Genomic DNA, 56,694 nt, shown 5'->3' on the forward strand with positions numbered 1-56,694 from the left:
GCCGTCAGTGGCCATCAAGTGACCATAGAAGGGGGCGCACGCCTACTCGTCACTCGGTCAGGTGAATTTGCCGACGAGTGCGGAACCTCCTGGGGTGTCCGCACGTACTGTCGGGCATGGGACCGACCATGGATGTGCAGGGGCCGGAATCGAGTCGGCCGTGCTCGTGGCTCCGGAGACCGGCCATCCACGGCGCCGAGGACACCACACCGGGAGCAGCTCCGTCTCCGGCCGGGCGCGCAGAGCACTCATGTCCCGGGGCGTCCGCTTCGCCCTCCCCGCCCCCGTCCCCGGGCAAGTGCTTCACCGTTCACGCGGACAGCACGGAAAAGCTCCCGCCCACAGCCCCGGAAAGAGCCGTACGGGTCGGCCGGCCCTGATCCCGGCCCCGCGCCGGAACTCCCCGGGCGACGCACCGGCGTGGGCCGAGAGCCCGAAGCGCGTGCCGATGCCGACCGGTGGGTGAGCAACAGGGCGCGTCGGCCTGAAAGTTCCGTTCCCCGGGGACCGAGAGGCGGTATCCCCGATGATGGGGAGCACCCGGGGCAACAGATCAAAAAGCATGAGAGGTGCGCATATGACGGTGGAAGCCGGCACACGCCAGGAAGAGCGCGTCGTGGGGCGGGTATGGACGGTGCGCCTGGACCCTGACGGCCGCCCCTCCGCCGGCATCGTCCGGCTCTCCTGCTCCCGCCCGGCCTGCGCCGATCAGCGTTTTCCCAGCACCTCCGCGGGACGCAAGGCCGCGGTCGAGCACGTCAACCTGCACCTGGCCCGCATCCGCGAGGACGGCGGACCGCGCGGCGAGGCGTGGTGCGCCTGCCGCGCCGCCGACTGCGCCTGGCACCTCCCCGATCCCGTCGCCGGACGGCGCGGCGGCACGCGCCCGGCGGAGGGCGCGCGGTGCGGCGGCCCGGTGGTCCTGACGGTGTACGCGGACCGTGCCGGAAGACTGTGGCGGATCGCGGAAATGTGCGCCCGGTGCGCGGCCGCCACTCCCGGCTGCCGTGTCCTGGACACCGCCCCGTCCCCGGCTCGCCCCGCCCCGCCCCGGCCGAACCAGGCGACGCAAAAGCCGGACGCGGAGCGGGAAACCGCGAGCAGCACGGCGGGCCGGGGCATGGCGGCGGTGTTCTCCGACTCCGGCTCTTCCCCCGCGGCCGGTTCATCCCGCGTGGTCAACGCTTCGCCGGCCTCGATCGCCGCACTGGTGTCGGCCCCCCGTGCCCGCGCCGCCTCACCGAGTGCGATGCCCCGGCGGGCGAAACGGTGGGGGAAGATCGCACAGCGGATCGTGCCGCACAACCTCGAGCCCGAAGTCCTGCGCCTGGAGCTCATCGAACTCGGAGACGCCTTCCGCGCCTACCAGAAGCGCACCGAACCCGATCTCCTCCTCCTCGCCGAACTCCACGAACGCAAGGCCCGCGCCTTCCGTCTGTGGGCCGATGTGACCGGTGACGAATCCCTGCGACAGGAGGCGCAGCGGGCCGAGAAAGCCGCGCAGACCACCCGCGAGATGCACCACAACCGGGTCGGCACGCTGGACGGCGGAGTGGTGGTGGAACGCCTCCTGACCCGGAACCAGGCCGAGCACGCCCGCACCGTGCTGAACCACGTCGCCGCCCACTCCCCGCACCCGGAGGCCGAGGTACGCCTGGCGGTGCTCATGCTCACCCTGCGGGCCGCGCGCGCCGGCAGCGGGAACGTCACCGGCCAAGACCTCACCGGCTGGCTCCAGGGCGACGCCGAGCGCGTGCTTCAGCAGCTGGCCGAGGCCGACTGGCTGCGCCTGCCCGACACCGTCGCCGAGGTGATGGCCTCCCGGCCCGAGAACCCCACCACGTTCACCGTCCCCACGCTGCTGCCCGAGCAGCCCCGCCTGTTCACCTTCGGCAAGACCACCCGCTCGAGGATCTCCGGCTGGGCACAGAGAGTCGTGGGCGACCGGAAGATCCGCAAGAAGAAACTGGGCGCCGCCACCCGGCTCCTGGCCCTGTACACCGCCGCCCACATCCGCCCCGACGGCAGCCTCGGGCACCCGGAGGACGGCGGGCTGCACCTGGACCGGATCGCCGCGTTCTCCAGCCTGACGCCCGAGCAGATCGGCGAACATGCCGACCTGCTGGTCACCGCCGACTGGCTTGCCGAAGCCGACATCACCGAGAACAGACTGCGCGGACAACTCTCCCAACGCGCCCTGCCGCTGGGTGGCCTGCTGTAACCGGGTGGGGCCTGTGGGGTTCTGCGGGGCCCGGCAGGACCTGCAGGGCCCGCCGGGCGGTGACAACTCCCGGTGACCGGGACGGGTCATCCCCGTGTGCGCGGGGAGCAGAACGCCCCGGCGGGACAGAGCACTTGGGCCGTCCTCGTGCGCTGGAACCGCAGCGCTCTGTCCTGTCCCGGGCCCTGTCACGGGCAGGAGGCCGGAAGGGATCGCACACGGCGGACCTTCCGCAAGTCCCCGCACCTGCGGTCACTGCTGCGTGCAGTCGGACAGCCGCCGTCGAGCCGTCGATTCCCTGGACTGCGGCGGTCTGACGTCGCGTCCCCTGCGGACGGAACGCGTGGCGGATATGCGGATGTTCGGTCACATTCGCTCGACGAATGTCCCGAACTCGTACTAGAGGGCCCGAATGCCGTTTCGTCACCGGGCAGTTGTGTCACGCTCACACCCCTCGGAGGAGACGAGCGGGAAGAGGATGCGGATGAGGGGCAAGAGCTCAAGACGCTGGACCTGGCTGGTCTGGCTGCTCGTACCCGTGCTCCTGGCAGGCTGCAGCCGGAGAGGGGGAAGCGACCGCGGCGGCCCTTCCGTCGACCGTCCGGGGGTGTCCCGTCAGGCCGACGGTGCGGACGGACCCGGCATCGGGGACCTGCCCGTGCCCGGCATCGAACTCGGAGGCGGCGGCGCCGACGGCGGTGACGGCGGTGACGGGGGGAGCGGTTCGGGCGGTGCCGGGAGGGCGGAGCCGGAACCCCGGCCGGAACCGACCGACCCGAGAGAGGAGGCGTTCCGGGCGGTCGTCCGGGGGACGTGTCTGCCGGTGTACAGGAACGGCAGCACCTGGAATGTCCCCGTCCCGCCGGATGCGGTGTCCTGCAGGAGCGAGCGGGCCGGACTCTTCCAGGTGACGCATACCGCCACGAGCAGCATCACGTGCCCGACGGGCGTGGGGCGGGACAGGTGGAGCTATTACTCGACCATCACCGGCAACACCACGACCCTCTGCCTCAACCGGGTCTGGGTGAAGGACTACTGCGTGCTCGCCAAACAGTCCGGGAACACCATCACCTCCATCGGCTCCACCACGGCGGCGGACTGCTACGCCACCCGGGTGCCCGTTCCCTACAACCAGGTCCTCGTCGTCGCCGCCGTGTACCGGGCACCCGCCGGCGCCAATGCCTCCCACTGCCGCACAAGTGCCCAGGACCCCCTTCGGTACTGGTCCCTGCTCGCCGACGGCGGCAACACCCTGGTGTGCTTCAGGGCCCGTTCCTAACCCTGCTTCTCCGGCCCGCCGTCCGCCGGGGACGCGGCCTCGGCGAGACGGGCCCGGAGGTCGTCGAGGATGGCGGCGGTGGCGGTCGCGCCGAAGCGGGTGGCGCCCAGACGGTGCAGCTCCAGCAGGGCGTCGAGGGTGCGCACGCCGCCCGCGGCCTTGATCTGGACGTGCGGTGAGACGGTGCGCCGCATCAGGGCGATGTCGGCGGCCGTCGCCCCGCCCGGGGCGAACCCGGTGCTGGTCTTCACGAAGGCCGCCCCCGCCGCCTCGGCCGCGCGGTATCCGGCGACCTTCTGCTCGTCGTCCAGATACGCGTTCTCGAAGATGACCTTGACCGTGCGGCCTTTCGCCGCCTGCACGACCGCGGCGATCTCGTCCTGGACGTACGCGACGTCGCCGCCGCGCAGACGGCCGATGTCGATGACCATGTCGATCTCCTGCGCGCCCAGGCCGATCAGTTCAGTGGTCTCGAACACCTTGGCCGCCGTGGTCGCCCCGCCGTGCGGGAAGCCGACGACCGTACCGACCGCGACCCCGCTGCCCGCGAGCGCCGCCACCGCGGTCGTGACATCGGCCGGGCGCACGCACACCGAGGCCGTGCGGTACTTCACCGCGGTCTCCAGACCGGCGGCGACCTCGGCCGGGGTCAGCTCCGGCCGCAGCAGCGAGTGGTCGATCATCTTCGCCGCTTCCTCGAGCGTGGGCAGCGGACCGTCCCAGCGCGGGGCGGCGATCGGGGCGACAGACATGGCTTTCCCTTCCGGCCCTCCATAAGCTGTCTAGACAGCCTATACAGGTGAGGATGACGGTGTCGACGGGCGTCCCGCCGGAAGCCGCGACCCGCACCGACCCAGGAGGAACAGCACCCGCCATGGCCGCACCGCAGCCGCTGTACGAACGCATCGAGAAGCAGTTGCGCCGACGCATCGCCGCGGCCGCCGACGGCGACCCGTTCCCCTCGGAGCCGCGTCTGGCCGCGGAGTTCGGCGTCTCCCGGATGACGGTGCGGGCGGCCCTGGCCGGGCTGGAACGCGACGGCCTGCTGGAACGCGTGCCCGGCCGGGGCAGCTTCGTACGCAGGGCCGCCGCAGCCCGCCCGGTCGGGACCCTGATGAGCTTCCACGACCAGGCCCTCGCGGCCGGGAGGACTCCCCGCTCACGCGTCCTCCAGGCCGGCGTGCGCCCCGCCTCGCCCCAGGAGGCCGCCGCGCTCTACCCCGACGACCCCGCCCAGGACGCCACTGTGGTCGGGATCAGCCGCGTCCGGCTCTTCGACGACCTGCCCATCGCCGTCGAACACGCCGCCTTCCCCGCCTCCCTCGGCGCCCTGCTCAGTACGGACCTGGAGACCGGCTCCCTGCACAACGCGCTGCGCCGCCTCGGCCTGCACCCGACCCTCGGCTCCTCCGTCCTCAGCGCACGCACAGCCGGCGACGACGCACCCGAACTCGGCGTCGACGCCACCACCCCGATGCTCGTCGAGACGCGTTCCATCGCCGACCAGCACGGCGCTCCCCTGGAATACACGGTCAGCTCCTACGTGGCCCACCGCTACGCGCTCCAGGTCGACTTCTCCGTCGCCCGCAGGGAAGGCTCCTGACCGCAGAGACGGCCCACGGCGCCGGCACGCCACAGGGCGAAACCGGCGTCGTTCAAGGCTGTTCGCGGAGGTCCCGTGCGGCGGGACGCCGTCCGGCCTCGTCCGTGACGCCGTGTCGGTCGGCTCCCCGTTCGCGGCTGACGACCGGCGGCTGTTTTCTGTGAGTTTCTGTGAGTCCCCGGCCGATGGGTGCCGTGACCTGCCGGTTTTCTGCCCGGGAGGGTGCCCGGTTCACAGGAAGCACTCAGCTTTGTGCAGATCCGCCTCAGACGAGCGGATCACTGTGGAGTGGCGCGCGTGAGGACGGTGCGCACCACCCACACCATCGGTTCTGGAGTCATTGATGATCGAAGTCCGCGGGCTGACCAAACGCTACGGCGAGGTGTCGGCCGTCGACGACCTGACGTTCACCGTCCGCCCGGGAGAAGTGACCGGGTTTCTCGGGCCCAACGGTGCGGGAAAGTCGACGACCCTGCGGATGATCCTGGGCCTGGACGCCCCCACGTCGGGAACCGCCACCGTCGGCGGGCTCCCGTACGCCGCGCACCCGGCGCCGTTGAGAGCCGTCGGCGCGCTGCTGGACGCGGGTGCGTTCCTGCCCAGCCGCACCGCACGGGACCATCTGCTGGCGCTCGCGGCGAGCAACGGGATTCCGCGCCGCCGGGTGGCGGAGGTGCTGGCGGAGGTGGGGCTCGAGAGCGTGGCCCGCCGCAGGACGGGGACGTTCTCGCTCGGTATGCGGCAGCGGCTCGGCATCGCCGCCGCCCTGCTGGGCGATCCGCCGGTGCTCATCCTCGACGAGCCGCTCAATGGACTCGATCCGGAGGGCATCGTCTGGATGCGGGGGCTGATGCGGCGGATGGCCGCCCAGGGGCGTACCGTGCTGATGTCCAGCCATCTGATGAGCGAACTGGAGCTCACCGCCGATCACCTCGTCGTCATCGGACGCGGACGGCTGATCGCGGACACCTCCATGACGGCGTTCATCGACGCGCACTCCAGCCGCGAGGTGCTGGTGCGCAGCCCACAGGCACAGACGCTGTGCCGGATGCTGGAGCCGGCGGCCGAGGTGCGCGAGGACGGTACGGACGGCCTGGTGGTGACCGGGCTGGACGCCGCCAGGATCGGTGCGCTGGCTGCCGCCGGGGGAGTGGAACTGCACGAACTGACGCCCCGGCAGGCGTCGTTGGAGCAGGCCTTCATGAATCTGACCCGCGACTCCGTCCAGTACCGCACGGAGAGCACGGAGCATGGGCGGAGCACGGAGCACACCGGGCGTACCGAGCACATCGAGCACATCGAGCGCGCCGACCGCACTGACCGTGCGCAGAAGGAGATGAGCCGATGAGCCGGAGCGTCATACGACCGCGCACCGCGGCGCGGAGCAAGGCACCGCACCGTCAACGGCAGGACCAGCCGCAGAACCGGCAGCAGGAGCAGCCGGAGAATCGGCAGCAGGCACGGAAGGACGGAGCGCGCCCGGGAGCGGCGGCGGGGCGGACGACCCTCCCGCACTGCTTCCACGCCGAGTGGATCAAGATTCGCACCATGCGGTCCACCCTCCACCTCGTCCTCGGCACCCTGGTGTTCTGCACCGGTCTCGCCCTGCTGAGCGGCACGTCCGCCGGGAGCGAGTACGCGACCCTGCCCGCGGCCGACCGGGCCGCCTTCGACCCGCTGGCCACCGGTCTGCGCGGCTATCTGCTCGCGCAGGTCGCGCTCGGCCTGCTGGGCGGTCTGACGATCACCTCCGAGTACGGTGCCCGCACGATCGTCGGCACGCTGACCGCCGTGCCGCACCGGGTCCGGGTGCTGGCGGCGAAGGCCGTCGCCCTCGTCCTGGTCGCGCTGCCCACCGGGCTGCTGGTGTCCCTCACCGGATTCGTTGCCGGACAGGCGATGCTGGCCCGTGAGGGCGCCCCGTACCTGGCCCTTTCCGACCCTCAGGCGCTGCGTGGCATCGTGGGCTGCGGACTCTATCTGACGCTCGCCGCACTGTTCGGGCTGGCGCTCGGCACCATGATCCGCAGTACGACGGCGACGGTGACGACGCTGTTCGGCGTCCTGCTGATCGTGCAGGCGTTCGCGCCGGCGCTGCCCGGCGGGGTCGGCGACTGGATGGTGAAGTACTGGCCGCCCCTGGCCGGCGGGCAGATCATCACCGGTTACCGTGATCCCGCGCTGCTGGGCCCGTGGGCCGGACTCGCCGTCATGGCGGGCTGTGTCGCGGTTCTGCTGACCGCGGCGTTCGTCGTCTTCCACAAGCGTGACGCATAGCGGGCGGGAGGCAGGAAGTGGATGCTCGGGCGGGGGCGGAAGCGAGGACCGCATGACGGCACCGGAACGGCTGCTGGTGGTGGAGGACGACCCGACGCTGCGCGAACTGCTGTCCGCCAGCCTGCGTCTCGCGGGCTTCGCCGTGGTCCCGGTCGCGACCGGCGCGCAGGCGCTGGAAGCGGTGCGGGAACAGCGCCCCGACCTGATCGTCCTCGACGTGATGCTGCCCGACGTCGACGGCTTCGAGGTCGTCCGCCGGCTGCGCGGCGGGCATCCGGTCGCGGCGGGGCATCCACCGGTGCTGTTCCTCACCGCCCGTGACGCGCCCGAGGACCGCGTCGGCGGGCTCAGGGCGGGCGGCGACGACTACGTCACCAAGCCGTTCAACCTGGAGGAGCTGATCCTGCGCATCCGGGCCATTCTGCGCCGCACCAGCGGTCGGCAGGCGGACGGCCGGCTGGTCGTCGGTGACCTGGAACTGGACCCCGACAGCCATCAGGTCACCAGGGGCGGACGCCCGGTGCATCTCTCCCCGACCGAGTTCAGCCTGCTGCGGGTGCTGATGGAGAACGCCGGCCAGGTGCTGTCGAAGGCCCGGCTTCTGGACATGGTCTGGCAGTACGACTTCGGCGGCGACGACAGCATCGTCACCTCGTACATCAGCTATCTGCGGCGCAAGGTGGAGGACGAGGACGGGCCGAAGCTGATCCACACGGTGCGCGGCACCGGCTATGTGCTGCGCAGGCCCCGGCCATGAGCGACAGCACCCCGCGTGGACTGCGCGGCCGGCCGGCGGCGCGCGGCCGGCGCGCACCGGACGGCCGGTCCGCGCCGCGTGAGCGGTTCGCACGGTGGGGGCGGCTCTCGCTGCGCGTCCGGCTGCTGGTGATCTCCCTGCTGCTACTCGTGGCCGCCCTGCTCGGCAGCAACATCCTGCTCATCACCCTGCTCGAGCGGGACCTGGTGCGGCAGCTGGACAACCGGCTGCACGCCGCCGTCACGGTGGCGGCGCGTTTCGACGACCTGTCCGTCGCCCTGCGCGACCAGGTGCCGCTGGAAAGGCACGAGACCCCCGCACAGCAGGTGATCGCCGACGTCCACCTGGCCTGTCTCGGCCCGGACGGCCAGGTGCGGCGGGTCGTCCGGCGGGCCGAGCGCAGCGCCCCCGAGCTGCCTGTGCTCGACGCCGCGGCGGTCGGGGAGCGCCGCGGCCGTCCCTTCGAGGTCCCGGCGGCCGACGGCGGCGCGGCCTGGCGGGTGATCGCCCGGCCTCTCGACGGACCGGACGGAGCACGGACGGGGCAGGAGGACCGGGGCGCGGACGGCGGCAGTGTCGTCGTCGCCGGGTCGCTCGCCGAGGTGCGGGAGACGGTCGGGCAGCTCGGCGCCCGGATGCTGGTGGTCGACTTCCTGGTGCTCGCCCTGCTCGGTGCGGTCGGCTGGGGCGCGGTGCGGGCCGGGCTGCGTCCGCTGCGCCGTATCGAGGCCACCGCGGCGGCCATCGCGGACGGCGACCTCTCCCGCCGCATCTCGGAACTGGCCGCCTCCCGCACCGAGCTGGGCCGGCTGGCCACGGTGCTCAACGGCATGCTGGACCGGATCGAGGCGGGGGACGCCGCCCGGGCCGCCACCGCCGAGCGCATGCGCCGCTTCGTCGCGGACGCCAGTCATGAGCTGCGCACCCCTCTCTTCGGCATCAAGGGGTTCAGTGAGCTGTACCGGATGGGCGGCATGCCCGAGCGTGCGGATGTCGACGCCGCGATGAGCCGTATCGAGCGGGAGGCGGCACGGCTGGTCCGGCTGGTCGAGGATCTGCTGCTGCTCGCCCGCCTCGACGAGCACGACGGCGCCGCGGACTTCCCGCTCCGCCTCACCCCCATGGACCTGCGCACTCTGGCCGTCGACGCCCTGCACGACCTGCGCGCACTCGATCCGGGGCGCCCCGTGACCCTCACCGGCCCCGGCGGCGGCCCGCCCGGGGGCGCGCCGGTGCTCGGCGACGAGGAGAGACTGCGGCAGGTCACCTCCAACCTCGTCGGCAACGCGGTGGCCCACACTCCGCCCGGCACCCCGGTCCGGATCGGCGTCGGCACCCAGGACGGTCTGGCGGTCCTGGAGCTCCACGACGAGGGGCCGGGGATGTCCCAGGAACAGGCCGCCCGGGTGTTCGACCGCTTCTACCGTGCGGACGACTCCCGCGGCCGCACCCGGAGCGGAGGCGCCGGTCTCGGTCTCGCGATCGTCCACTCCCTGGTGACGGCTCACCGTGGCCGGGTGGAGGTCCGCACGGCCCCGGGCGAGGGCGCCACCTTCCGCATTCTGCTCCCCCTGCACGGCTGAACGGCCGGGCGGCCGGGCGGCCGAGCACGCGCCGACGCCCGGTTCTCCCCGCCGGTCCTGGTGAGAGCGGACGGAACCGGGGAAGACGGGGAGGCATGGAACCGATCGGCAAGCACGACGGCACCCCGGGGCGGACCAGGCGGACCGGCCCCTGGCTGCGGTACGGCGCGGCCGCGGCGGCCGTGGCCGCCACGGCCGTGGCAGGTGCCAGGGCCGTCGACTCGGACAGCCGCTGGTACAGGTCCTTGCGCAAGCCTCCCTGGCAGCCGCCGCCCCGGACATTCGGCGTCGTATGGCCACCGCTCTACGCCGCCCTCGCCTACGCCACCGGTCACGCGCTCGGGAAAACCCCGCACCGCGGCCGGCTCCTCACCGAGCTGGCGGCGAACCTGGTGCTCAACGCGGGGTGGACCCGGCTGTTCTTCGCCCGCCGCAGCCCCGGGGCAGCGCTGGCCGACGTCCTCCTGCTCGATCTCAGCAACGCCCGGCTCATCCGCCGGATCGGCCACATCGACAAAACCGCGGCAGGGACCCTCGTCCCCTACGCCGCCTGGTGCGCCTTCGCGACGGCCCTGAACGCCTCCATCGTCGACCGCAACCGCTCCCGGCGGTCGTAGGCATCCCCGGCATCCCCGCCGCGCACCCCGCGTGCGGGCTCTTCCGCGGAGTCAGCCGGACGGGACTCCCGGCTCCGGGCCCCAGTAGTCCGGGCCGCCCCCGCGCCAGTCGATGAGCGGGGAGACCACGACCTGTGCCGGCTCGATCTCCAGGCCCGCGCGGCGCAGGAACTCGGCGACATCCGTGACGCTGTGGGCCAGCCCCAGGATCTCGCCGTTCACCCGCACGCGCCGGCCGCCCGTCGGGGAGGGCGGGGACACGACCACGGGCAGTGATCCGGGCATGTACCCAGCATCGGGCGCGGGCTCCCGGCTCGCATCCGGACGGGGGACGCCCCCGAACCCCCCGGGAACCCCCGGAAAGCTCCCGGGAAAGGCCGCACTACGCTGGCGCCGTGACGGACAGCAGCAAACGGCCGCTCGCCGTGTTCGACCTGGACAACACCCTCGCCGACACCGCGCACCGGCAGCGGTTCCTCGAACGCCGGCCGCGCGACTGGGACGCCTTCTTCGCCGCGGCGCCCGCGGACCCGCCGATCGAGCAGGGCGTCGAACTGGCCCAAAGGAGTGCGGCCGAGTGCGAGATCGTCTATCTCACCGGGCGGCCCGAGCGGTGCCGCCGGGACACGCTGGACTGGCTCGCCGCGCACGGGCTGCCCGAGGGGCGGCTGTACATGCGGGGCAACGCCGACCGCAGGCCGGCCCGCCGCACCAAGCTGGAGATCCTGCGCCGGCTCGCCCGCCACCGGGAGATCCGTGTCCTCGTGGACGACGACGAGCTGGTGTGCGAGGACGCGGAGCGGGCGGGGTTCCGCGTCCTGCGCGCCCGCTGGGCGGCTCCGTCGGCCGCGCTGAGGGCCGCGCAGGAACGCGAGGGGCGGACCTGAGCGGCCCCGGTGTCAGCTCGGGTCCTCGATCCGGAAGCCGACCTTCAGGCCCACCTGGTAGTGCTCGATCCGCCCGTTCTCGATCTGGCCCCTGATCTGGGTCACCTCGAACCAGTCCAGGTTGCGCAGGGTCTGCGAGGCGCGTGCGACGGCGTTGCGGATGGCGTGGTCGACGCCCTCGTGCGAGCTGCCGACGATCTCCGTGACCCGGTAGGTGTGCTCGGTCATCGGGGTGCTCCTCCCGGCGGACTGCGGACTGGGACTGCGACTGAGGCTGTGGACCGCGGGGTTGCGGACAGCGCACGCGCGTGTGGCGTACGTCACTCCACCGTGCCGTATGCGGAGGCGGAGCGCGAGGCGTGCGGCCCGCATGACGTACGCGCCCCGGCCCGGCACGGGGCCGCCACCGAGCCCCGGCCACCCGCACGAGCCCCGCTCGCCCCGGAGCGTCTGGAACACCCGGAGCGTTCAGCGCACCCGGAGCGCGCGGAGCAGCCGAAGCGCCCGGAGAACCCGGGGACCCCGGAGACGCACGCGCACGCTCCGGGCGGCGGTCTCACCGCACCGTCACCGCACCACGCTCAACGACAGCGCGAAGCGCCCCTCGCCGTCCGTCCACCACCGCGCCGACTCCAGCCCGGCAGCGGCCAGCTCCTCGTGCACCCGCTCCCTGCGGAACTTCGCCGACACCTCGGTGCGCAGCTCCTCGCCCGCCGCGAAGTCCACGGCGAGCGCGAGCGCGGGCACCTTCACGGTCTGCGCGGTGCGCGAGCGCAGCCGCATCTCGATCCACTCGTTGCCGGCGTCCCAGAGCGCCACATGGTCGAAGGCGTCCGGCGTGAAGTCGGCGCCCAGCTCGCGGTTGAGCACGCTCAGGACGTTCCGGTTGAACGCGGCCGTCACCCCCGCCGCGTCGTCGTACGCCCTGACCAGCACCTCCTCGTCCTTGACCAGGTCCGTGCCGAGCAGCAGCGCGTCGCCGGGGGAGAGCAGGGCGCGCACCCCGGCCAGGAACGTCGCCCGTTCGGCGGGCAGCAGGTTGCCGATCGTGCCGCCGAGGAACGCCAGCAGCCGCGGCCCCGGGGTGTCGGGCAGGGTCAGGCCGGCGGTGAAGTCGGCGATCAGCGCGTGCACCCGCAGCCCCGGCCGCTCGGCGGCCAGCGCCCGCCCGGCCTGTTCCAGCGCGGTGCCGCTGACGTCGACGGGGACGTAGGTGCGCAGGCCGGTCAGCGCGTCGAGCAGGTGGCGCGTCTTCTCCGAGGAGCCCGAGCCCAGCTCGATCAGGGTGCGGGCGGGCAGCACGGCGGCGATCTCGGCGGCGCGGTCGGCGAGGATCTCGCGTTCGGCGCGCGTCGGGTAGTACTCGGGCAGCTCGGTGATCCGCTCGAACAGCTCGCTGCCGTGCGCGTCGTAGAACCACTTCGGCGGCAGCCACTTGGGACGGGAGGTCAGGCCGTGCAGGACGTCGGCGCGCAGCGCCGCGGCCACGGCCTCCTCGGGCAGGATGCGGGTGACGTGGAACGCATTCACGTACGGGGCTCCTCGCAGGGGGCGGATGCCAGGTCCTCGGTGAGGTCCTTGAGCGGGGTGAGCAGGACGTCCGTGCGGTCGGCCGTCAGCAGGGTGCGGTCGGGGACCCGGAGCCAGCGCGGATCGTCGTCGTAGGGCTCGGAGGCCACCACCGTGCGGCGGCCGGGTCCGGTGAGGTACCACAGGGTGTCGCCCCAGACGGTCGCGGTGATCGTCCCGCCGTCGGTGAGCAGCAGGTTGAGCCGCGAGCCGGGGGCCGCCGCGGCGACCTCCAGCACGGTGTCGGCGAGCGCCTGCCCCGCCCCGTCGCCGGTGCGCAGCCGGGCCAGCACCAGCGCCCAGACGAGTGCCGAGTCGGTGCGGGCCTCCAGCGCCAGCAGGTCCCGCGGCGGCAGGGTGCGGGACAGCGCGGCGAGCGAGTCCGGCCAGCCGGTGACGGCGCCGTTGTGGCTGAACAGCCAGCGGTCCGCGGCGAACGGCGCCGCCGCGGCCTCCGCGTCCGCACCCGGGAGGGTCGCGTCCCGCACCGCGGCCAGCAGCGCCGTGGTGCGCACCACCCGGGCCAGATCGGCGAAGGACGGGTCGGCCCAGATGGGACCGGCACGGCGGTAGCGGGCCGGCACCGGGTCGCCCTCGGCGTACCAGCCCACCCCGAAGCCGTCGGCGTTGACCGTCCCGTACCGCTGGTGTCGGGGGGCCCACGCCTGCCGGTACAGGCCGTGCGGCGGTTCCACGAGGTACCGGCCGAGCGGCTCCCGCGGCCCCACGTACGCCAGGTGACGGCACATCAGGAGTCCTCCGAGCGGGCCGTGCGGAACCCGGAGAAGATCTGCCGCCGGATCGGGTAGTCCCAGTTGCGGAACGTGCCCCGGCAGGCCACCGGGTCCACGGCGAACGAACCGCCGCGCAGCACCTTGTACTCCGGCCCGAAGAACACCTCCGAGTACTCCTTGTACGGGAACGCGGTGAAGCCCGGGTAGGGAAGGAAGTCGCTCGCCGTCCACTCCCACACGTCCCCGATCAACTGCCGTACGCCCAGCGGGGACGCCCCGGCCGGATAGCTGCCGGCCGGAGCCGGACGCAGATGCCGCTGACCGAGGTTGGCGTGGTGGGGCGCGGGGTCGTCGTCGCCCCACGGGTAGCGCATCGAGCGGCCGGTGGCCGGGTCGTGACGGGCCGCCTTCTCCCACTCGGCCTCGGTGGGCAGCCGGCGCCCGGCCCAGCGGGCGTAGGCGTCGGCCTCGTACCAGCACACGTGCAGCACCGGCTCCTCGGGCGGGACGGCCTCGACGACGCCGAAGCGGCGCCTGAGCCACTGTCCGCCGTCACGCCGCCAGTACAGCGGCGCGGTGATCCCATGCCGGCGGATGTGGGCCCAGCCGTCCGGTGTCCACCAGCGCGGGTCGCTGTAGCCGCCGTCCTCGATGAACGCGAGGTACGCGCCGTTCGTCACCGGGGTGGTGTCGATCCAGAACGGCGGCACCTCGCGCACATGCGCGGGCCGTTCGTTGTCCAGCGCCCACGGTTCGGTGGAGGTGCCCATGGTGAACGGGCCTCCGGGAACGAGGACTTCGGACGGGCCGGTGAACGGCGGTGCCGGCTCCGGGTCGGGAGCGGTCAGGGCCTGCGGTCCCTTGCGGAGCTGATGGGTGATCAGCATGGTCTCGTCGTGCTGCTGCTCGTGCTGCGCGATCATGCCGAAGACGAATCCGGCCTCGGTCAGCCGGGTGCCGTGGAACACGGTGGACTCCAGCACGTCCAGCACCCGGGCGCGCACCTCGGCCGTGTAGCGGCGGGCCTCGTCGGGGGGCAGCAGCGGCAGCGAGGGGCGTTCGGCGCGCGGATGCTCGAAGGCGTCGTAGAGGCTGTCGATCTCCGGGCGCAGGGCCTCCTGGCCGCCGACCCTGCGCAGCAGCCACTGCTCCTCCTGGTTGCCGATGTGGGCGAGGTCCCACACCAGCGGGGACATCAGCGGCGAGTGCTGGGCGGTGAGATCGGGATCCTCCACACAGGTGGTCAGCAGCGTGGTGCGGTCACGGGCCGCGGTGAGCGAGCGCAGCGCCCGGTCACGCGGTGTCTCGGGGGCGAGGGCGGGGTCGGTCATGTCGCTGTGTCCTTCCGGTACGCGCGACCGTCCGCGGTGCGCAGCGGTTCGAGCAGGTCGTCGGCGGGACAGCGGCCCTTGCGGACATAGCGGTCCTGGAACGCGGCGACGGCGTCCGTGACCTCGGTGCCGGCGCCGAGCCGGGGCAGGGCCTCCAGGGCGGCCGTGAAGCAGGTGACGGCGACCTCGTGCAGTTCGGGGTCGGCGAGCCCGGTGCGGGCCGCCTCGGCCCACAGCGGGTTGTGCGGCGCGGGCAGGGGACCGGCGCGTTCGGCGAGCGGCTTGACCGCCCGATAGGCGGTCTCGGCCGCCTGCGGATCGTCGAACAGCGCCGCCGTGACCGCGAGCGGCACGATCCACCCGTGGTCGCCGGGCTGCGCGTCGATCATGCGCAGTTCCAGATGGCCCCTCGGTCTGACCGGGGGGAACAGCGTGGTGAGGTGGTAGTCGAGGTCGTCCCTGGTCGGCGGCCTCGGGCGGCGCAGACGGGTCCACTGCCGGAAGGTCAGCCCCTCGGGCACCTCCCAGGGGCCGTCGTCGCGCCGTACGCACATCACCGGCGCGTCCAGGGCGTGCCGGGCCCAGGCGGTGCGCGGATCGCCGTCCAGCGGGGGAGCACCGGCGCGGGCGGGGCCGATCCGCGCCCACGTCCGCTGCCGGGTGGAGAGCCAGCCGGTGGGCCTGCGGGCCAGCAGCGGGGAGTTGGCGAACGCGGCCACCAGCACCGCGCCCAGATGGTGCGCCAGCCACCAGCGGCGCCCGTGGCCGAGCGGTCCGGGTTCCTCGTGCCCGGCGTCCACGCACACCTGGACGGACGCCGAGGCGCACATCATGTGCCGGCCGGCCGGGCCGTCACGGTCCAGGCAGGTCTCCAGGGCGTCGTAGCGCCGCTCGCGCAGAAACCTGCGGGGGGTGTGCCAGGGATCGTGGCCGAGGCCGACGAGACGGAGGCCGTCCCTTGCCAGAACGGCGCGGACGGCGTCGAGATCCGCGGAGACGGTGCCGATGCATTCCATCAGGGAGGCGGCGGGCGGCGAGCTCAGCTCCAGCTGGCCGCCGGGTTCGACGGTGAGCGCCGACCTCAGGGGCACGGTCCGCAGGGCGGCGTAGGCCGCTTCGAGGCGTTCGGGTGTCACGGGGAGCTGCGGCGCGTGCAGCTCATGGACGAGCCATTCCACTTCGACCCCGAGGCGGCGGGGTGGTCCGGTCTTGAAGCAGATGCCGTGGACCAGGGCCTCGGCCTCGGCTTCGGTGATGACTGCACGGGGGCCCGTGCAGCCGCTTGCCGAATCGGACATGTCGGGTCCTCCTGCGATGTCGGCGCACCACCGTCCCGGGGACGGTGGGCCGGGGCGGTGGCGCACCGTCCCAGCCAAAACCCTCCGGCCGATCCGCACAAGGGCGCGGTTCGTGACAATCCTGGCCCCGAATCCCGCTGTCCGCGACTTGTCCGTGACGTCAAGGGGGCGCGGCCGGGCCCCGGCGGGCGGTCCGCCGGGGCCTTCCCGGTCCCGGATCAGTCCCAGCCGTAGCGCTCTCTCAGCCGGTGTATGACGAGGTTGAAGCGCATACGGTCCAGAGCGCACGCCTCACGGCGCATGCCCTCCTCGTGGAGGCGCAGCACCCGGCCGACATCCACCCAGGAGTCCCGGCCCGAGCGGTCCCAGGGCCCGTTTCCGATCGGCACCCACTCACGGTCGCCGTGGTGCGCCTTGCTGGACAGCTGCACGGCGAGGAGCGTCCCGGCGGCCTCCCGGGCCACCACCAGGACCGGGCGGTCCTTGCCCCGGCCGTCGTTCTCCTCGAAGGGCACCCAGGTCCAGACGATCTCCCCGGGATCGGGATCGCCGTCGTAGGCGGGCGAGTACTCGGTGCGGACCCGGCCGACCCGGCGGGGGTCGACCTCGGTGGTGGCGGTGGGGCCGTAACGGCCGGGAATGTTCTCGTCGACGAAGGCACTCACGGGGGAACCCTAGAACGCCCTCCGGAGTGCACTGACTTCGGGCGTACAGTGCGCGCCCGGATGCGGCAGTGGAGTGGTGCCGCGCCGGTCAGGTGGCGTCGTCGCGGCGGCGGATCTGCATTCCGGGACGGCGGCGGTGGACGGTGAGGTAGGTCAGGCCGTCCCGGCCCGCGGTGAGGCTGCGTGTGGAGCCGTGTGGCAGCCAGACCGTCGTCCCCGGGGTCAGCTGCCGCGGCTCGTCGCCGCGGCCCGCGCCGAGGACGCCGCTGCCCGCGACGACGAACAGCAGGACGTCCAGGTCCGGTTCACGGTGCGGTGCGACGCTCCCGCCCGGTGCCAGGCGTACGACATTGGCGTCGAGCTGGCGTCCGGGCTCGTCCAGCTTCCACAGCACACCGGCCGGCAGCGGCGGAGCGTCGGCCAGGGCCCGGGCGTCGCACAGGAGCCGCGGTTCCGGATCCGTCCCGCCGGCCGGGTCGGTGCCGCGCGCGGAAGGCGATGTCATGGCGCACCCTCTTTCGTCCTCGTCCGGGCCGTTCCGGCTCACGATTATTACATGTAGGATTCGTAAAAATAGGTCACCGCAGGTGAAACGCGCAGATGAAACGAGGTGAGCGGATGTGACCGCCCCCCGGAAGAGCCCTCGCCGCCGCGAGGTGCTGGACGTGCTGCGCGCCGCCGCCCGGCCGCTGGGCGTCGCGGAGACGGCCGAACGGATCGGGGTCCACCCCAACACCGTCCGCTTCCATCTGGACGCCCTGGTGGCCGAGGGGATGGTCGTACGGCAGGCCGAGGCGCCCTCGGGCCCCGGCCGTCCCCGTACCGTCTACGCTCCCCGCCCCGGCATGGACCGCGGGGGGACGCGCAGCTACCGGCTTCTGGCCCGGATCCTGCTCGGACAGCTGGCGTCCCAGGGCCCCCGGGCGCGGGAGGCCGCGACGGAGGCGGGCCGCGCCTGGGGCGGCTTCCTGGTCGACCCGCTGCCGCCCTCGCAGCCGCCGACGGCCGAGCGCTCGGCCGCCCGGCTCCTCGCCCTGCTCGACGGCCTGGGCTTCGCCCCCGAAGCCGAGGGCGGCGGTGCCGGGAAGGCGCCGGAGCGGATCCGGCTGCGGCACTGTCCCTTCCTCGAACTGGCCGAGGAATACGGCCAGTTGGTGTGCCCGGTCCATCTGGGGCTGATGCAGGGGGCGTTGGACGGACTGCGCGCCCCGCTGACCGCGACCCGTCTGGAACCGTTCGCCGAACCCGACTCCTGCCTGGCCCATCTGGCCGCCCGCCCGGCCGGGACCTCGGTCGCGTGACCCGGCCGGCCACGGGCCGCCTGCGCCCCGACAGACCCGACAGAAAGGCGACGCATCGATGAACACCACGTCGGCCGCCGTGGCGAGCGCGGCCACCTTCGTCTGGCTCGGCATGGTGCTGGCCATCTCCTTCCTGGAGGCCCCGCTGAAGTTCCGCGCCCCCGGTGTGACCGTCCCCATCGGGCTGGGCATAGGCCGGCTGGTCTTCCGGGCGCTGAACCTGGTGGAGACAGTGCTGGCCGTCGTCCTGATCGTCGCGGTCGCCACGGGCGCGGCCACGGCGCCGGTCATCGGGCTCACCGCGGCCGTGGCCGCGGTGCTCCTCGCCCAGCTGGCCGTCGTCCGCCCCTGGCTGAACCGCAGGTCCGACCGGGTCCTGGCCGGGGAGGAGGGCCCCCGCTCCCGCAGCCACCTGGCGTATGTGGCCCTCGAGGTCGTCAAGGTCGGCGTGCTGATCACGCTGGGCGTCCTGCTCGCCGCGGTGTGACCGGGCGTCAGCAGGGAGAATCAGCAAGGAGAAAAGGACGGCCGTGGCCCGCGGCCGTCGTCGTCGGGTGCGGGCGGTGCCCGGTGCGGGGCGGTGCCGGTCAGGAGGCCGGGGAGTCCGTGAGCGCCGGCTGCTCGGGCCACTTCTCGTGCCAGCGCAGTTCCGCCTCCAGCTGCGCGGCCAGCGAGACCAGCAGCGGTTCGCTGTTCGCCGGGCCGAGCAGCTGGGCACCGACCGGAAGACCCCCGGCGACGAAGCCCGCGGGCACGTTGACTCCCGGCCAGCCCAGGACGTTCCACGGCCAGGCGTAGGGACACGCGGCGATCATCGCGCGGTCGGTGGCCCAGCCGCCGAGCTCGAGCATCGCGCCGATCCGCGGCGGGGGAGTGGCCGTCGTGGGCGCGAGAACCACGTCGTAGGAGTCGAAGAAGCGGCCGATGCGCCGGTGCAGGACCGCCTCGGCCCGCCGGGCCGCCCGCAGCGGGAAACCGGCGAGCAGCCGGCCCAGCCGGGCGGTGCCGCGGGTGCGCGGGTCGAGCAGCGCCGGGTCCGGGACCTCGCGGACCAGCTCGGCGACCCCGGCGGCGGCGCGGGGCACGAAGCCCAGCCCGATCCGCCCGTACGGCGGGTCGGCCTCCTCCACCTCGTGCCCCAGCGCGCTCAGTCTTCGGGCGAGTTCCACGACCCGGTCGCGCACCTCGGGGGCCAGGCGCGCGGGCAGGGCGGTGAACGGCGGCTTGAGCGAGAGCGCGATGCGCAGCCGGCCGGGGTCGCGGCCCACGGCGGCGGTGACGTCCACGGCGGGCGGCTGGTGGGGGTCGTCCGGGTGGTTGCCGCTCGCCGCGTCCAGCAGCAGGGCGGCGTCGCCGACCGTACGGGCCAGGGTGCCGTTGACCGTGATGCCGTTGAAGGACTCGCCGCGCGGCCAGGTCGAGATCCGGCCGCGCTGGGGTTTGATGCCGACCAGATGGGTCCAGGCGGCCGGGATCCGCACCGAGCCGGCGCCGTCCGAGCCGAGCGCGGCCGGGACCAGCCCGGCGGCGACCGCCGCCGCCGACCCGCCGGAGGAGCCGCCCGGAGTGCGGTCGGGGGCCCAGGGGTTGCGGGTGGCGCCGAAGGCCGGCCCCTCGGTGAAGGGCCACTGGCCGAGCTCGCAGGTGTTGGTCTTGCCCACGATCACCGCTCCGGCCGCACGCAGCCGCCGCACCGCCTCGCCGTCCTCGGCCACCACCGGGAAGTCCCCGCGGCAGCCGAACGCGGTCGGCTCGCCCGCCACGTCCATGTCGTCCTTCACGGCCACCGGCACCCCGAGCAGCGGCAGCCGCACCCCGGCGGCCAGCTTCCGGTCCGCGGCGTCGGCCTCGGCGAGCGCGGCGGAGGCGCGGACGACGCGGAAGGCGTTCAGGGAGGACTGCGTGGCCTCGATCCGCGCCAGGGCCTGTTCGACCAGCGCGCGGGAGGACACCTCTCCGGCAGCCAGGGCGCGGGCGGTCTCGGCCAGACCCGCGGCACGGTCGAGCGTCATGCGGACACCTCCGGAACGCGTTTCTACCGAACGGTAACGTCCCGTGGGGGCGGGGAACAGCCCCCGCTCTCGCAGAGGGTTTCCGTTCAGCCCGCGGCGGCCGGCAGGCGGGCCGCGAGAAGGGCGATGTCGTCGCCGCTGACCGTGCACGCCTCTCGCAGGAGTTCGTCGCAGAACGTGCTCAGGGGGGCACCGGCCAGCCCGGCCGCGTGCCGGCGCAGACGCTCGAGCCCCTGGTCCAGGTCCTCGGTCGGCTGCTCGACCAGGCCGTCGGTGTAGAGCAGGACGGTGCTGCCGGGCTCCAGGGGCTCGGTGGCGCTGATGCGCAGCAGACCGTCGGGCTTGAGCCCGCCGAGCATGAGGTCCTGGGCGTCCTCCAGGAACCGCGCCCGGCCGTCGGCGGTGACCAGCAGCGGCGGCGGATGGCCGGCGACGCTGTAGCTGAGCTGTCGGCCGCCGCCCTCGGCCTCCTCGATCCTGGCGTAGACGCACGTGACCGTCCCCTCCTCGGGGCCCAGCAGGCAGGTGGCCCGGTCGAGCCGGCGCAGGACGTCCCCCGGGGGCTTTCGCCGGTCGACGATGATGCCGCGCAGCATGTTGCGCATCTTGCTCATGGTCACGGACGCCTGCAGATCGTGTCCGGAGACGTCGCCGATGATCAGTGCGGTGGCGCCGTCGGGGGTCACGAAGGAGTCGTACCAGTCGCCGCCGACCTCGTTCGCGGCGGCGCTGGACGCGTAGCGGGCCACGATGTCCAGCCCGGGCACCTCGGGAGGGGCGCCCAGGAGGCTCTCCTGCAGGGCGAGGGCGACACGCTGGGTGCGCCGCAGCTCCAGCAGCCGGCCGAAGGCGGGCGCGGTCCGGTCGAGGACCTCCTCGACCAGCGAGATCTCCTCCGCGCTGAAGGGCTCACGGTCCGCCGCGTACAGGGCGACGACCGCCCGGATCTCGCCGAGCACCACCACCGGCAGCAGGGCGACCTCCCGTATCCCGCCGGCCTGCGCCCACGCGGCCGCGCCCGGCGGTATGTCGGCCTCGGCGAAACCGTCGGGGCCCGCACGCCGAAGGGCGGTCCGTCCGCGCCGTACCACCTCGTCGAACAGGCTGCCCGGCGGGGTGCCCCGCAGTTCCCCGCCGGACGGGAAGGACGGCAGATGGGGAGCGGTCACCGTGGCCACATGCCGGGTCATCAGCGGGCCGGCCGCCTGGGGACGGACGCCCTCGGGCAGCAGATAGATGCCGCACGCGTCCGCCGGTTCGGGTACGAGGACACGCCCCACCGCCTCCAGCGCCGGCTCGGGCCGGTTCGGCCCGGACACCGCGATCGACGCCTGGCCGAGCAGGTCCTGGCGCCGCTCGCGCAGCCACTGGTCCTCGATGTCGGCGCAGGCTCCCACCCACTCGGTGACGTCGCCGTGCTCACGGACCGGCGCCACCCGCAGCGAGCAGTGCCGGTAGGTGCCGTCCCGGCGCCGCATCCGGTAACGGTGCTCGAACGAATCCGGCTCCGTGCGCACCACCCGGTTCCAGGCCTTGGCCAGGCCGGCGCGGTCCCGGGGGTGGGCGCTGTCCAGCCAGCCCCACCCGAGCAGCTTCTCCTCGGGCATGCCGGTGACCCGGTGCCAGCCGGAGCTGAGCTGGATCACGCGCCCGTCGCGGTCGGCCACCCACACCATCTGGACGCTGACCGCGATCAGGCTCTGGTAGCGGAGCAGGGCGCGCCGCCGCTGTTCCGCCTGCTCGTGGGCGGCCTCCTTGGCGGTCACCTCACCGGTGACGTCCACGATCACCACCAGCACCCCGTGGTCCCCGGGACCCGCCGGATCGCCGGGTGAGGTCTGCCGGGCCGAGCACGACAGGCTGATGCTGAACCACCGGTCACGGATCACTCCGCGCTCGTCCCGCAGGGTCATCGGGCTCTCCGGACCGATGACGACCGGCTCGCCCGTCTCGTAGACGACGTCCAGCAGGTGGAAGATCTGCTGCGGCTTCAGGTCGGCGAACAGCTGCCGGGCGGGGACGCCGTACTGACGCGTACCGAAGAGGTGCCGGTAGGTATCGTTGGTATAGACCAGGATGTGCTCCGGTCCGCGGAAGAGGGCCACACCCACAGGCGCGGGGTTGAAGACGGTCAGATCGGGAAAGGTGATCGGCCCGTCGCTGTTCGGAACGTCACTCATGACAGCAGCCCTCCGCCTGCTTCGCCCGGTTCGGGTACCCCGTTTCGGGCGCGACCGCGTCCGGGCCCGGACGCGCGGTGCGTGTCCTTTACCGTCCCAGCAGTCTGTGCAACCAGTCCAGCCGAGCCGTGTGAGCGGCCCGGGACAGGGCCGCCTCGGGGGCGAGGGCGTCGAAGCCGTGGAAGCCGCCGGGCCACACATGGAGCTCGGCGACACCGCCGGCCCGCCAGATGCGCGAGGCGTAGGCGACGACCTCGTCGCGGAAGGTCTCCGCGGAGCCGACGTCGAGGAAGGCCGGGGGCAGGCCGGAGAGGTCCGTGGCGCGGGCGGGGGCGGCGTACGGCGGCACATCGGGCCCGCCGCGCCGGTCGCCGAGCAGCGCCGTCCACGCGGTCTCGTTCGCCGTGCGGTCCCAGACGCCGACGCCCGTCATCTGATGGGCGGACGGTGTGTCGTTGCGGTCGTCGAGCATGGGGCTCATCAGCATCTGGCCGATCGGCCGCGGGCCGCCGCGGTCCCGCAGCAGCAGGGCCAGCGCCGCGGTCAGACCGCCGCCCGCGCTCGTGCCGGCGACGACGACGCGCCCCGGGTCGCCGCCGAGTTCCCCGGCGTGCTCCGCCGTCCACAGCAGGCCCGTCCGTACGTCCTCGACCGGCGCGGGATGCGGATGCTCGGGCGCCAGCCGGTACTCCACCGACACCACGACCGCGTTCAGCTCCCGCGCCCAGGGCAGCACCATGTCCACGCCGAGCCGGTTGTTCCCGACGACCATGCCTCCGCCGTGCGTGTAGTACAGGAGGGGCCGCGTCCCGCCGCCCGGCGGCGCGGTGGGCCGGCACACCAGCAGGGGCACGTCGGGAGCGCCCCCGGACCCCGGCGCCGTACGGTCCTCCACCACGAAGGCGCCGCCCAGGGTCAGGTCCGGCCCGGCCGCCGGGTCGAGGAGGGCGAGGGCCTGCCGGGCGGCCGGGATGTCCTGCGGGGCCAGACCCGGCCGCATGCCCCCCGCGGCGTCCAGGGCGGCGGCGAGCTCGGGGTCGAACGGGGGCGGGGGCTGCGTCATGGGCATCTCCTCGTCAGGGGGAAGCGACCGCTTGTGCGGCCGTTCACCGTCTACCCCCTGGACGCGGCGGTGTCCGGCTGCGAGTGCGCTCGAGCCCCTGGTGTCGCGAGGGCGGCCGGGAGGGGACCGAGGAGGAGCCGGATGCGCCGCTGTGCGACCTGGAGAGGGGCACACCGGGGCTGTGCGGCCTGGAGGAGGGGCGCACCGGGCCCGGCGTCGGCACCGTGCGGGTGGTGCGGACACGGCAGGGGCCGGAGCTTCCGGCTCCGGCCCCTGTGCTTCGGTCCTTTGCGCTGGTCCTTTGTGCTGGGCCTTTGCGCTTCGGCCGTTCGGGTGGGGCTCAGGCGGCCGTCGCGCCGCCGACCTGAGCCTGCAGCCGGGTCACGACCTCGGTGAGCTGCGCGGCGACCTCGGCGTCGTCGACCGGGTGGGTCTCGGCGAAGCGGGTGACGGAGTGGGGGATGGACAGCTTGATGTCCTCGGCCACCTTGCCGCCGGCGATGCCCGCGGCCTTGCGGGCCTCGTCCTGCGCCCACACACCGCCGTACTGGCCGAAGGCGGTGCCGATGACGGCGACGGGCTTGCCGACGAGGGCACCGGCCCCGTAGGGGCGGGACAGCCAGTCGATGGCGTTCTTCAGGACGGCCGGGATGGTGCCGTTGTACTCGGGGGAGAAGAGCAGGAAGGCGTCGGCGGATCCGGCGGCCTCACGCAGCTTGACGGCGGCGGCCGGGACGCTGCCCTCGACGTCGATGTCCTCGTTGTAGAAGGGGATGTCGCCCAGGCCCTCGTAGAGCACGATCTCGGCACCCGCCGGGGCGAGCTTCACCGCGGCCTCGGCGAGCTGACGGTTGTGCGAACCGGAGCGGAGGCTTCCGACGAGCGCGAGAATGCGAACAGACATGTGGGGGCTCCATTGGGGAGGTAGTGCCGTAACAAAGCGGACCGGGGTCCGCTTAAATTTTCTAGCAGCATAACCGGACCACGGTCCAGTTTTCTTCCCCGTGCTTTACGCTGTCTTCATGTCCCGCTCCCTGCCGCGCTGCCCCGAGCCCCAGAAGCCCCAGGACCCCGCGGTGACACCGGTGTTGCTCGACATCGGCACCGGCGAGGAGGAACCCGCCCTGCGGGCCGACGCGGCGCGCAACCGTGCCCGGCTGCTGGACGCCGCCGCGCGGCTGGTGGCGGAGCACGGCGCGGCCGGCGTCACGATGGAGGCGGTGGCCGCCGCCGCCAAGGTGGGCAAGGGCACGGTCTTCCGCCGCTTCGGCGACCGCACCGGCCTGCTGAACGCGCTGCTGGACCACTCCGAGAGGAAGTTCCAGGCGGCCTTCCTCAACGGCGAGCCCCCGATGGGCCCCGGCGCACCGCCCGTGGAGCGGCTGCGGGCGTTCGGCTGCGCCGCCCTGCGCCGCGCCGCCGACGACCTGGAACTGCAGCTGGCGGCCGAACCCTGCCCGGACCGCCGCTATCTCGCGCCGGCCCGCCGGGCCCGTCACGCCCATGTCGTGATGCTGCTGCGGCAGGCGGTCCCGGACGCGGACAGCGAACTCCTCGCCCAGACGCTGATGGGATACCTCGAACCCGCCCTCATCCACCACCTGACCCGGCAGTGCCGGATGCCGATGGAACGGCTGCAGGCCGGCTGGTGCGACCTGGTCGACCGCATCACCCGCACCGCACCGGGGCAGTGACGTCGCCCGCACGCTGTTTCTGCTTCAACTTCTGCGTGGTTTCCGGTAGTTGACCCGCCCGAAGCGTCGTTCGCGGCTTCTGCCAAGATGCGGTACGTCATGGTGCAGATCCCGAAACCCGCCGCGCCCCCATCGCCCGCACCACGCTCGGTGCCCACGAGTGCCGACGTGGCCCGACTGGCCGGCGTCTCGCGCGCGACCGTCTCCTACGTTCTGAACAACACCAGGGCCGTACGCATCAGCGAGCCCACGCGCCGCCGCGTCCACGAGGCCGCCAGAGAACTCGGATACGTGCCGCACGCGGCGGCCCGCAGCCTGCGCGCGGGGCACAGCCGCATGGTCCTGATACCCGCGCCGTCCGTCCCGGCCGGCCGGCTCTACGGCCGGTTCCTGCACGAACTCCAGTGGGCGCTCGGCCGTCTCGACTACACCGTCGTGCAGCACGGCACCATCGGTCTGCCCGGTGACGAGGCCGCCCGGGCCTGGGCGGAACTGCGGCCGGTCGCCGTCCTGGTCCCCGGCACGGGGCTCGGTCCCCAGGGCGTCGCGGTGCTCAAGCGCTCCGGCGCCCGGGCCGTGGTCACCGTCGGCCCGGAGGCTGTGGAGGGCGCCCACGCCCTGCTCATGGACCACGCGAGCGTGGGCCACCAGGCCGGCGCCCATCTGTACGAGCGGGGCCGGCGGCGCATCGGCGTGGTCGTGCCCGAGGAAAGCGGCCTGGACATGTTCTCCCGCCCGCGCCTGGAGGGCGTACGACGGGCCCTGGACGGCACCGACGGCAGCGTCACCGAACTGCCTCTCGGCTACGACGAGGACTCCGCGGCCCGCCTCGCCGCCCGCTGGCGCGGCCTCGGCCTGGACGCGGTGTTCGCCTACAACGACGAGTACGCGATGCTGCTGATGCGCGCCCTGCAGGACGCGGGCATCAGCATCCCCGAGGAGACGGCCGTGATCGGCGCCGACGACCTCATGCTCGGCCGGCTGCTGCGGCCCCGGCTGAGCACCGTCCACATCGACCTGCCCTCGGGCCGCGACCTCGCCGAGCTGGTCGACCGCGCCGTCCGGGACCCCGGCGCCCCGCTCGAGAGACACCCGGCGCTGGGCGCGCGGGTGGTGCACCGCGAGTCCACCTGAGACGGCCTGCGGGACGACCTCACCGCTCCTGCCGGCCGCCCTGCGCCTGCTGCTCGGCGATCGCCCTGCGGACCTCGTCCATGTCCAGCCTGCGGGCCTGCTCGATCACGTCCGCGAGCGCGGCCTCGGGCAGGGCACCCGGCTGCGCGTACACCGCGACCTGGTCACGGACGATCATCAGCGTCGGAATGGACTGGATCCCGAAGGCCGCCGCCAGTTCCGGCTGCGCCTCGGTGTCCACCTTGCCGAACACCAGGTCCGGATTCTCCTGGGCCGCCTTCTCGTAGACCGGGGCGAACTGCCGGCACGGCCCGCACCAGGAGGCCCAGAAGTCGACGAGAACGAAGTCGTTCTCGGCGACCGTCCGGTCGAAGTTCTCCTTGGTGAGCTCCACGGTGCTGCTCATGTCGTGTTCCCTCTTCCTGTGGGCTTCCGGTGGGGGGTTCCGGTGGTCTCTCGGTGGACTTCCGGCGGTCTCTGGGTGGACTTCCGGCGGTCTCTCGGTGGGGCTCCGGCGGGCTTCCGACGGGGCTTCGGGGCTTCCCAAGGGGGGATCCCGGCTTCCTGGTGGGGATCCGGTGGGGGCTGCAGAGGTTCTCCATAGGTTCTCCAGGGGGCTGACGCGGTGGGAAGCCACCCGCACAACACGGCCGACCCCACGGGTATTCCGGGGCACCTACCCGTGTGGCCGACCCGCACACCAGCCACCAGACTGACTTCATGACGGAAACGGAAACCAACGCGTACGACGTCGTGGTGCTCGGTGCCGGACCCGTGGGCGAGAACGTGGCCGACCGCACCCGCGCGGCCGGGCTGTCCACCGCGATCGTGGAGAGCGAGCTGGTCGGCGGCGAGTGCTCGTACTGGGCGTGCATGCCCAGCAAGGCCCTGCTCCGCCCGGTCCTCGCCCAGGCCGACGCCCGCCGCCTGCCCGGCCTGAGCCAGGCGGTACGAGGCCCCCTGGACGCCGCCGCGATCCTCGCCCGCCGGGACGAGTACACCTCCCACTGGCACGACGACGGGCAGGTGCGCTGGGTGGAGAGCATCGGCGCCGACCTGTACCGCGGGCAGGGCCGGCTGGCGGGAAAGCGCACGGTCACGGTCACCGGCGCCGACGGGGAGGTCAGGACGCTGACCGCACGGCACGCCGTCGCCGTCTGCACCGGGACCCGCGCCCGGCTGCCCGACCTGCCCGGCCTCGCCGAGGTCGGGCCGTGGACCAGCCGCGAGGCCACCAGTGCCAAGGAGGTGCCGCGGCGGCTGATCGTGGTCGGCGGCGGTGTCGTCGCCACCGAGATGGCCACCGTCTTCCAGGCCCTCGGCTCCCAGGTCACCGTCCTGGTCCGCGGCAAGGGGCTGCTGGCCCGCATGGAACCCTTCGTCGGCGAACTGGTCGCCGGGACCCTCGCCGAAGCGGGCGTCGACATCCGGACCGGCACCTCGGTGGAGTCGGTGACCCGGGAGAACGGCACCGTGATCGCCGTGACCGGCACCGGGGACCGCTTCGAGGCCGACGAGATCCTCTTCGCCACCGGACGTGCTCCGCGCACCGACGACATCGGTCTGGAGACCGTGGGCCTGGAGCCCGGCTCCTGGCTCTCCGTGGACGACACCCTGCGGGTCGAGGGCACCACCTGGCTGTACGCGTGCGGCGACGTCAACCACCGCGCCCTGCTCACCCACCAGGGCAAGTACCAGGCCCGGATCGCGGGCAACGCCATCAGCGCCCGCGCCGCGGGCGTACCGCTGCTGGAGACGGACCCCTGGGGCGCGCACTCCGCCACCGCCGACCACCGCGCCGTCCCCCAGGTCGTCTTCACCGACCCGGAGGCCGCCGCCGTGGGCCTCTCCCTCGCCGAGGCCGAACAGGCCGGCCACCGCGTCCGCGCCGTCGACGTCGACCTCTCCTCGGTCGCCGGTGCGTCCCTGTACGGCGACGGCTACCGCGGCCGCGCCCGCATGGTCGTCGACCTCGACGAGGAGATCCTGCGCGGCGTCACCTTCGTCGGCCCCGGCGTCGGCGAACTGCTCCACTCGGCGTCCGTCGCCGTCGCCGGGGAGGTCCCCATCGAGCGGCTGTGGCATGCGGTGCCGTCGTATCCGACGATCAGCGAGGTGTGGCTGCGGCTGCTGGAGGCGTACCGCGGCTGACGCCCCGGCCGTCGGCGCACCACGCACCGCCCTCGGCTCTTCCGGCCGACCTCGTCCCACGGCCCACCCCACCGGCCCACACACCGCACCGGCCCGACCTGTCCCTCACCCGCGGCTGCCGACGTACGTCTCCCTCCGGTCCCTCTGGAACCGGACTTCGAGTGGAACCGGACTTCGAGTACGCCGTCCCCTCCATGTCCGTCCATATGTCCGTCCATGTCCGGCGAGGCCCCTGCTGACGGCGTCCCCCGGCTTCGTCGAAACCACGGGGAAGGGTGCACCGACCTCCGGAGGCGGGTCGATGGCCACCTGCCTCAGCTGACCCCGCTCCACCCGACGTACAAGACCCCGGTACGGACTGCCGGAGTCCCCTTGTCGGCCGCACCGGAGAGCCTGCGAGTGCCGGCGGCAAGAGGGATCGTCAGGGACAGCCCTCCGCAGGACCGGCTGATGCCGTGGCCGGCACCCCACGCGCTCCGTGCGTCGGCTACACCTTCGCGTCGGCCTCGCTGATGTCCTGGTGCAGATGGGCCATCAGGTCGCCCAGCTCACCGACCTGGGCGGACGCGGACGGCGCCCGCCGGGCGGCATCCCGCACCCAGTCCGTCGCCGCCAGGGCGAGCCGCGCCGCGCCCTGCGGGTGCCGCTCGAAGAGGAGCTCCTCGATGCGGTAGGAGACGGCGCTGAGCGTCTCCGCGTCGGTGTCCGGCGGCAGGACGCCCTCCAGTTCGGCGGGAAGCGGGCTCTCGGCACGCAACGAGCGCAGGGCCTCGACGACGTCCGCGTCCTCGCTGTACCGGTCGAGGGTGCTCGTGAGCGCGACCAGCCGCGCGGTCAGGCGCGGAGGGCCGGGGTGGCGGTCCAGCCACCGCAGCAGCTCGGACTCGCCGCCGAGGTGCTCGACGACCGCGTGCAGCCGCTCCTTGCCCCTGTACGTCAAGGACCAGTTCAGGGGGAGGAGCTCGGCGACCTCCTCCGCGAGCCGCTGCTCCTCCGCGGCGTCCAGCGTTCCGTCGGTGAAGCGGAGGACCTTCTCCTCGTCCAGGCCGAACCTGTCGGGTGCGACGTGGTGCCGCGCGGGGCGTGACGCGCCCGCCCGCCGGTTCAGGAGGTGACCGGCGAGCTCGCTGAGCGGCTTGTCGTGCATGGATCCTCCCGGCGGACCGCTGCGGTGACGTTCTCCCGACCGATGAGTCCCCTGCTGTGGGGCAGCGCCGACGGGGTCCCGCACCCGTCGGCGGCTGTACCCCAACTGTGCCGGGCCGTGTGCGCGGGTGCGCGCCCGGTGACCCAGTCGGGCGACGACCGCACCGGCCGCACGCCCGCCGCCGTTCACGCCGTCGGGACCGCCCGCTGCTCAGGAGGACGGTCGGCGCTCAGGAGGACGTTCAGGAGGAGAAGCGTTCGTCGCAGTCCTCGCCGCCCCGGGAGGACGCGCGGCCCGGCCGGTCCCCACCTGCTTCGCGGTCGGTCGTCTCCCGTCCGTTCGCCGTCCGCCGGGGCGGCTTCCCGACCATGCGGAGCACCGCGTAGGTCTCGCCGTCCCCCGGAGGCCGCGTCCAGGAACGGGTGGTGAACGTGTGCAGCCGCCCCTTCACGATCGCGTGACGCGGCAGACGGACACCGAACTCCCGGGTCACCGCCTCCAGCAGCGAGCGTTCCGCCTCGGCGCCGGCCTTTGGACCGCCGAAGAACCGGCCCGGATCCAGTGCCCGTGGTATCTCCCCGCTTTTCCGGATCTCTCCGTCCGCATAGGTGAAGGCGTACTGCTCGGCACCGTCCCGTGCCACCGACAGATGGAAGAACGGTTCTCCGTACCACGACCTCAGGCCGCTCCACACCACCACCGCGCGGGTGCCCGTGCTGGCGGCCACGGCCGGGGAGACGAACCGCTGCCGGAGGAACGGGGCCGGATCTCCGTCGAAGGCGAAACTCCAGCCGGCGCCGGCCCGGCCGACCGCCATGAGAGCCTTGTCCTCATAGGTCGAGACCTCCCTCCGGCCGCGCCGCGCCCTGTGGCGTGCCTCCCAGAAGGTCATGGGTTCGTTCAGCACGATGTCGTCCCCGTCCGCGAGACGCCCGGGCAAGTCCTCCGGTCCCACGCCTTCCACCAGGACGAACCGGTAGGACGTGCGGTTGTTGCCCGGATCCGGCTCCGCGAGCCACGCCAGGCCGCCCGGGTCGAGCCCGGCGGTCGGAGCCGGCGCCTCACCCGTCTGCCCGCCCCGCGGAGTGGACAGCAGCTCGCGCCCCCGCTCCGGAGTCAGCAGCGGCCCGAGCACCGGGTCGGCCACCCATCCCAGCGGCGCCAGGTGGTCCGGCCCCAGCGGCTCCCACAGGGGCAGAGCGCTCATCAGCGTCCGCCACGCCCCGTCGGTGTCCCCCCACCGCGCCAGCTCCCGCGCCCGCTCGACCGCCTCCCCGAACGGCCCGGTCGCCGTGTACCGGTACGTGCCGTTCCTCACCTGGTCCAGCAGCGTGTGGGCCAGTGCCACCAGCTCGTCGTCGGCACCCCGCAGACGGAGCGTCAGCACGGAGTCGTCACGGTACGAGTGCGCCGCGTGCTCGGCGACCAGCGGCGGCAGCAGCTCGGACGCGTACCGCGGGTCCGTCAGCAGTCCGTCGAAGTACACCATGGAGGTCCGTCCGAGCAGTCGGCGTATCTGGTCGCCCAGCCCCGCTGCCCGCGGTCTGCCGTACTCCTTGGCCTCGTCCAGCGTCTTCTCGGCCCGTTCCCAGCCGCCGCGCAGTGCCTCCAGCCGGGCCTCCTCCACCAGGGCGTCCAGCCTTCGCGTCGTGTCGTTGACGAACGGCTCCCCGTCGCTCCGGCTCGCCCGCAGGCTGTGGAACTCCCGGTGCATGTCCCGCATGAACTCACGGAAGTTCGCATGCCTCCTGGGAGGTGCGGCCCGCCAGCTCGACCATGTGCAGACGGCCCACTCGCCGTCCTCGTCCACGTCCTCGGGATCCAACAGGACGTAAGTGACGTCGGACTCCACATCGAGCTGCAGCCCGCGCCGCCAGAGGCCCGCCTCCCGTCGTTCCTCGGGCCCGGCGTCCTCGTCCAGGTGTCCCTCGTACACGTCCGCGAGTCCCGACGCGTTGTTGTGCCAGTGCGCCTCCTCGGTCCCCGCCAGCAGCCACACGAACCCGCCCGCGTGCCGCCACCCGTTGCTGACCTTGAGGAACTCCCGGTATGACGGGGGCAGGCGTCGGCCGAGGCGCTTCTCCAGGGCCGTGATCCGCTCCTCGGACGCGGGCGGGAACCCCAGCCACCGCGCCCGCCGCGCGGCCTCGTCCTCCTCGCTCCGCGTCTCGTCGGCGGGCAGGGAGTCCGCCCACTCCTCGCTCCACCTGAGCAGGAAGGAGCGCCAGTCGAATGCCGTGGTGTCCGTCATGCGGCCGATGCTGTCACCCGCCACTGACAGGCAATAGGAGCATCAGGCAAGAGGAGCATCGGTGCTCCGCCACATCCTGCGGACCAGGGAACCTCCCGTCATACGAGCGGCCCGGCAGGCCGTGCCGGTGCACAGGTGTCTTGCCCGGATGGTCCCGGTTGATGAGAAGCCGGCGAACTCCGCGTCGTCAGACGGCGGTACGGCCGCCGTCCACGGGGAGCACGGCGCCCTGGACGAAACTTGCCGCGTCGCTGGCCAGATAGGCGATCGCCTCGGCGATCTCCTTCGGATCGGCCGGTCGGCCGACCGGGGCCTGGGCGGCCAGAGCATCAAGGGCCTCGCTCATGCCGGCCGTGCCCTCCGTGCGGGTGGGCCCGGGACGGACGGCGTTGACCCGCACCCCGCGCGGACCGTACTCCGCGGCCCACGCCTTGGTCAGCAGCTCCACGGCCGCCTTGCTCGACCCGTACAGGGCCGTGCCCGCCATCCCGAAGGCGGCGACCATGGTGCTCACGTTGACGATCGCACCGCTGCCCCGCTCGGCCATCGCCGGCGCGAGTTCCGCCACCAGGAGGAACGGCGCCTTCACATTCACCGCGTAGACGGCGTCGACCTCGTTCTCCGTCGTCTTTTCGGTGGGCCCGAGCGGGTAGATGCCCGCGTTGTTCACCAGGAGGTCGACCCGGCCGCCCCCCAGGTCCATGGCCCGCCGCGCCAGCTGCCGTACCGATGGTGCCTCGCGCAGATCAGCGGCGACGAAGTCGGCCGTGCCGCCGTGGCCGCGGACGGCGGCGACCACGGACTCGCCGAGGGAGCGGCTGCGGCCATGGACCAGGACGTGGGCGCCCCGCTGGGCCAGCAGTACCGCGGTCGCGGCGCCGATGCCGCTGGTCGCTCCGGTCACCAGGGCCACGCGTCCGGTCAGATCAAGAGCACCCATGAGGTTGTCCTTCGCCTGCGGGGAGAGCATCCCCGTCACCGTGGATTCCGTTCTCGCTCTCGTCCTCGTCCTTGGCTCTCGTTCTCGGTGATTCCTGGGATCGCCGTGAGTCCGGGGGGGCTGTTCCGAATGGCCGTGATCTTCACGGGGGCGCCGGGCTGCAGGGACCGGTGACAGATGCATGTGCGCCCCTGTGTGACACAGATGGCCGCCCTTGGTGGCCCCTACGGCCAAGGTATGACGGCCGCGCACGTCTCGCGCGTTCACCTGAGCCCGGGGACGTGGCCCCGGCAGCCTTGACCGTCGTGCCGAGTCGCGCTGTTACATGCGCGGTGGTGTCCCGGCAGCGTCACCCAGCGTGTTCGGCATGTGCGAGCTGCGTTCCGGGCCGGTGGATCTTCTCTTCCAGGATCTTCTCTCCCCGGATCTTTCCTTCCTCCCTTTGGATCTTTCCTTCTTCCCGCAGGCCACGGGCTTGACCTTGACACAGTGACAAGGTGTCCCCTGGGCGCAGGAGGTGGTTTCGATCAAACCGACCAGCGGAACCCCGCAGCGTGCCCGCGTGCTCGACGCCCTGAGCGCCGGGAACTCGTCGGTCCGGCTTCAGGCGGCCCTGGCGGCCGGCTCGGACCCCGACCCCGGCTTCCTGGAGACACTCGTCGAGCGGTGCGCGGTCGAGCCGGACTTCTTCGTGCGGGACATGCTGTCCTGGGCGCTGACCCGTCTCCCGCCGGAGATCACCCTGCCCCGGATCCGCCGGGAACTCGGCTCCGAGCGGGCCCAGGCCCGCAGCCAGGCGCTGCACACACTCTCCAAGATCGGCGACAGGAGGGCGTGGGCCTGGATCACCCGCGACATGCTGCGCGACGCCGACGACGAGGTCGCGCGGACAGCGTGGCGCGTCGCGGTCGCCCTCGCACCCGAGGACGCGAGGAAGGACCTGGCCGGTGAACTGGTCACGCAGCTCGGCCGGGGCGACCGCGAGGTGCGGCTGAGCCTGAGCCGGGCCCTCGTCGACCTCGGCGACGTGACCAGGCCCGCCCTGGAGCGGGCCATGATGAGCCCCGACCCGGCGGTGGCCGCGCACGCCCGTGCCACCGAGCTGCTGCGCAAGAACCCGGAGGCCGGTTTCGACGCGGCCGTCGACGAGGCGAGGCGCATCGTCGCCCTCGGCCCGGAGCGGGCCGCTGCCGCCGACGCCGCCACGGCTGCGGCGGAAGCCGCCGGGCCCGCGGGGACGACCGAGGCGACGGAGGCTGCGAAGGTGGGGGGGAGAACGAAGCGGCCGGGGCGGCTGAGGAGGTCGTGGAATGCTGATCGGCGAGGTGGCCCGCCGCTCGGGGGTGAGCACGCGGATGCTCCGCCACTACGACGCCCTCGGGCTGGTGCGGCCGACCGGTCGCACCGTGGGCGGCTACCGTGAGTACTCCGCCGAGGACGTCCGCAGGATCTTCCACGTGGAGAGCCTGCGCTCCCTCGGGCTCTCGCTCAAGCAGACCGGGCGTGCGCTGGAGGACCCGGATTTCACCCCGTCCGCCCTGGTCCGCGATCTCATCCGGTGGACGGAGGACCGCCTGGAGCGGGAACGGGAACTGCTCGAGCGGCTCCGCGTGATCGATGCGTCGGCGCCCGCCGACTGGCAGGACGTCCTGCGCATCGTCGAACTCATGCAGGGGCTCGGCTCGGCCAGCGCCGCGCGCAGACAGCAGGCCGTCCTGACCCGGCCGGAGGGCGCGTCGGTTCCCGCCGGGCTGCTGGCCGAGGCGGTCCTGACCGAAGCCGATCCCCATGTCGCGGGCGCGCTGCGCTGGGCGCTCGCCCAGTCGGACGGCGACGGTGTGGCGGTCCTGGCTGCCGGCATGCGCTCAAAGGACGCCGAGACCCGGCGGCGGGCGGTGCGGGCGATCGCCGAGCTGCCCGGGACCCCGGAGACGACCGCGGTGCTCGCGGACGCGCTCGAGGACCCGGACCCGGCGGTGCGCGGGCATGCCGCCCTGGCACTGGGCAGGCGGGGGAGGACCGAGGCTGTGCCGGCGCTCGTCGCCATGGTGGTCGAGGGCTCCCACGACGTCGACGCGGCGGAGGTTCTGGGAACACTGTCCCGGGACCCCGGGTGCGCGGACCGGATTCTGGCCGCGCTGGCCGGCGAACTCGCCGCACCCACCGCGGACTCCGCGACACGGATCCGTCTGACCCAGGCACTGGTCGAGCTGCCGGGGACCGCCGCGCGGGAGGTCCTGCGACGCCTGGCCCACGACGACGACCGTGCTGTCGCCCTCGTCGCCTCGGCCTTCGCCGCGGTTCTGGACGAGCGGTCCCCCGAGGACGGGGACGGCGAGGATTCCTGAGGGCACGCGGGCCGGGGTGCCGCGGCGCCGCGTTCCTGGACGCCGCCTTCACCGTTTACGAGCCGTCCGGTCTCCGGGCCGCTCCCCGGGACCGCCTCCGGGCCTTCGGCGCACGCCTTCTGCGTTGCCTGTGACGTTTCTGTGCTGCCTGTGATATCCGCGGCCGGGGTCAGGAGGGCCGGCCGCGCCCCGCGGGGGAGGACGCCAGCCAGGAGGTGACCCGGCTGATGTCGGAGCTGGTGACCATGCCCGCGACCCGGCCGTTCTCGACCACGAGGGCGCGGTGCGCCGGACTGCTGTCCAGCGCGGGCAGGAGGTGCACCAGCGGGTCGTCGGGGTGGGGTGTGGGAATGTCCTCGACCGGGATCATCACCGAGGTGACGGGGGAGTCCCGCTCCGCCTCCGGAACACCGGCGGCGGTCCTCACCTGCACCAGCCCGACGGGATGCCGCTCCTCGTCGACGACGGGAAAGGCGGAGTGCCGGTAGCGGAACTCGGGAGCCGTGAGGAACTGGGCCACGGTGAGGGAGGCGGGCACGGTCACGGGGTCGGGGCCCATCGCCTGGCGCACCGGGACGCCGCTCAGCAGCTCCCGCAGCTTCGCCTGGCCGCCTTCCGCGCTCGCCATGGCGATGATGAACCAGCCGATGACGACGAGCCAGAAGCCGTTGAAGACCGCACCGGCCAGGACGAGGTAGAGCCCGGCGCCGGTCAGGAGCCAGCCCAGCGCGCGTCCGGCGCCGGTCGCCACCGCGGTCGCGCGCAGCGCACTGCCCGTCTTGTGCCACACCAGGGCCCGCAGCAGCCGTCCACCGTCCAGTGGGGCGGCGGGCAGGGCGTTGAAGACGGCCAGCAGGACGTTGATGCCCGCGAGCCACGCGAGTGTCTCGACGGCCGGCCCGGCGCCGTACAGGGCATCGAACAGTGCCGCGAGAACTCCGAAGAACACGCCGAGCAGCAGACTGACCAGCGGGCCGACCCCGGCGATGCGGACTTCGGCGGCGGGGGTGGGGGCCTCGCTCCTCAGCCGGGCGACGCCTCCCAGGAGCCACAGCGTGATGTCGTCGACGCCCACGCCGTTGCGGCGGGCCACGAGGGCGTGGCTGAGCTCGTGGGCCAGCAGGGACAGGACGAAGACGACGGCTCCCAGGATCCCGGCGAGCCAGTACTGCCAGGGCGGCCGGCCGGGGTGGACGTCGGGGAACCGGCTCGCGAGGCCCAGGGCGAGCACGCCGACGATGAACAGGACGCTCCAGTGCACTCCGATCCGGATGCCGGCCACGCGCCCGAGCGAGAAGGTCGCCTTCACCACGGATGTGCCTCCCTTTGTGCGCCGTGTGCCGTGCCGGGTTCCACACAGCCGGGGCCCGACCCGTCGTCCGGCACCGGACAGGGGCGCCCGCACCCTCGTGCCCCGCGGTGCTCAGCCGTCGGGGAGGGGCCGGGCCCGGGCGACGAGCAGGGCGACGTCGTCGTGGTCGTCGGGGCGGCGCAGGGTGTGCAGGAGCCGGTCGCAGGTCTCCTCCAGGGGGCGTTTCGGATCGTCGAGGAGGCCGAGGAAGGTCTCCAGACGCCGGTCGATGGGCTCGTCCCGGGTCTCGACCAGGCCGTCGGTGTAGAGGACCAGCAGGTCGCCGGGGCCCAGCTCGAAGGTGGTGGTCCGGAACGGGATGCCGCCGACCCCGAGGGGCGCGCTGGTGGGCAGGTCGAGCAGCCGCGGGGCGTGGCCGGGGCGGACCAGGGCGGGGGGCAGGTGGCCGGCGAGGGAGACGTGGCACTGCGCGCGATGCGGGTCGTAGACGGCGTAGGCGCAGGTGATGATGGCCTCTTCCAGGCGGGTGCTGGTGTGGTCGAGACGTTCCAGCACCTCCGCGGGGGCGAGGTCCAGATCGGCGAAGGCGCGGGTGGCGGTGCGGAGCTGGCCCATGGTGGCGGCGGCGTTGACGCCGCTGCCCATGACGTCGCCGACCACGAGGGCGGTCTTGTCCCCGGCCAGGGGGACGGCGTCGAACCAGTCGCCGCCGACCTCGGCGGTGGCCTCGGCGGGCTGGTACCGGCCGGCGACCTCCAGACCCGTCAGGTGCGGCGGGTGCTGGGGGAGCAGGTGGCGCTGGAGGGCGAGGGCCGTGTGACGCTGGCTGCGGTACCAGCGGGCGTTGTCGATGGACAGGGCGGCGCGGGCGGCCAGCTCGCCGGCCAGGACGGCGTCGTCGTGGGTGAACGGCTCGGGGGTGTCGATGCGCAGGAGGCACAGGACCCCGAGGATCTCGCCGCGGGCGGTCAGCGGCACGGCCAGGTAGGAGTGGAGCCCGGCGCGGGCCAGAAGCTCGGCCGCCTCGGGGGAGCGGGCGATGCGCCGCAGGTCGTGGCGGCCCACGTGGGGCACCCGGACCGGACGGCAGAGGTTCACGCACCGGGCGGCCAGACGGTCGGTGTCGTAGACGGTGAGTTCGCCGGGAGGGTCGGCGGCGCGGACGGCCTCGGTGGGACCGGCCGCGGCCACGGCGAGGGAGCGGAACAGAGCGGGCCCTTCGTGTTTCTCCGCCACATGACCCTGCAGAGCGCTGTCGAGCGCGTCCACCGTGGCCACGTCGGCGAGGTCCGGCACGCACACGCCGGCCAGCTCGCGGGCGGTCCGCTCGAGGTCGAGCGTGGTCCCGACACGCAGGGTGGCGTCGGCGATCAGGGTGAGCCGCCGCCGGGCCCGGGACGCCTCGATCTCCGCCCGGTGCCGCTCGGTGACGTCCACGACCGAGGCGGCCACCCCCAGGACCCGCCTGTTGGGGTCCTCCAGCCGGTAGGGGGAGACCGACCAGGCATGGTCGTGGCCGGGGTCGGCCGGGGTGCGGCCGATCACGAGCTGGTCCAGCTGCGGGACTCCGGACCTCAGCACCTGGCGGATCGCGGATTCGACCTCGGGGCCCAGATGCGGCATGACCTCGCGTGGACGTCGGCCGATGTGCTCGGCGGCGGGCAGACCGTTGATCCGCTCCAGCGCCGGATTGACGGTCACGAACCGCAGATCGGTGTCCAGGACGGCCAGCCCGATCGGGGACTGCTCGATCAGGCGCACCGACAGCGCCAGTCCCCGCTCCACCTCCCGCAGCGTGGCCTGGTCGGAGGCGATGCCCAGGGCGTAGACGCCCCCTCGGCCGTTCTCCAGCCGCATATTGCGGAACTCCACCATCCGGGTGCTGCCGTCCTTGCAGCGGATGGGGAAACCGCCGGCCCAGCTCTCGCCGTTCCCCATGAGCCGGGCGAACAGCTCGAGCACCTGCTCCAGGTGCTTCTCCTCGAGCAGCAGCCGGCCCGCGTACTGCCCCAGGGCCTCCTCGGCGGTGTAGCCGAACAGGGCCTCGGCCTGCGGGCTCCACAGCACGACCCGCCCCTCCGCGTCGAGGACGACGGCTGCGACCCCCAGGACGTCCAGCAGTCCGCCCGGAGCGGAGGAGACGTCCTTTATCTTTATCTCTTCGGCTATCTGTTCGGCTATCTGCTCGGCCCGGCCGTGAACAGTTCCGGAGGCTCCTTTCGCGGTCATGGCGACAACCCCTTCCACCGGCTGCCGCACAGCGAGCGTGCGCCGTGCGGCCTGCGCCGGTCCTTGCCGGCTCCGGAGTCTGCCTGGACCGGCCGGTCACGCTCTGAGGAGAGCCGGGTACCCCGCATCTCGTCCAGCACCGCGATGGCCGTGTCCGCGGTGAATTTCCGCAGAGAATTTCCGCGGTGAATTCGGCGGACTCGGTGAGCGCGGTGAATCCCGCGGTGGGTCCGCGGCGAGTTTGCGGTGAGGAGGCCCCGGCAGGACGGACAGGCCCGGATCGCACCGTACGCGGGCCGCGGTCAGGCCGTGCGTACGGCCGGGCGGCCGGCCCCGACGGAAAACCGCACCCGCCGTCCGGCCCGTGTCCTCGGCGGATCGCCGTTCCCGCTGCCGGACAGGTGCCGGCAGCGGGAACGGCGGCCGCGCGAAGCGGGCACGAACCGGACGGGTGTGTGACGCCCGTCACAAGGGATTGTGTGCACGGTGCCACTCCGGTTTGTGGCGTGTCAGGGAGGGAAACGCCGCGTGGTGCGGAAATCCGGTGCGGCGCCGGGGTGAGCGGCGGCACGTTGTGGCTCCGGCCGCTGACCTGAGCACGCCCGCGCAGCCACATCCGCGGAACCGCACTCGCGCAATCGGGCGCGCGACGGTCGAGATCGAGCCCGGTCGCACGGACGCCCGGAAGTTCGATCGCCCAGTGGTCGGCCGGCACAAGCGTGCGGGACGACAGGTCGTGCCCTCGAGTGGAAGCGCCTTCGACAGGGACAGGGCGAGGTCCGCGCACACCGGGCCCGCGCGGAAGGGCGGAAGGGCTCGGTGTGTCGCGCGGAGGTGGGCTGGTCGAGGGGGAGAAGCACGCGGGTGGGGGAGCAGCGGTGGCCGGACGGTGCGGGCGGTGGTCGGATGCGGGGGCGGGCCTGTGCCGACTGCTGGAGTGACGGGCCTGCGCCGGCGTGCAAGCCGTTCCGCCCTCAGGAGGCCCCGGTATGACCTTCAATCCGCTCGAGCAGCGGGGGATTCCGCTGGACCGTCAGCTGCGCAACTGGCGTGAGCTGAATGTACAGCCGATCGATCCGGACCACTGCGACCCGTACACCCGGTGCCGGATCATCACCATGAACGGCATCGAGACCGAGGCGATCCTCTTCGGCCACCACCTCGCCCGTCATACGTCCGATCCCGAGCTCAAACGACAGCTGGCCCGCACCCGGTACATCGAGGCACAGCAGCAGCGGGTGGTGAACTGGCTGCTGCCCGGGGTGTCGTCGGTCCTGGAGACGACGATCGCCTACGAGCAGGTGGCGGTGGACCTGACCGCGTGGGTGGCGCGGATGGAGCCGGACCCGTATCTGAAGCAGGCCTACGAGTTCGGGGTGCTGGAGGACTTCGACCACCTGTACCGGTACGCCAACCTGTACGAGATGATCGAGCACCGCAAGGCCGAGTCGGTGGTCGACAACCTCACCGAGGTGATGCCGGGCCGTCCGACGAAGTACCACCACCGCGACCCGTACGACAACGTCCGCGACCCCTACGACAGGACCACGGTCAACCCGCTGTCGAAGCTGCACGCGCTGACCGTCATGGCGGCGGAGCAGCAGACGATGAACTTCTACATGAACACCGGCCCCACCTACATGGAGCCGATCGCCCGCCAGCTGTACCAGGAGATCGGGCTGATCGAGGAGGAGCACGTCACCCACTACGAGTCGCTGGTGGACCCGGGGGAGACGTGGTGGGAGCAGCTGGTCAACCACGAGTACAACGAGTGCTACCTGTACTACTCGTTCATGGAGCAGGAGAGCGACCCGAAGGTCAAGGCCATCTGGGAGCTGCACCTGAACATGGAGCTGGAGCACCTGCGCATCGCCTGCGACCTGATGCGCCGCCACGACGGCCGCGAGCCGCAGGAGATCCTCGCGCCGGAGCTGCCCAACGTGCTCACCTTCGAGCCCAACAAGCAGTACCTGCGCGAGCTGCTGGCCACCCAGATCGATCTGACCACGCTCGGGGCCGGCTATGTGCGCGAGGCGCACGAGCGGTTCGAGAGGATGCAGCAGCAGATCCACGGCGGCGAACAGCCTCCGAGCGAGCGGGTCATGGCCGAGCATGACGAGATGTTCGGCCGCGAGTACCGCGTGGAGACCGAGGGCGAGCACCCCGACCCCGCCCTGCGCGAGCGCTGAGGGGAGGCAGCGATGTCCGACATCCACACCCCGCAGGCCGGTGACGACCAGGCGTCCGACACCGACGTCGTCTCCCTGCTGATCCGCCAGCACGGCGACATCCGCAACCTCTTCGACGAGGTCGAGGCCACCACCGGAGAGGAGCGCCGCGCTGCCTTCCGCCGCCTGGTGCGCCTCCTGGCGGTGCACGAGACGGCCGAGGAGGAGGTGGTCCACCCCTACGCGCGCCGCAAGCTGCCCGGCGGTGACCAGGTCGTGGAGGACCGGCTGGCCGAGGAGCGCGAGGCGAAGGAGACACTCGCCGCCCTCGACGAGATGGACCCCGACGACCCCGAGTTCATGCCCCGGCTGCTGGCCCTGCGCACCGACGTCCAGGAGCACGCGCGGGCCGAGGAGCGCTACGAGTTCACCCACATCCGGCGCACCGCCGATCCCGCGGAACTCGCCTCCATGGCCAAGGCCCTCAAGGCCGCCGAGGCCATGGCCCCCACCCGCCCCCACCCGGGAGCCGAGACCGCCGCGGCCAATGTGGCACTCGGCCCCCTGGCCGCGGTCATGGACCGCACCCGCGACGCCATCCGCAAAGTCATGGGCAAGAGCTGAGCCACGGTACACCGGTGCGTGGCGGACGCACGGCTGCCCGCGGGACCACCCGCTCCGGCCCGCTGGTCCCGCGGGCAGCCGTGGTGAGGAGCAGCGAGGGCAGCCGCCGAGGAGCGCGCCCCGGCGAAAGCCGGTCACGAGCCGCTGCCGCACGCCGGGAAGACCCGGTGGGCCGCCCCGGCCGTTTGCCGTCCGCACGGAAGGGGGACCCGGCTGCCCATGAGCACACCGACACGGCGTCACCGGATGGGGCAGAACCGGGTCCTGCGGATGCTGGACCGCCTGGAACAGGAACCCCGGGCCGATGCGGTGATCGACGCGGCCGGCCGGGGCGTACGCGCCCTGCCGCTGCGCGGTGGCCGGGACCTGCTGCACGGCAGGTGGCTGGGGCACCCGCTGCACCCGCTGATGGTGCAGGTGCCCATCGGCACCTGGCTGTCCGCCGCGTTGCTGGACCTGTTCCCCGCACGCTCGCGCGAGGCCGGCCTGCTGGTCGGGGTCGGACTCGCCGCAGCCGCCCCCGCGGCCCTGGCGGGCACCGTCGACTGGGCGGAACTGCACCGCCGGCAGCAGCGCACCGGCCTGGTGCACGCCCTGGCCAACGCGACGGCCGTCGGCCTGTACGCCGCCTCGCTCGCCTGCCGTCTCAAGGGCCGCACGGGAGCGGGCCGTGCGCTCGGCTTCCTGGGGCTGACGGCGACCGGGGCCGGCGGCATGCTGGGCGGCCACCTCGCCTACCGGCAGGCGTCCGGCGCCAACCACGCGGAAGAGGTCCCGCACGTCGTCACGGAGGGCTGGCACCGGATCGGGGCCGTGGCCGAGTTCCCGGCCGGCCACCCGGTGCGGCGCAGCGTGGACGACGTGCCGGTGCTGGTCGTCCGTGAGTCCGGAGGGGCCTTCCACGCACTGGCCGACCGGTGCAGTCACCTCGCGGGACCGCTGTCCGAGGGCACCGTCGCCGACGGATGCGTGCGATGCCCCTGGCACGGGAGCGTCTTCCGGCTCTCGGACGGCTGGAACGTCCACGGCCCCGCCACCGCTCCCCAGCCCGCCTTCGACACCCGGATCGTCGACGGCCACGTGGAGGTGCGCCTGCGCGACCAGGACCCGGAGGAGTAGCCGGAGAACAGCGGGGAGACGGACCGGGCAGCCGGCCGGACAGCCGGGAGACGGACCGACGGCCGCACCCGGCGGAGCCGGGAGGCCCGGCTCAGCCGGAGGTCACAGCAGATCCTCGGTGCCGGAGGTCGTCACAGCAGGTCCTCGATCGTGATCGGGATCTTCCGCACCCGGCGGCCGGTCGCATGGTGGACGGCGTTCGCGATCGCGGCTCCGGCCCCGACCTGGCCGATCTCGCCCACGCCCTTGACGCCGAGCGGATTCACGACGTCGTCCTCGACCTCGACCAGTTCGACGTCGACGTCCGGGGCGTCCGCGTTGACGGCGACCAGGTACTCTCCCAGGCTCGTACTGGCCCAGCGTCCGGTGCGCGGATGCATGTGATCGGCCTCCAGCAGCGCCTGGCCGAGCCCCCAGAGCATGCCGCCCATCAGCTGGCTGCGGGCCGTCCTGGGATTGAGCACCCGGCCGGGGGCGAAGGCCCCGGTCATGCGCCGCACCCGGACCAGACCGAGTTCGGGGTCCACGGCCACCTCGGCGAACTGCGCCCCGAAGGTCATCATCGCGAACTCGCCGTCGCCGCGGGGCGGGCTCCATGTACCGGAGGCCTCGGCATCGGGCTGGGAGGTGCGGTGCAGCAGATCGGTGTACGTGTCGGAGGCGGAGCCGGCGGTCAACACCCCGTTCCGCACGACCACGCCGCCCGGGTCGACGCCGTGCAGCGGGGAGCCCGCGTCCATGACGGCATGGAGGACGAGCTGGTTGCGCAGGGCGGTCGCGGCACTGTGCACAGCGGCGCTGATCATGCCCGCTCCCGCGGAGCCCGCCGCGGTCGCGATGCTGGGCAGGTCCGTGTCGCCGTTCTCGAACCGGCAGCGGTCGACCGGTATGCCGAGGGCGTCGGCGGCGACCTGGGCCATGACCGTGGCGACCCCCGTGCCGAAGTCGGGGGTGGCGGCCTGGACGACGGCGGTGCCGTCGGCGTACAGACGAGCCCGCGCACGCTGCGGAGAGCCGGGCGCGACGACCGGATAGCAGGCACTGGCCATACCCGTTCCGATCAGCCAGTTCCCCTCGCGCCGCAGACCCGGCCGGGGGTCACGGTCCGCCCAGCCGAAACGCTCGGCGCCACGCCGGCAGCACTCCCGGAAACCGCTGCTGGACCACGGCAGGCCCGACGCGGGGCTCACCTCCGCGTGGTTGCGCAGACGCAGCTCGATCGGGTCCAGACCGAGTTCCTGGGCCAGTTCGTCCATCGCGCACTCGAGCGCGAGCATCCCGCTCGCCTCCCCGGGCGCCCGCATGAACGTCGGGGTCATCGTGTTGGCCCGGAAGACCCGGTGGACGCCCTCGAAGTCCGGGCAGGCGTAGAAGTCCGACGAGGCACTGACCGAAGGCTCGGCCCAGTCGTCGAAGAACGAGGTCGGCGACAGCTTGTGATGCCTGATCGCGGTCAGCCGGCCGTCGCGTGCGGCCCCCAGGGCGACGCTCTGTTCCTGCTCCTCACGGTGCCCCACCGAGGTGAACATCTGCTCGCGGCTCAGCATGAGCCTGACCGGCCGGCCGACCTCGCGCGCGGCCATCGCGGCCAGCGTCACATGCGCGTGGACCATGGCCTTGCAGCCGAAACTGCCTCCCACGTAGTGGCTGATGACCCGGACCTTCGACAGCGGGAGCCCGAGCAGCCGGGCGACGGTGATCTGAGTGGCGTTGACACCCTGGGTGGAGTCGTACAGCACCAGTTCGCCGCCGTCCCAGACGGCGGTGGTGCTCGCGGCCTCCAAGGGGTTGTGATGGTTCGCGGCGTACGTGAAGGCGGCCTCCACCCGCACATCCGCCCTGGCGAGGCCCGCCTCGACGTTCCCGCGCCGGATCCGGCCCGGCATCAGGCCACCGAAGATGCGATCGGGCACATACGTCTGGATGCGGCCCTGCTCCAGGGTGGTGACCGACGGTGTCTCCGCGTAGGAGACGCGCAGTACGCTCGCCGCGTGCCGGGCCCGTTCCCAGGTGTCGGCGACGACGATCGCGACGGGCTGGCCCGCGTAGTGGATCACGTCGTCCTGCAGGGGGAAGAAGGACTGCCCGGGAGCCGCGGTGCCGTCCAGGGAGGGGATCAGCGACGGCTGCTCCGCGATCCTCGGCAGGTTCTGGTGGGTGAGCACGGCGAGCACGCCCTCCTCCGCCCGGGCGGCGCTCGTGTCGATCCCGGTGACATGGCCGCTTGCGACACGGGACCCGACCAGGCAGGCGTAGGCCATGCCGGGGATCGGTATCTCGGCGGAGTAGCGGGCGCTGCCGGTGACCTTGGCGCGACCGTCGACACGGTCGAGAGGCTGTCCGACGGCCGTCGTGGTCGTTGTCGTCGTCATGCCGGGCTCCTGCTGGTGTCGCCCACGAGGGTTTCCAGGGCCCGTACGACGGTGCGCCGGGCGAGTTCCACCTTGAAGGCGTTCATGAGGGTCGGCCGGGCGTCGGCGAGTTCCACCCGGGCCGCCTGTGCGAAGGTGTCCCGGTTCGCCGGGGCCCCGATCAGGAAGTCCTCGATGCGCCGGGCCCGCCAGGGTGTGGTGGCCACCCCGCCGAGCGCCACCCGCAGGTCCGCGACGGTGCCGTCCACGACGGACACCGCGGCCGCCACCGAGGCGAGCGCGAACTCGTAGCTCTCGCGGTCCCGCACCTTCAGATAGAGCGAGTGACGCGCCACGGGCGTCGCGGGCACCTCGATCGCGGTGATCAACTCACCGTGCTCCAGCGGATGTTCACGGTGCGGAGAGTCTCCGGGGAGCAGGAAGAAGTCGTCGAACGCATAGGTCCGCTCGCCGTGGGGGCCCAGAGTGTGCACCCGGGCGTCGAGGGCCGCCAGCGCCACGGCGACGTCCGAGGGATGTGCGGCGATGCAGTGCTCGCTGACCCCCAGGACGGCGTGGTTGCGGCTGAACCCTTCGACGGCCGAGCAGCCGGTGCCCGGATCACGTTTGTTGCACGGCGACTGCGCGTCCCGGTAGTAGGGGCACCGGACCCGCTGCAGGAGGTTGCCGCCCATGGAGGCCATGTGCCGCAACTGCGCCGAGGCGCCGAGCTCCAGGGCCTGGCAGATCATCGGGAAGCGTTCACGCACCAGGGGCGACGCGGCGACCTCGCTCATCCGGGCGAGGGCCCCGATGCGCAGACCCCCTTCCCGGGTCGTCTCGATGTCCGCCAGCGGGAGGCGGTTGATGTCGACGAGCCGTCGTGGGTGCAGGACGTTCTGGCGGAGCAGATCGATCTCGGTGGTGCCGCCGGCGAGGAACTCGCTGGTGGGATCGGAACTGACGGCGGCGACCGCGGTCGCGGCGTCGGTGGCTCGGGAGTAGCTGATCGGCCGCACGGCAGAACTCCTAGGATCCGTCGCGGACGGCGCGAATCGCGGCCCGTATGCGGGGATAGGCGGCGCAGCGGCAGATGGTGCCGCTCATCCACTCCTTGATCTCGTCGTCGTCACCGGCGTGGCCCTCCTTGAGCAGTGCCACGGCCGACATGATCTGTCCAGGAGTGCAGTAGCCGCACTGAAAGGCGTCCTCGGCGATGAACGCCTGCTGCATGGCGTGCAGTTCGTCGCCCTCCGCGAGTCCCTCGACCGTGGTCACCTCGCGTCCCTCGCACGTCAGGGCGAGCGTCAGACAGGCCAGCACACGAGTGCCGTCCACCCAGACGGTGCAGGCGCCGCACGTCCCCTGGTCGCAGCCCTTCTTCGCACCGGTGAGAGAAAGGCGCTCCCGCAGTGCGTCGAGCAGGCTGACCCGGGGCTCGATCTCCAGGGAGTGCTCGACCCCGTTCACCGACAGGGTCACCCTGACCGGGCCCGGACCTCGTTCCTCGAGTGCTCGCCCACGTTCGGTGAGCGCCGGGTCGTGTACGGACATGAGGTACCTCCCGGGTCGGACGCTCTCATCGTCGTACCGTCATATATGTGACCCAAACGGGTGAAATCACGGATTTTGGCATGAGGCAGTACGGCGCCGGAGACGTGAAGCCCTGAGGCAGGGGTCTTTCAGTGCGGTCACTCCGCCCTCCCGGGGCACCGTCGGTGCGGCCGCCGCAGTCACCCGGCTTCGCGCACGACTGCGGCGGCACGTCCTGGCCGGCGCCTGTGTGCCGGCGTTCCCGAGAGCCCCCGTGACCTTGGGCGGGGTCGGGGCCATGGGCCGCGGACACCGAGCGTGTCCGGACGGTTCCTAGTCGTCGTACTTGTCGTCGTGGTCGTCGTCGTGGTGACCGGTGCCGATCTCGGCCTTCCCGGTGGACGCGTCCACGGTCACCTCGTACCGCCTGCCGTCCTCGCCCCGGATCTCCACCTCCCACGCGCCGGCCCGCCCGGCAACGTCGTCATCGTCGTCGGCGTCCACGGAGGTCACGGTGCCGGGCCGGACCGCGAGCGCGGCCTCGGCGGCGGCGCGGGCGTCGGTCCTGAACGCCATGATCGCGGCGGCTTCCGCCCTGTCGTCGGCGTCGTCCCTGCCGTCGTCCCGGTCGTCGTTCCTGTCGGTGGAGAGAACCCTGGCGTTCGTGGCGTCGACGGTCACGTCGTACTCGGTGCCGTTCCGCGTCAGGACCTCGACCTCCCAGACCGGGCCGCTCCGGCCCCGGTCGAGTTTCGCCGAGGACACCGTGCCGGGCACCGCCTTCAGCGCGGCGGCAAGGGCGTCCTGCACGGAGACCCGGGCGGACCGGGCCGCCGCGGCCCCGCTCCGGCCTGTGCCGGTGCCGGCGGCATCATCGGGGTCGTCGGCACCGTCGTGGCGGTCGTGCCGGGGGGAGGCGGTCATGCCGCCGCGGCTGTCGTCGTGGGAGCCGCCGACGGCGGTGAGAGCGGTGGCCGTGCCCCCGCCGATCAGAACGGCTGCGGCGGCCGCGGCGATGATGACCTTGCGCTTCACGATGGTTCCTCCTCGTGGCCCTGCCGACACGGTGTGTGCCGACGGGAACCACCGTGCCCGAGACATCCTGAAGCCAGGCTGAAGCAACCTGAAGCCGCCTTCAGGTTCGTTTTGCGAGGCTGTACCCATGCGGCTGCTGATCGTGGAGGACGAAAAGAGACTCGCCCGCTCCCTGGCCCAGGGACTGGCGGCCGAGGGATACGCCGTGGACGTCGTCCACGACGGCCGCGAGGGCCTGCATCAGGCCACCGAGCACCCCTACGACCTGATCATCCTCGACATCATGCTGCCGGGCATGAACGGCTACCGGGTCTGCCACGCCCTGCGCACGGCCGGCGACGACACCCCCATCCTGATGCTCACCGCCAAGGACGGTGAGTACGACGAGGCCGAGGGACTCGACACCGGCGCCGACGACTACCTGACCAAGCCCTTCTCGTACCTCGTCCTGCTCGCCCGCATCCGTGCCCTGCTGCGCCGCCGCACCGCCGCCGGCTCCGCCCCGCTGCTCAGCGTGGGCGACCTCAGCGTGGATCCGGCCACCCGGCGTGTCGCCCGCGGCGGACAGGACGTCGAACTGACGGCGAAGGAGTTCGCGGTCCTGGAGTTCCTCGCCGGCCGGGCCGGCCAGGTCGTGTCCAAGGCGGAGATCCTGGAGCACGTCTGGGACTTCGCCTACGGCGGGGATCCCAACATCGTCGAGGTGTACGTCAGCGCACTGCGCCGCAAGATCGACGCCCCCTTTGGGCGCAGATCGATCCGGACGGTACGCGGCGCGGGCTACCGGCTGATCGCCGACGGCGGTACGCCGTGAAGCGTTCGTTCCGCCCGTTCCGCTCGGTCAGGGCACGCACCGCTCTGTTCGCGACCACGGTCGTCGCCGTCGCCCTTGTCGTGGCCGGTACCGCCGTGGTGTGGGCGCTGCGCGGCAACCTCGTCTCCCAGGCGGATCTGCAGGCCGAGGTCACCGCCCGCGAGATCGCCTCCCAGATCGCCCTGGGCACCCCCTACGACAAGCTGGAACTGCCCGACGGCGACGAGAGCCCGGTCCAGGTCGTCGGCCCCCACCAGCGCGTTCGCGCGGCCGGTAAGGACCTGCAGGCGATCACTGGCACCTCCACCACCGCCGTGGCACCTGTCGCCGCCCCTGCCACCACCGCCCCGGCCACCGCCGCACCCCGCAGCAGCGACGACGACAACGACGACACCGACGACATCGGCGACTACGACGACAACGATGACGACCACGACGATGACGACAACGACGACCACGACGACTCCGGCAGCGCCCCCGGTCGTGGCGAAGTCTCCAACGACGTAGCCCATTCGACGGGCCGTGCCACCGTGAACGGCCGCACCGCCGACTACCGCTTCGCCGCTGTCATGGCGACCAGCCCCTTCGGCGAGACCGCCACCGTGTACGCGGGCGCACCCCTGGCCACCGAGCAGAAGGCCGTCCGCACCGTCGTCACGGCCATGCTCATCGGCCTGCCCCTGCTGCTGGCCGTCGTCGCCGGCGTCACCTGGCTGACCACCCGCCGCGCGCTGCGTCCCGTCGAGGACATACGCGCCGAACTGTCGGCCATCACCGCCTCCAGCGACCTCACCCGCCGGGTGCCCGAACCCGACTCCCACGACGAGATCGCCCGTCTCGCGGCCACCACCAACCGGACCCTGGCCGCCCTGGAGGCCTCCGTGGAGCAGCAGCGCCGCTTCGTCGCCGACGCCTCCCACGAACTGCGCAGCCCGATCGCCTCCCTGCGCACCCAGCTGGAGGTCGCCGCCGCCCACCCCGAACTCCTCGACCTGGAGGGCGCGGTGCAGGACACCGTACGGCTCCAGGACCTGGCCGCCGATCTCCTCCTGCTCGCCCGCCTCGACGCCGGGGAACAGCCGCAGGCAGTCCCCCTCGACCTCGACGACCTGGTACGGGAGGAAGTGGCCCGCCGCACCGACGCCCTTCCCGTCCACGTCACCCTCGAGACCCCGGTCCGTGTCGACGGCAGCCGCAGCCGGCTCTCCCGAGTCCTGCGGAACCTGCTCGACAACGCCCAGCGCCATGCCACCGGCTCGGTGACGGTCACACTGCACACCGAGGGCGCCACCGCGGTTCTGCGGGTCGCCGACGACGGGCCCGGTGTGCCCGTGGCGGAACGGGAGCGCATCTTCGAACGCTTCGTCCGCCTCGACGACGCCCGCACCCGCGACGACGGCGGAGCCGGCCTGGGGCTGGCCATCGTCCGCGACGTGGTCCGCCGTCACGGCGGCGACATCACCGTCGGCGAGGCCCCGAGCGGGGGAGCGCTCTTCGAGGTGCGGCTGCCGATGTCCGAGAACCACCGGGCAGCGCAGGAGCCCTCCGGCACCGTGGTGCGGCCCGAGGGACGGACCGGAGACGGCTGAGGGGGGAGTGAAGGCGGACTGGAGGAAGACTGAGGGAGGACTGAGGGAGGACTGAGGGAGGACTGAGGGAGGGGTGAACGGGCTGGAGACGGACTGAGTATGGAAGGAATGTGGACACGACCGGCCTGCGGGGCACCATGGACGTGGCGGGGCACTGTGGAGATGCATGTCCGGCGTGCCGGCGGCAGGGTTCACCGCACACCGTGGCTCATGCCACTGATGGCCCTGGTCCTCTGACGTGGCCAGGAGGCGACCGTGGAATTCGACGTGGTCGTGGAGATCCCCGGGGGATCCCGCAACAAGTACGAGATGGACCATGAGCTGCACCGCATCCGGCTGGACCGGATGCTGTTCACCGCGACCAGGTATCCGGCCGACTACGGCTTCATCGAGGGGACGCTCGGACGCGACGGGGACCCGCTCGACGCACTCGTCCTGGTCGACGAACCGACGTTTCCCGGGTGCGTGATCGAGTGCCGGGCCGTCGGCATGTTCTGCATGAGGGACGAGCAGGGGCCGGACGACAAGGTCCTGTGCGTGCCCGCCCACGATCCGCGCCACTCCCACATCCAGGACCTGGCGGACATCCCCGATTTCGACCAGCTGGAGATCACTCACTTCTTCGAGGTCTACAAGGACCTCGAGCCCGGCAAGAGCGTCGAGGGCTCGCACTGGGAGGGCAGGGAGCAGGCGTACGCCGAGATCGAGGCCGCCCGTGCCCGGGCCGCTCAGTCGGTGCCGAGCGGCCGTGAGACCCCTGAGTGACCGCGGTCCGCGGGGGACGGCAGGCGACCGGCCGGTCAGCCGGCCGAGGCCAGGACGCCGGTGACATGCCGGCGCACGTCCTCCCAGGCCGCGGGGGACAGGGTGGGGAAGGCCGAGTGGCGCAGGGTGCGCAGAAGCTGTTCGGTGCCGTCGGCGCACGGGACGCTGCCGGTGAGCACGTCGTAGCCGTCGCGCACGGCCACACGGAGACGGCGTGAGGAGGCGTGCCCCTCGTGCTCCTCGTGCACGGCCGCCGCGACGACCAGCGGCGGCGGGCCGCCCACTTCGCCGGGCTGCTTGTAGTGAGCGCAGGCGAGCGGTTCGCGCCAGTGGAGGCTGAGCAGCAGGTGGTGCTTGGCCAGGACCTCGGTGAGGTCGGTCTCACGGACCCCGTCCGGCTCCAGCACGGTGGCCCGTGCGTCGAGCACGAGTGCCGACGGCAGCAGGCAGCGCAGCGCGCTGCCGACCAGGTTGCCGCCGACGGTGGCGGCCCGGCGTACGGCTCCGGTGCCCACCGAGGCCGCGGCGTCGCGCAGTACCCGGGGCACACGGTCGTCGATCCGGTCGAGCACCACGGCGGCGCCCAGCGACCTGGGCCCGAGCACGTTCGCCTCGGGCACATGGCGCAGTGACATGGCCTGCTCGGGAAAACCTTCGCGCTGCCAGATGGCCCACACAAGGGTCGCCCCGCCCACGGGCACCGCCCCTTCGGCCAGATACTGCTGTGCTTCGGTCACGGACACGGGCAGACGCAGCAACACGGCGACCGACCTGCCTTTCTGAAGCCGGAGCAACGGGGACTGTCCGACGCGCAGTCTTCCCGCCGGGGCGGAGGCGCGTACAGGGCTCACCGCAGCACCGTGCACACCCCCGGCGCATACGGATCCCGGTCCGGGGGCGGGCTCGGCGGAGGCACGACCGCCGGCTGCGCCGTGTGCGCGGTGTGCCTCCGCCGAGGGGCGGGCCCCGCGGGGCCCGCCCCTCGTCCGGCCGATGCGTCCGGCCGATGCGTCCGGCCGATGCGTCCGGCCGATGCGTCCGGCCGATGCGTCCGATCGGCTCGTCCGGTGACCGCTACCGGATGACGGTGATCCGGTCGGCCGCCGTCGGCGTGTACGGCGCGGCGGGCGAGGAGTGCGCCGTGAGGTAGTCGACCAGGGCGGCCAGGTCGTCGCCGCCGACGAGCTGGCGGGTGCCGTTCGCCAGTTCGCTGAAGCCGTCACCGCCGCCGGCCAGGAAGGAGTTCACGGCGACGCGGTAGGTGGCGGCCGGGTCGATCGGCTTGCCGTTGAGCCTGATGGAGTCCGTCACCACCCGGTCGGCGCCCGACTTGGTCAGATCCAGGGTGTAGGTGAAACCCTCGGAGACCTGCAGGAACTTCGGAGCCTCGGCGTTGCTGCCGCTGACCTGCTGCTGGAGCACGGTGATCAGCTGGGCGCCGGTCAGGTCCTTGATGTTGACCGTGTTGCTGAACGGCTGCACCGTGAAGCCCTCGGCGTAGGTCACCACACCGTCGCCCTCACTGCCGGAGGCGGCATAGACCAGATCGGCACGGATGCCGCCCGGGTTCATCAGGGCCAGGTCGGTGCTGCTGTCCAGGGTCCTGGCGTACGCCAGCTGCGCGTCCGCGATCAGATCGCCCAGCGGGGACTCGACGGCGCCCTCGGCGCCCCGCGGGATGTCCTGGGAGATGTATCCGATGGCCTTGCCGGCGACCGGGGCGGCCAGGGTCTGCCAGTAGTCGATCAGCCGCGTCATGTCGGCCGCCCTGGGCCGGGTGCGGTCCACGACACGGTTGGAGCCCTTGACCGTGGCGCGGACGATGTCGTGGCTGCGCAGGTCGTACTTCATGGTCAGCTCGGTGAAGAGCCGGCCGAAGGAGGCGGCGCTGGTCACCAGACGGGGCAGGCCCGCCGGGTCCGGGATGGTGCACACATACGCGTTGTGGGTGTGCGCGGTGACGAGGGTGTCGACCTCCGGGGAGACCTTTCTGGCGATGTCCACGATCGGCCCGCTCAGCCCGGAGCCGCTGCCGCCCGCGTCGCAGTCGTAGTTGTACGCCGGGGAGGCCGGGTAGCCGCCCTCGTGGATGAGGGCCACGATCGCGCGCACGCCCCGCCGCTGGAGTTCCCTGGTGTACTTGTTGATCGTCTCGGCCTCGTCGAGGAACTTCAGCCCCTTGACCCCCTCGGCGGAGACGATGTCCGGGGTGCCCTCGAGAGTGACGCCGATGAATCCGACCCGCGCACCCTTGACGTTCTTGATGACGTACGGCTTGAGCAGCGGTTTGCCGGTCTTCTCGTTCACCACGTTGGCCGACAGGATCGGGTAGTCGGCGCCCTTGAACGTACGGCCCCTGGCGTAGCAGCCGTCGACCGGGTGGCAGCCGCCGTTCTGCAGGCGCAGCAGCTCGTCCTTGCCCTCGTCGAACTCGTGGTTGCCGACGCCGGCGACGTCCAGACCGAGCTTGTTCATGGCCTCGACGGTCGGCTCGTCGTGGAACAGACCGGACAGCAGCGGGCTGGCGCCGACCAGGTCACCGGCGGCGACGGTCAGCGAGCGGTCGTGTCCCTTGCGCGCGGCGCGCAGACTGCTCGCCAGGTACTCCGCGCCACCGGCGTCGATGCTCGTCGTGGTGCCGTCGGGCCGCAGCTCGGTCACCCGGCCGGAGGAACCGGTGGGCGGCTCCAGATTGCCGTGGAAGTCGTTGATGGCGAGGAGCTGAAGATCCGTGATGTGAGGGTGGTGCCCTCCGGCGGGGTGGGAGCGCGCGGGGGCGGCCGCGGTGAGCGCACCGACGGTGGCCAGCGCGGCGGCGGTGGCGAGTGCCGCGGTGACGGCTCTTCGCGGAGCCGGGCGGCGGAAGCGAATCGGCGACATGGTCTCTTTCTGTCGTGTTCCGAACAAGCTAAAGGACGGCAGGTCGCAGCCTAGGGTCAACGCGCGTAGTTGTCAGGGCGTTCGGGTGATTTCAGGTGACGAGGAGGCTGCCGTCAGGAGGAATCCGCCGCCTCGGTCCTCAAAAAAAACCGGCCTTGCGCACCGCGGGGGCGGGTACCCGAGGCAGGCGCCGGCGGCCGGACCGCCGCTCGCAGGCCCAGGACGTTCCGCACGGTCCCGGAAGGCGGTTGCTCCCATGGGTCGCATTTCCCCTCTCACCGCCCCCGCAGGGGACGTGGCCGGTCTCGAGGCGGCGCTGCGCGAGGCCGTGGACGGCGAGATCCGGTTCGACGCCGGGAGCAAAGGCGCGTACGTCACCGACGGCTCCAACTACCGGCAGGTCCCGATCGGCGTCGTCGTCCCGCGGAACGTGGAGGCCGGGGCGCGGGCCGTGCGGGTGTGCGCCCGGTTCGGCGCGCCGGTGCTCTCCCGCGGCGGCGGCACCAGCCTGGCGGGCCAGTCCACGAACACCGCCGTGGTGATCGACTGGACCAAGTACTGCCACGCCCTGATCTCCGTCGACCCCGACGCGCGCACCTGCGTGGTCGAACCGGGCATCGTCCTCGACACGCTCAACCAGCGGCTGTCCGGGCACGGCCTGCAGTTCGGCCCGAAGCCCTCCACCCACAGCCAGTGCGCGCTGGGCGGCATGATCGGCAACAACTCGTGCGGCGCGTCCGCACAGGCGTACGGCAAGACCGTCGACAACGTCCGCCGGCTGGACGTCCTCACCTACGACGGGCTGCGCATGCGGGTGGGGCCGACGTCCGGGGCCGAGCGGGCCCGGACCGTCGCCGAGGGCGGCCGGAAGGCGGAGATCTACGCCGGCCTGGACCGCATCGTCACCGAGTACCTGGCCGACATCCGGCGCGGCTTTCCGCGGATTCCCCGCCGGGTCTCCGGCTACAACCTCGACTCGCTGCTGCCGGAGAACGGCTTCGACGTCGCCCGGGCCCTGGTCGGCAGCGAGGGCACCCTGGTGACCGTGCTGCGCGCCGAACTCGGCCTGGTGCCCGTGCCGGCGTGCCAGTCCCTCCTGGTGCTCGGCTACGAGGACATCTGCCGGGCCGGCGACGACGTCCCCCGTCTGCTGCGGCACTGCTCGCCCGGCCAGCTGGAGGCGCTGGACGGGCGGATGGCGCAGTTGATGCGCGAGGAGGGCGTCCACCTGGACTCCCTCGGTGTCCTTCCCGAGGGCGACAGCTGGCTTCTGGTGCAGTACAGCGGTGACAGCCGGGAGGACGTCGACGAGCAGGCGCACTCCCTGCTGCGTGCCCTCGGCCGCAGCGAGAAGGACCCGGATGTGGCCTTCTCCGACGACCCCGAGCGTGAGCAGAGGATGCTCAAGGCCCGCGAGGCCGGGCTCGGCGTGACCGCGCGGCCGCCGGACGACCGGGAGACCTGGGAGGGCTGGGAGGACTCCGCCGTTCCGCCGGACCGGCTCGGCGACTATCTGCGCGACCTCAAAAAGCTGTTCGAGGAGTTCGGCTACGACCACCCCTCTCTGTACGGGCACTTCGGGCAGGGCTGTGTGCACACCCGCATCCCGTTCGGGCTGAGGACCGCCGAGGGCGTCGCCGGCTTCCGCCGCTTCGTCGAGCGGGCCGCCGACCTGGTGACCTCCTACGGCGGCTCCCTGTCCGGCGAGCACGGCGACGGCCAGTCCCGGGGCGAGCTGCTGACCCGGATGTTCGGCGAGCGCCTGGTGACCGCCTTCGGTGAGCTGAAAGCAGTGTTCGACCCGGACAACCGGATGAACCCGGGCAAGGTCGTCGACCCGAACCCGGTCGACGGACAGCTCCGCCTCGGCCCCGCCTGGCGGCCGGCCGCACCGAGGACGCACTTCGGCTATCCGGAGGACGAGCACTCCTTCACCCGCGCGGTGATGCGCTGCGTCGGCATCGGCAACTGCCGCAGCCACCACGGCGGCGTGATGTGCCCCTCCTACCGGGCCACCCTGGAGGAGGAGCACTCCACGCGGGGCCGGGCCCGGCTGCTGTTCGAGATGCTCGGCGGGCACACGGACTCCACGATCACCGACGGCTGGCGCTCCACCGAGGTCCGCGACGCGCTCGACCTGTGCCTGGCCTGCAAGGGCTGCAAGTCGGACTGCCCGGTCGGCGTCGACATGGCCACCTACAAAGCCGAGTTCCTCTCCCACCACTACGCGGGACGGCTGCGCCCGGCGGCCCACTACTCCCTGGGCTGGCTGCCGGTGCTGGCCCGGCTCTCCCGCATCGCCCCGTCACCGGCCAACGCCCTGCTGCACGCACCCGGCCTGAGCCGTATCGGCAAACGACTGGCCGGGGTGACCGGGGAACGGGCGGCCCCGGTGTTCGCCCGGCAGTCCTTCCTGCAGTGGTGGCAGGCGCAGACCCAGGAGCGGAACGGGGCGGAACCCGACCCGGCCGACCCGCGGACCGTCGTGCTGTGGCCCGACACCTTCAGCACCTACTTCCACCCGTCCGTCGCCATCTCGGCCGTACGGGTCCTCCGGGACGCGGGATTCGAGGTGACCGTGCCCACCCGGCCCGTGTGCTGCGGCCTGACCTGGATCTCCACCGGCCAGCTGACCGTCGCCGAGAAGGTGCTGCGCCGCACCCTGGACGTGCTGCGGCCCCACCTGGAGGCCGGCACCCCGGTCATCGGCCTGGAACCCTCCTGCACGGCGGTGTTCCGGGCCGACGCGCCCGAGCTGATGCCCGCCGATCAGGACGTCCAGCGGCTGTCCGGACAGGTCCGCACCCTCGCCGAACAGCTGGTGCACCACGCGCCCGAGGGCTGGGAGCCACCGGAACTCGCCCGGCGGGCGACCGTGCAGACCCACTGCCACCAGCACGCGATCATGAAGTTCGACGCCGACCGGGAGCTGATGCGCCGCGCCCGCCTGGACGCCGACGTCCTGGACGAGGGCTGCTGCGGCCTGGCCGGCGACTTCGGCTTCGAACGCGGCCACCACGAGATCTCCATGGCCGTCGCGGAACAGGGCGTCCTGCCCGCTGTCCGCGAGGCCGCCCCCGACAGCCTGGTCCTCGCCGACGGCTTCAGCTGCCGCACCCAGATCGACCAGGGCGGCACCGGCCGCCGGGCCCTGCACCTGGCCGAGGCGCTGGCCCTCGGCCTCGAGGGGAACCTGCCCGGCCGGCAGCCCGAACGCCTGGCCGAGCGGCCCT

Annotated in this window: 47 protein-coding genes and 1 pseudogene (1 of these 48 only partly in view); 23 read left to right on the forward strand and 25 right to left on the reverse strand. The window is 72.8% G+C overall.

Annotated features, from left to right (window positions below; translation table 11 throughout):
- Positions 1 to 577 precede the first annotated feature (577 nt).
- Together ABD224_RS09375 and ABD224_RS09380 are read left to right on the forward strand one after the other, a co-directional pair.
- On the forward strand, positions 578 to 2,221 hold the full coding sequence (locus ABD224_RS09375) for a hypothetical protein (RefSeq protein ID WP_344048923.1): 1,644 nt from the start codon (positions 578 to 580) through the stop codon (positions 2,219 to 2,221).
- A 607-nt stretch (positions 2,222 to 2,828) separates the two neighbouring features.
- The gene (locus ABD224_RS09380) at positions 2,829 to 3,500 is read left to right on the forward strand and encodes a hypothetical protein (protein WP_344048924.1); all 672 of its coding nucleotides are present in this window, start codon (positions 2,829 to 2,831) and stop codon (positions 3,498 to 3,500) included.
- Here the strand turns inward: ABD224_RS09380 and deoC are convergent.
- Positions 3,497 to 4,252: a deoxyribose-phosphate aldolase gene (gene deoC, locus ABD224_RS09385; RefSeq protein WP_344048925.1), complete on the reverse strand. Its 756-nt coding sequence runs from the start codon at positions 4,250 to 4,252 to the stop codon at positions 3,497 to 3,499. The two genes, ABD224_RS09380 and deoC, sit on opposite strands and share 4 nt — an antisense overlap.
- A gap of 122 nt (positions 4,253 to 4,374) precedes the next feature.
- Between deoC and ABD224_RS09390 the strand changes: the two genes are divergently transcribed.
- The 6 genes from ABD224_RS09390 (at position 4,375) to ABD224_RS09415 (ending at position 10,337) form a co-directional block, all read left to right on the forward strand.
- Positions 4,375 to 5,103: a GntR family transcriptional regulator gene (locus ABD224_RS09390; protein WP_344048926.1), complete on the forward strand. Its 729-nt coding sequence runs from the start codon at positions 4,375 to 4,377 to the stop codon at positions 5,101 to 5,103.
- Positions 5,104 to 5,446: 343 nt separating this feature from the next.
- Positions 5,447 to 6,451 (forward strand): ABC transporter ATP-binding protein, encoded by a 1,005-nt coding sequence (locus ABD224_RS09395; RefSeq protein WP_344048927.1) that lies wholly within the window; start codon positions 5,447 to 5,449, stop codon positions 6,449 to 6,451.
- Positions 6,448 to 7,380, forward strand: coding sequence for an ABC transporter permease (locus ABD224_RS09400; protein ID WP_344048928.1), 933 nt, complete (start codon positions 6,448 to 6,450; stop codon positions 7,378 to 7,380). The genes ABD224_RS09395 and ABD224_RS09400 overlap by 4 nt, the downstream gene beginning before the upstream one ends.
- A 52-nt stretch (positions 7,381 to 7,432) precedes the next feature.
- Positions 7,433 to 8,137 carry a response regulator transcription factor gene (locus ABD224_RS09405; RefSeq protein WP_344048929.1) on the forward strand — a complete coding sequence of 235 codons (705 nt, stop codon included), beginning with the start codon at positions 7,433 to 7,435 and terminating at the stop codon, positions 8,135 to 8,137.
- Positions 8,134 to 9,720 (forward strand): sensor histidine kinase, encoded by a 1,587-nt coding sequence (locus tag ABD224_RS09410; protein WP_344048930.1) that lies wholly within the window; start codon positions 8,134 to 8,136, stop codon positions 9,718 to 9,720. Before ABD224_RS09405 ends, ABD224_RS09410 begins: the two co-directional genes overlap by 4 nt.
- A gap of 95 nt (positions 9,721 to 9,815) precedes the next feature.
- Positions 9,816 to 10,337: a TspO/MBR family protein gene (locus ABD224_RS09415; protein ID WP_344048931.1), complete on the forward strand. Its 522-nt coding sequence runs from the start codon at positions 9,816 to 9,818 to the stop codon at positions 10,335 to 10,337.
- A gap of 51 nt (positions 10,338 to 10,388) precedes the next feature.
- Here the strand turns inward: ABD224_RS09415 and ABD224_RS09420 are convergent, their stop codons facing one another.
- Positions 10,389 to 10,622, reverse strand: a complete 234-nt coding sequence (locus ABD224_RS09420; protein WP_344048932.1) for a hypothetical protein — start codon at positions 10,620 to 10,622, stop codon at positions 10,389 to 10,391.
- A gap of 110 nt (positions 10,623 to 10,732) precedes the next feature.
- Here ABD224_RS09420 and ABD224_RS09425 point away from each other — a divergent pair, with 110 nt between their 5' ends.
- Positions 10,733 to 11,224: a phosphatase domain-containing protein gene (locus ABD224_RS09425; protein ID WP_344048933.1), complete on the forward strand. Its 492-nt coding sequence runs from the start codon at positions 10,733 to 10,735 to the stop codon at positions 11,222 to 11,224.
- Positions 11,225 to 11,236: 12 nt separating this feature from the next.
- On the opposite strand, the gene ABD224_RS09430 is transcribed toward ABD224_RS09425, so the two are convergent.
- The 7 genes from ABD224_RS09430 to ABD224_RS09460 all read right to left on the reverse strand — a co-directional run bounded on the left by ABD224_RS09430 (position 11,237) and on the right by ABD224_RS09460 (position 17,326).
- Positions 11,237 to 11,452, reverse strand: a complete 216-nt coding sequence (locus ABD224_RS09430; protein WP_344048934.1) for a dodecin — start codon at positions 11,450 to 11,452, stop codon at positions 11,237 to 11,239.
- Between the two features lie 339 nt (positions 11,453 to 11,791).
- Positions 11,792 to 12,754, reverse strand: coding sequence for an L-histidine N(alpha)-methyltransferase (gene egtD, locus ABD224_RS09435; protein ID WP_344048935.1), 963 nt, complete (start codon positions 12,752 to 12,754; stop codon positions 11,792 to 11,794).
- Positions 12,751 to 13,542, reverse strand: coding sequence for an ergothioneine biosynthesis protein EgtC (gene egtC, locus ABD224_RS09440; RefSeq protein ID WP_344048936.1), 792 nt, complete (start codon positions 13,540 to 13,542; stop codon positions 12,751 to 12,753). Before egtC ends, egtD begins: the two co-directional genes overlap by 4 nt.
- On the reverse strand, positions 13,542 to 14,858 hold the full coding sequence (egtB, locus tag ABD224_RS09445) for an ergothioneine biosynthesis protein EgtB (RefSeq protein ID WP_344048937.1): 1,317 nt from the start codon (positions 14,856 to 14,858) through the stop codon (positions 13,542 to 13,544). The genes egtC and egtB overlap by 1 nt, the downstream gene beginning before the upstream one ends.
- Positions 14,855 to 16,156, reverse strand: coding sequence for an ergothioneine biosynthesis glutamate--cysteine ligase EgtA (egtA, locus tag ABD224_RS09450; protein ID WP_344048938.1), 1,302 nt, complete (start codon positions 16,154 to 16,156; stop codon positions 14,855 to 14,857). Before egtA ends, egtB begins: the two co-directional genes overlap by 4 nt.
- 218 nt (positions 16,157 to 16,374) lie before the next feature.
- Positions 16,375 to 16,821 carry a type II toxin-antitoxin system PemK/MazF family toxin gene (locus ABD224_RS09455; protein ID WP_344048939.1) on the reverse strand — a complete coding sequence of 149 codons (447 nt, stop codon included), beginning with the start codon at positions 16,819 to 16,821 and terminating at the stop codon, positions 16,375 to 16,377.
- 88 nt (positions 16,822 to 16,909) lie between these two features.
- Complete coding sequence (locus ABD224_RS09460) at positions 16,910 to 17,326, reverse strand: cupin domain-containing protein (RefSeq protein WP_344048940.1); 417 nt, start codon at positions 17,324 to 17,326, stop codon at positions 16,910 to 16,912.
- A 115-nt stretch (positions 17,327 to 17,441) separates the two neighbouring features.
- Between ABD224_RS09460 and ABD224_RS09465 the strand changes: the two genes are divergently transcribed.
- Both ABD224_RS09465 and ABD224_RS09470 read left to right on the forward strand, forming a co-directional pair.
- The gene (locus ABD224_RS09465) at positions 17,442 to 18,122 is read left to right on the forward strand and encodes a helix-turn-helix transcriptional regulator (RefSeq protein ID WP_344048941.1); all 681 of its coding nucleotides are present in this window, start codon (positions 17,442 to 17,444) and stop codon (positions 18,120 to 18,122) included.
- Positions 18,123 to 18,180: 58 nt separating this feature from the next.
- Entirely contained in the window at positions 18,181 to 18,609 is a 429-nt protein-coding gene (locus tag ABD224_RS09470; protein ID WP_344048942.1) for a hypothetical protein, read from the forward strand.
- Positions 18,610 to 18,709: 100 nt separating this feature from the next.
- Here the strand turns inward: ABD224_RS09470 and ABD224_RS09475 are convergent, their stop codons facing one another.
- From ABD224_RS09475 to ABD224_RS09490, 4 genes are all read right to left on the reverse strand, one after another.
- A complete protein-coding gene (locus ABD224_RS09475) occupies positions 18,710 to 20,134 on the reverse strand; it encodes an amidase (RefSeq protein WP_344048943.1) in 1,425 nt (474 codons plus the stop codon).
- 86 nt (positions 20,135 to 20,220) lie between these two features.
- The gene (locus tag ABD224_RS09480) at positions 20,221 to 22,314 is read right to left on the reverse strand and encodes a SpoIIE family protein phosphatase (RefSeq protein WP_344048944.1); all 2,094 of its coding nucleotides are present in this window, start codon (positions 22,312 to 22,314) and stop codon (positions 20,221 to 20,223) included.
- 88 nt (positions 22,315 to 22,402) lie between these two features.
- A complete protein-coding gene (locus ABD224_RS09485) occupies positions 22,403 to 23,377 on the reverse strand; it encodes an alpha/beta hydrolase (protein ID WP_344048945.1) in 975 nt (324 codons plus the stop codon).
- Positions 23,378 to 23,717: 340 nt separating this feature from the next.
- On the reverse strand, positions 23,718 to 24,281 hold the full coding sequence (locus ABD224_RS09490; protein WP_344048946.1) for an NADPH-dependent FMN reductase: 564 nt from the start codon (positions 24,279 to 24,281) through the stop codon (positions 23,718 to 23,720).
- Positions 24,282 to 24,399: 118 nt separating this feature from the next.
- Here ABD224_RS09490 and ABD224_RS09495 point away from each other — a divergent pair, with 118 nt between their 5' ends.
- Complete coding sequence (locus ABD224_RS09495) at positions 24,400 to 25,071, forward strand: TetR/AcrR family transcriptional regulator (protein ID WP_344048947.1); 672 nt, start codon at positions 24,400 to 24,402, stop codon at positions 25,069 to 25,071.
- Positions 25,072 to 25,170: 99 nt separating this feature from the next.
- Positions 25,171 to 26,205, forward strand: coding sequence for a LacI family DNA-binding transcriptional regulator (locus tag ABD224_RS09500; protein WP_425580950.1), 1,035 nt, complete (start codon positions 25,171 to 25,173; stop codon positions 26,203 to 26,205).
- Between the two features lie 19 nt (positions 26,206 to 26,224).
- Here ABD224_RS09500 and trxA read toward each other — a convergent pair.
- Positions 26,225 to 26,617: pseudogene (trxA, locus tag ABD224_RS09505) on the reverse strand (thioredoxin); the annotation flags it as partial.
- A gap of 308 nt (positions 26,618 to 26,925) precedes the next feature.
- Here trxA and ABD224_RS09510 point away from each other — a divergent pair.
- On the forward strand, positions 26,926 to 28,356 hold the full coding sequence (locus ABD224_RS09510) for a dihydrolipoyl dehydrogenase family protein (protein WP_344048950.1): 1,431 nt from the start codon (positions 26,926 to 26,928) through the stop codon (positions 28,354 to 28,356).
- A 487-nt stretch (positions 28,357 to 28,843) separates the two neighbouring features.
- Here ABD224_RS09510 and ABD224_RS09515 read toward each other — a convergent pair whose 3' ends face one another.
- The 3 genes from ABD224_RS09515 to ABD224_RS09525 all read right to left on the reverse strand — a co-directional run bounded on the left by ABD224_RS09515 (position 28,844) and on the right by ABD224_RS09525 (position 32,724).
- Positions 28,844 to 29,503, reverse strand: coding sequence for a hypothetical protein (locus ABD224_RS09515; RefSeq protein WP_344048951.1), 660 nt, complete (start codon positions 29,501 to 29,503; stop codon positions 28,844 to 28,846).
- 241 nt (positions 29,504 to 29,744) lie between these two features.
- Positions 29,745 to 31,754, reverse strand: coding sequence for an SMI1/KNR4 family protein (locus tag ABD224_RS09520; protein ID WP_344048952.1), 2,010 nt, complete (start codon positions 31,752 to 31,754; stop codon positions 29,745 to 29,747).
- A gap of 187 nt (positions 31,755 to 31,941) precedes the next feature.
- Entirely contained in the window at positions 31,942 to 32,724 is a 783-nt protein-coding gene (locus tag ABD224_RS09525) for an SDR family NAD(P)-dependent oxidoreductase (RefSeq protein WP_344048953.1), read from the reverse strand.
- Between the two features lie 487 nt (positions 32,725 to 33,211).
- On the opposite strand from ABD224_RS09525, the gene ABD224_RS09530 reads away from it, so the two are divergent.
- Together ABD224_RS09530 and ABD224_RS09535 are read left to right on the forward strand one after the other, a co-directional pair.
- A complete protein-coding gene (locus tag ABD224_RS09530; protein WP_425580951.1) occupies positions 33,212 to 34,117 on the forward strand; it encodes a HEAT repeat domain-containing protein in 906 nt (301 codons plus the stop codon).
- The gene (locus tag ABD224_RS09535) at positions 34,005 to 35,042 is read left to right on the forward strand and encodes a HEAT repeat domain-containing protein (RefSeq protein WP_344048954.1); all 1,038 of its coding nucleotides are present in this window, start codon (positions 34,005 to 34,007) and stop codon (positions 35,040 to 35,042) included. The genes ABD224_RS09530 and ABD224_RS09535 overlap by 113 nt, the downstream gene beginning before the upstream one ends.
- A gap of 169 nt (positions 35,043 to 35,211) precedes the next feature.
- Here the strand turns inward: ABD224_RS09535 and ABD224_RS09540 are convergent, their stop codons facing one another.
- The gene (locus ABD224_RS09540) at positions 35,212 to 36,354 is read right to left on the reverse strand and encodes a site-2 protease family protein (protein ID WP_344048955.1); all 1,143 of its coding nucleotides are present in this window, start codon (positions 36,352 to 36,354) and stop codon (positions 35,212 to 35,214) included.
- A 111-nt stretch (positions 36,355 to 36,465) separates the two neighbouring features.
- On the reverse strand, positions 36,466 to 38,583 hold the full coding sequence (locus tag ABD224_RS09545) for a SpoIIE family protein phosphatase (protein WP_344048956.1): 2,118 nt from the start codon (positions 38,581 to 38,583) through the stop codon (positions 36,466 to 36,468).
- Positions 38,584 to 39,572: 989 nt separating this feature from the next.
- Between ABD224_RS09545 and ABD224_RS09550 the strand changes: the two genes are divergently transcribed.
- The 3 genes from ABD224_RS09550 to ABD224_RS09560 all read left to right on the forward strand — a co-directional run bounded on the left by ABD224_RS09550 (position 39,573) and on the right by ABD224_RS09560 (position 42,494).
- Positions 39,573 to 40,772, forward strand: coding sequence for a hypothetical protein (locus ABD224_RS09550; RefSeq protein WP_344048957.1), 1,200 nt, complete (start codon positions 39,573 to 39,575; stop codon positions 40,770 to 40,772).
- A 12-nt stretch (positions 40,773 to 40,784) separates the two neighbouring features.
- Positions 40,785 to 41,375: a hemerythrin domain-containing protein gene (locus ABD224_RS09555; protein WP_344048958.1), complete on the forward strand. Its 591-nt coding sequence runs from the start codon at positions 40,785 to 40,787 to the stop codon at positions 41,373 to 41,375.
- Positions 41,376 to 41,594: 219 nt separating this feature from the next.
- The gene (locus ABD224_RS09560; protein ID WP_425580954.1) at positions 41,595 to 42,494 is read left to right on the forward strand and encodes a Rieske (2Fe-2S) protein; all 900 of its coding nucleotides are present in this window, start codon (positions 41,595 to 41,597) and stop codon (positions 42,492 to 42,494) included.
- Positions 42,495 to 42,625: 131 nt separating this feature from the next.
- On the opposite strand, the gene ABD224_RS09565 is transcribed toward ABD224_RS09560, so the two are convergent.
- From ABD224_RS09565 to ABD224_RS09580, 4 genes are all read right to left on the reverse strand, one after another.
- Positions 42,626 to 44,866, reverse strand: a complete 2,241-nt coding sequence (locus ABD224_RS09565; RefSeq protein ID WP_344048959.1) for a xanthine dehydrogenase family protein molybdopterin-binding subunit — start codon at positions 44,864 to 44,866, stop codon at positions 42,626 to 42,628.
- Complete coding sequence (locus tag ABD224_RS09570) at positions 44,863 to 45,864, reverse strand: FAD binding domain-containing protein (protein WP_344048960.1); 1,002 nt, start codon at positions 45,862 to 45,864, stop codon at positions 44,863 to 44,865. Before ABD224_RS09570 ends, ABD224_RS09565 begins: the two co-directional genes overlap by 4 nt.
- Positions 45,865 to 45,874: 10 nt before the next feature.
- Positions 45,875 to 46,399, reverse strand: coding sequence for a (2Fe-2S)-binding protein (locus ABD224_RS09575; protein WP_344048961.1), 525 nt, complete (start codon positions 46,397 to 46,399; stop codon positions 45,875 to 45,877).
- Between the two features lie 312 nt (positions 46,400 to 46,711).
- On the reverse strand, positions 46,712 to 47,413 hold the full coding sequence (locus ABD224_RS09580) for a PepSY domain-containing protein (RefSeq protein WP_344048962.1): 702 nt from the start codon (positions 47,411 to 47,413) through the stop codon (positions 46,712 to 46,714).
- A 127-nt stretch (positions 47,414 to 47,540) separates the two neighbouring features.
- On the opposite strand from ABD224_RS09580, the gene ABD224_RS09585 reads away from it, so the two are divergent.
- The 3 genes from ABD224_RS09585 (at position 47,541) to ABD224_RS09595 (ending at position 50,581) form a co-directional block, all read left to right on the forward strand.
- Positions 47,541 to 48,227, forward strand: coding sequence for a response regulator transcription factor (locus tag ABD224_RS09585; RefSeq protein WP_344048963.1), 687 nt, complete (start codon positions 47,541 to 47,543; stop codon positions 48,225 to 48,227).
- On the forward strand, positions 48,224 to 49,816 hold the full coding sequence (locus ABD224_RS09590; RefSeq protein ID WP_344048964.1) for a sensor histidine kinase: 1,593 nt from the start codon (positions 48,224 to 48,226) through the stop codon (positions 49,814 to 49,816). Before ABD224_RS09585 ends, ABD224_RS09590 begins: the two co-directional genes overlap by 4 nt.
- A 255-nt stretch (positions 49,817 to 50,071) precedes the next feature.
- Complete coding sequence (locus tag ABD224_RS09595) at positions 50,072 to 50,581, forward strand: inorganic diphosphatase (protein WP_344048965.1); 510 nt, start codon at positions 50,072 to 50,074, stop codon at positions 50,579 to 50,581.
- 35 nt (positions 50,582 to 50,616) lie between these two features.
- Here ABD224_RS09595 and ABD224_RS09600 read toward each other — a convergent pair whose 3' ends face one another.
- Together ABD224_RS09600 and ABD224_RS09605 are read right to left on the reverse strand one after the other, a co-directional pair.
- Positions 50,617 to 51,342 carry an FAD binding domain-containing protein gene (locus ABD224_RS09600; protein WP_344049000.1) on the reverse strand — a complete coding sequence of 242 codons (726 nt, stop codon included), beginning with the start codon at positions 51,340 to 51,342 and terminating at the stop codon, positions 50,617 to 50,619.
- 313 nt (positions 51,343 to 51,655) lie between these two features.
- The gene (locus tag ABD224_RS09605) at positions 51,656 to 53,461 is read right to left on the reverse strand and encodes a bifunctional metallophosphatase/5'-nucleotidase (protein WP_344048966.1); all 1,806 of its coding nucleotides are present in this window, start codon (positions 53,459 to 53,461) and stop codon (positions 51,656 to 51,658) included.
- Between the two features lie 256 nt (positions 53,462 to 53,717).
- Here ABD224_RS09605 and ABD224_RS09610 point away from each other — a divergent pair, with 256 nt between their 5' ends.
- Positions 53,718 to 56,694: the 5' portion of an FAD-binding and (Fe-S)-binding domain-containing protein gene (locus tag ABD224_RS09610; RefSeq protein ID WP_344048967.1), read on the forward strand. 113 nt of this gene lie beyond the right edge of the window; 2,977 of the gene's 3,090 nt are visible here — the first part of the coding sequence; its start codon is at positions 53,718 to 53,720; its stop codon lies beyond the right edge, outside the window.

Source organism: Streptomyces thermoalcalitolerans, from assembly GCF_039525155.1.
Classification (GTDB): Bacteria; Actinomycetota; Actinomycetes; order Streptomycetales; family Streptomycetaceae; genus Streptomyces; species Streptomyces thermovulgaris.

Excerpts from the sequence above, each read along its gene's own strand:
- ABD224_RS09515 (WP_344048951.1), bottom strand. The coding sequence starts at position 29,503 with ATGCACGACAAGCCGCTCAGCGAGCTCGCCGGTCACCTCCTGAACCGG.
- ABD224_RS09475 (WP_344048943.1), bottom strand. The coding sequence starts at position 20,134 with ATGACGCTCGACCGTGCCGCGGGTCTGGCCGAGACCGCCCGCGCCCTG.
- ABD224_RS09545 (WP_344048956.1), bottom strand. The coding sequence starts at position 38,583 with ATGACCGCGAAAGGAGCCTCCGGAACTGTTCACGGCCGGGCCGAGCAG.
- ABD224_RS09400 (WP_344048928.1), top strand. The coding sequence starts at position 6,448 with ATGAGCCGGAGCGTCATACGACCGCGCACCGCGGCGCGGAGCAAGGCA.
- ABD224_RS09375 (WP_344048923.1), top strand. The coding sequence starts at position 578 with ATGACGGTGGAAGCCGGCACACGCCAGGAAGAGCGCGTCGTGGGGCGG.
- deoC (WP_344048925.1), bottom strand. The coding sequence starts at position 4,252 with ATGTCTGTCGCCCCGATCGCCGCCCCGCGCTGGGACGGTCCGCTGCCC.
- ABD224_RS09555 (WP_344048958.1), top strand. The coding sequence starts at position 40,785 with ATGTCCGACATCCACACCCCGCAGGCCGGTGACGACCAGGCGTCCGAC.
- ABD224_RS09490 (WP_344048946.1), bottom strand. The coding sequence starts at position 24,281 with ATGTCTGTTCGCATTCTCGCGCTCGTCGGAAGCCTCCGCTCCGGTTCG.
- ABD224_RS09575 (WP_344048961.1), bottom strand. The coding sequence starts at position 46,399 with ATGTCCGTACACGACCCGGCGCTCACCGAACGTGGGCGAGCACTCGAG.
- ABD224_RS09560 (WP_425580954.1), top strand. The coding sequence starts at position 41,595 with ATGAGCACACCGACACGGCGTCACCGGATGGGGCAGAACCGGGTCCTG.
- ABD224_RS09405 (WP_344048929.1), top strand. The coding sequence starts at position 7,433 with ATGACGGCACCGGAACGGCTGCTGGTGGTGGAGGACGACCCGACGCTG.
- egtC (WP_344048936.1), bottom strand. The coding sequence starts at position 13,542 with ATGTGCCGTCACCTGGCGTACGTGGGGCCGCGGGAGCCGCTCGGCCGG.
- ABD224_RS09430 (WP_344048934.1), bottom strand. The coding sequence starts at position 11,452 with ATGACCGAGCACACCTACCGGGTCACGGAGATCGTCGGCAGCTCGCAC.
- ABD224_RS09565 (WP_344048959.1), bottom strand. The coding sequence starts at position 44,866 with ATGACGACGACAACGACCACGACGGCCGTCGGACAGCCTCTCGACCGT.
- ABD224_RS09420 (WP_344048932.1), bottom strand. The coding sequence starts at position 10,622 with ATGCCCGGATCACTGCCCGTGGTCGTGTCCCCGCCCTCCCCGACGGGC.
- ABD224_RS09520 (WP_344048952.1), bottom strand. The coding sequence starts at position 31,754 with ATGACGGACACCACGGCATTCGACTGGCGCTCCTTCCTGCTCAGGTGG.
- ABD224_RS09415 (WP_344048931.1), top strand. The coding sequence starts at position 9,816 with ATGGAACCGATCGGCAAGCACGACGGCACCCCGGGGCGGACCAGGCGG.
- egtB (WP_344048937.1), bottom strand. The coding sequence starts at position 14,858 with ATGACCGACCCCGCCCTCGCCCCCGAGACACCGCGTGACCGGGCGCTG.
- ABD224_RS09510 (WP_344048950.1), top strand. The coding sequence starts at position 26,926 with ATGACGGAAACGGAAACCAACGCGTACGACGTCGTGGTGCTCGGTGCC.
- ABD224_RS09550 (WP_344048957.1), top strand. The coding sequence starts at position 39,573 with ATGACCTTCAATCCGCTCGAGCAGCGGGGGATTCCGCTGGACCGTCAG.
- ABD224_RS09500 (WP_425580950.1), top strand. The coding sequence starts at position 25,171 with ATGGTGCAGATCCCGAAACCCGCCGCGCCCCCATCGCCCGCACCACGC.
- ABD224_RS09480 (WP_344048944.1), bottom strand. The coding sequence starts at position 22,314 with ATGAGTGACGTTCCGAACAGCGACGGGCCGATCACCTTTCCCGATCTG.
- ABD224_RS09605 (WP_344048966.1), bottom strand. The coding sequence starts at position 53,461 with ATGTCGCCGATTCGCTTCCGCCGCCCGGCTCCGCGAAGAGCCGTCACC.
- ABD224_RS09495 (WP_344048947.1), top strand. The coding sequence starts at position 24,400 with ATGTCCCGCTCCCTGCCGCGCTGCCCCGAGCCCCAGAAGCCCCAGGAC.
- ABD224_RS09585 (WP_344048963.1), top strand. The coding sequence starts at position 47,541 with ATGCGGCTGCTGATCGTGGAGGACGAAAAGAGACTCGCCCGCTCCCTG.
- egtA (WP_344048938.1), bottom strand. The coding sequence starts at position 16,156 with ATGTCCGATTCGGCAAGCGGCTGCACGGGCCCCCGTGCAGTCATCACC.
- ABD224_RS09410 (WP_344048930.1), top strand. The coding sequence starts at position 8,134 with ATGAGCGACAGCACCCCGCGTGGACTGCGCGGCCGGCCGGCGGCGCGC.
- ABD224_RS09535 (WP_344048954.1), top strand. The coding sequence starts at position 34,005 with ATGCTGATCGGCGAGGTGGCCCGCCGCTCGGGGGTGAGCACGCGGATG.
- ABD224_RS09390 (WP_344048926.1), top strand. The coding sequence starts at position 4,375 with ATGGCCGCACCGCAGCCGCTGTACGAACGCATCGAGAAGCAGTTGCGC.
- ABD224_RS09485 (WP_344048945.1), bottom strand. The coding sequence starts at position 23,377 with ATGACGCAGCCCCCGCCCCCGTTCGACCCCGAGCTCGCCGCCGCCCTG.
- ABD224_RS09525 (WP_344048953.1), bottom strand. The coding sequence starts at position 32,724 with ATGCTCTCCCCGCAGGCGAAGGACAACCTCATGGGTGCTCTTGATCTG.
- ABD224_RS09470 (WP_344048942.1), top strand. The coding sequence starts at position 18,181 with ATGAACACCACGTCGGCCGCCGTGGCGAGCGCGGCCACCTTCGTCTGG.
- ABD224_RS09460 (WP_344048940.1), bottom strand. The coding sequence starts at position 17,326 with ATGACATCGCCTTCCGCGCGCGGCACCGACCCGGCCGGCGGGACGGAT.
- ABD224_RS09395 (WP_344048927.1), top strand. The coding sequence starts at position 5,447 with ATGATCGAAGTCCGCGGGCTGACCAAACGCTACGGCGAGGTGTCGGCC.